The sequence below is a fragment of the Olivibacter sp. EAT-5 genome (assembly GCF_044784325.1).
GTDB classification, from domain to species: domain Bacteria; phylum Bacteroidota; class Bacteroidia; order Sphingobacteriales; family Sphingobacteriaceae; genus Olivibacter; species Olivibacter oleidegradans.
Genome location: NZ_CP173028.1, coordinates 2,133,844 through 2,190,834, shown reverse-complemented (window position 1 = coordinate 2,190,834; position 56,991 = coordinate 2,133,844). Strand labels below are relative to the sequence as shown.

The 56,991-nt window shown below is 41.4% G+C and carries 63 protein-coding genes and 1 tRNA gene (1 of these 64 only partly in view); 13 read left to right on the top strand and 51 right to left on the bottom strand.

The genetic code is table 11. From position 1 onward, the window contains the following. Positions 1-1,098, bottom strand: partial view of an FAD-binding oxidoreductase gene (locus tag ACH11B_RS09040; protein WP_377613276.1) — the 5' portion only. The gene continues 297 nt to the left of window position 1, outside the view; the window shows 1,098 of its 1,395 coding nt (coding positions 1-1,098); the start codon lies at positions 1,096-1,098; the stop codon falls past the left edge of the window. An 80-nt stretch (positions 1,099-1,178) separates the two neighbouring features. Continuing rightward, positions 1,179-1,553 carry a dihydroneopterin aldolase gene (gene folB, locus ACH11B_RS09035; protein ID WP_130854398.1) on the bottom strand — a complete coding sequence of 125 codons (375 nt, stop codon included), beginning with the start codon at positions 1,551-1,553 and terminating at the stop codon, positions 1,179-1,181. A 70-nt stretch (positions 1,554-1,623) separates the two neighbouring features. On the opposite strand from folB, the gene ACH11B_RS09030 reads away from it, so the two are divergent. Beyond that, positions 1,624-1,794 carry a hypothetical protein gene (locus tag ACH11B_RS09030; RefSeq protein WP_013665033.1) on the top strand — a complete coding sequence of 57 codons (171 nt, stop codon included), beginning with the start codon at positions 1,624-1,626 and terminating at the stop codon, positions 1,792-1,794. On the opposite strand, the gene ACH11B_RS09025 is transcribed toward ACH11B_RS09030, so the two are convergent. From ACH11B_RS09025 to ACH11B_RS08855, 35 genes are all read right to left on the bottom strand, one after another. Then, a complete protein-coding gene (locus ACH11B_RS09025; protein WP_377613275.1) occupies positions 1,795-2,400 on the bottom strand; it encodes an HAD family hydrolase in 606 nt (201 codons plus the stop codon). A 169-nt stretch (positions 2,401-2,569) separates the two neighbouring features. Continuing rightward, complete coding sequence (gene dnaK / locus ACH11B_RS09020) at positions 2,570-4,486, bottom strand: molecular chaperone DnaK (protein WP_013665031.1); 1,917 nt, start codon at positions 4,484-4,486, stop codon at positions 2,570-2,572. A gap of 241 nt (positions 4,487-4,727) precedes the next feature. Further along, positions 4,728-5,927 (bottom strand): class I SAM-dependent methyltransferase, encoded by a 1,200-nt coding sequence (locus ACH11B_RS09015; RefSeq protein ID WP_377613274.1) that lies wholly within the window; start codon positions 5,925-5,927, stop codon positions 4,728-4,730. A gap of 101 nt (positions 5,928-6,028) precedes the next feature. Next, positions 6,029-6,628, bottom strand: coding sequence for a 50S ribosomal protein L17 (gene rplQ / locus ACH11B_RS09010; protein ID WP_130854400.1), 600 nt, complete (start codon positions 6,626-6,628; stop codon positions 6,029-6,031). Between the two features lie 187 nt (positions 6,629-6,815). Beyond that, positions 6,816-7,808, bottom strand: coding sequence for a DNA-directed RNA polymerase subunit alpha (locus tag ACH11B_RS09005; RefSeq protein ID WP_013665028.1), 993 nt, complete (start codon positions 7,806-7,808; stop codon positions 6,816-6,818). An 83-nt stretch (positions 7,809-7,891) separates the two neighbouring features. After that, positions 7,892-8,500, bottom strand: coding sequence for a 30S ribosomal protein S4 (gene rpsD, locus ACH11B_RS09000; protein ID WP_130854401.1), 609 nt, complete (start codon positions 8,498-8,500; stop codon positions 7,892-7,894). Between the two features lie 66 nt (positions 8,501-8,566). Then, positions 8,567-8,956 (bottom strand): 30S ribosomal protein S11, encoded by a 390-nt coding sequence (rpsK, locus tag ACH11B_RS08995; RefSeq protein ID WP_013665026.1) that lies wholly within the window; start codon positions 8,954-8,956, stop codon positions 8,567-8,569. 16 nt (positions 8,957-8,972) lie between these two features. Beyond that, entirely contained in the window at positions 8,973-9,350 is a 378-nt protein-coding gene (rpsM, locus tag ACH11B_RS08990) for a 30S ribosomal protein S13 (protein WP_130854402.1), read from the bottom strand. A gap of 93 nt (positions 9,351-9,443) precedes the next feature. Next, complete coding sequence (gene ykgO / locus ACH11B_RS08985; RefSeq protein WP_013665024.1) at positions 9,444-9,560, bottom strand: type B 50S ribosomal protein L36; 117 nt, start codon at positions 9,558-9,560, stop codon at positions 9,444-9,446. A 144-nt stretch (positions 9,561-9,704) separates the two neighbouring features. Then, positions 9,705-9,923, bottom strand: a complete 219-nt coding sequence (gene infA / locus ACH11B_RS08980; protein ID WP_013665023.1) for a translation initiation factor IF-1 — start codon at positions 9,921-9,923, stop codon at positions 9,705-9,707. A gap of 74 nt (positions 9,924-9,997) precedes the next feature. Continuing rightward, positions 9,998-10,783 carry a type I methionyl aminopeptidase gene (map, locus tag ACH11B_RS08975; RefSeq protein WP_013665022.1) on the bottom strand — a complete coding sequence of 262 codons (786 nt, stop codon included), beginning with the start codon at positions 10,781-10,783 and terminating at the stop codon, positions 9,998-10,000. An 8-nt stretch (positions 10,784-10,791) separates the two neighbouring features. Continuing rightward, positions 10,792-12,123 (bottom strand): preprotein translocase subunit SecY, encoded by a 1,332-nt coding sequence (gene secY / locus ACH11B_RS08970; RefSeq protein WP_013665021.1) that lies wholly within the window; start codon positions 12,121-12,123, stop codon positions 10,792-10,794. A gap of 4 nt (positions 12,124-12,127) precedes the next feature. Further along, the gene (gene rplO, locus ACH11B_RS08965) at positions 12,128-12,574 is read right to left on the bottom strand and encodes a 50S ribosomal protein L15 (protein ID WP_013665020.1); all 447 of its coding nucleotides are present in this window, start codon (positions 12,572-12,574) and stop codon (positions 12,128-12,130) included. A gap of 135 nt (positions 12,575-12,709) precedes the next feature. After that, positions 12,710-12,889 carry a 50S ribosomal protein L30 gene (gene rpmD, locus ACH11B_RS08960; RefSeq protein ID WP_041388049.1) on the bottom strand — a complete coding sequence of 60 codons (180 nt, stop codon included), beginning with the start codon at positions 12,887-12,889 and terminating at the stop codon, positions 12,710-12,712. A gap of 4 nt (positions 12,890-12,893) precedes the next feature. Next, positions 12,894-13,412 (bottom strand): 30S ribosomal protein S5, encoded by a 519-nt coding sequence (gene rpsE, locus ACH11B_RS08955; protein WP_013665018.1) that lies wholly within the window; start codon positions 13,410-13,412, stop codon positions 12,894-12,896. A gap of 13 nt (positions 13,413-13,425) precedes the next feature. After that, on the bottom strand, positions 13,426-13,779 hold the full coding sequence (gene rplR, locus ACH11B_RS08950; protein WP_130854403.1) for a 50S ribosomal protein L18: 354 nt from the start codon (positions 13,777-13,779) through the stop codon (positions 13,426-13,428). Between the two features lie 5 nt (positions 13,780-13,784). Then, positions 13,785-14,339 carry a 50S ribosomal protein L6 gene (gene rplF, locus ACH11B_RS08945; protein ID WP_013665016.1) on the bottom strand — a complete coding sequence of 185 codons (555 nt, stop codon included), beginning with the start codon at positions 14,337-14,339 and terminating at the stop codon, positions 13,785-13,787. Positions 14,340-14,357: 18 nt separating this feature from the next. Then, the gene (gene rpsH / locus ACH11B_RS08940) at positions 14,358-14,756 is read right to left on the bottom strand and encodes a 30S ribosomal protein S8 (RefSeq protein WP_013665015.1); all 399 of its coding nucleotides are present in this window, start codon (positions 14,754-14,756) and stop codon (positions 14,358-14,360) included. Between the two features lie 142 nt (positions 14,757-14,898). Continuing rightward, positions 14,899-15,168: a 30S ribosomal protein S14 gene (gene rpsN, locus ACH11B_RS08935; RefSeq protein ID WP_013665014.1), complete on the bottom strand. Its 270-nt coding sequence runs from the start codon at positions 15,166-15,168 to the stop codon at positions 14,899-14,901. Then, entirely contained in the window at positions 15,161-15,727 is a 567-nt protein-coding gene (gene rplE / locus ACH11B_RS08930; RefSeq protein WP_013665013.1) for a 50S ribosomal protein L5, read from the bottom strand. The genes rpsN and rplE overlap by 8 nt, the downstream gene beginning before the upstream one ends. Then, a complete protein-coding gene (gene rplX, locus ACH11B_RS08925) occupies positions 15,727-16,053 on the bottom strand; it encodes a 50S ribosomal protein L24 (RefSeq protein ID WP_377613273.1) in 327 nt (108 codons plus the stop codon). The genes rplE and rplX overlap by 1 nt, the downstream gene beginning before the upstream one ends. 1 nt (position 16,054) lies before the next feature. Beyond that, positions 16,055-16,423 (bottom strand): 50S ribosomal protein L14, encoded by a 369-nt coding sequence (gene rplN / locus ACH11B_RS08920; RefSeq protein ID WP_013665011.1) that lies wholly within the window; start codon positions 16,421-16,423, stop codon positions 16,055-16,057. A 1-nt stretch (position 16,424) separates the two neighbouring features. Beyond that, entirely contained in the window at positions 16,425-16,679 is a 255-nt protein-coding gene (gene rpsQ, locus ACH11B_RS08915; protein WP_013665010.1) for a 30S ribosomal protein S17, read from the bottom strand. A 12-nt stretch (positions 16,680-16,691) separates the two neighbouring features. Further along, positions 16,692-16,922, bottom strand: coding sequence for a 50S ribosomal protein L29 (gene rpmC / locus ACH11B_RS08910; RefSeq protein WP_013665009.1), 231 nt, complete (start codon positions 16,920-16,922; stop codon positions 16,692-16,694). 163 nt (positions 16,923-17,085) lie between these two features. Further along, entirely contained in the window at positions 17,086-17,508 is a 423-nt protein-coding gene (gene rplP, locus ACH11B_RS08905; protein WP_013665007.1) for a 50S ribosomal protein L16, read from the bottom strand. Positions 17,509-17,562: 54 nt separating this feature from the next. Further along, on the bottom strand, positions 17,563-18,366 hold the full coding sequence (gene rpsC / locus ACH11B_RS08900) for a 30S ribosomal protein S3 (protein ID WP_013665006.1): 804 nt from the start codon (positions 18,364-18,366) through the stop codon (positions 17,563-17,565). Between the two features lie 9 nt (positions 18,367-18,375). Further along, positions 18,376-18,810: a 50S ribosomal protein L22 gene (rplV, locus tag ACH11B_RS08895; protein ID WP_013665005.1), complete on the bottom strand. Its 435-nt coding sequence runs from the start codon at positions 18,808-18,810 to the stop codon at positions 18,376-18,378. Between the two features lie 6 nt (positions 18,811-18,816). Further along, positions 18,817-19,083, bottom strand: coding sequence for a 30S ribosomal protein S19 (gene rpsS, locus ACH11B_RS08890; protein ID WP_013665004.1), 267 nt, complete (start codon positions 19,081-19,083; stop codon positions 18,817-18,819). After that, a complete protein-coding gene (gene rplB, locus ACH11B_RS08885) occupies positions 19,083-19,907 on the bottom strand; it encodes a 50S ribosomal protein L2 (RefSeq protein ID WP_013665003.1) in 825 nt (274 codons plus the stop codon). The genes rpsS and rplB overlap by 1 nt, the downstream gene beginning before the upstream one ends. A 6-nt stretch (positions 19,908-19,913) precedes the next feature. Beyond that, positions 19,914-20,204, bottom strand: a complete 291-nt coding sequence (gene rplW / locus ACH11B_RS08880) for a 50S ribosomal protein L23 (protein ID WP_013665002.1) — start codon at positions 20,202-20,204, stop codon at positions 19,914-19,916. Position 20,205: 1 nt separating this feature from the next. Beyond that, a complete protein-coding gene (gene rplD / locus ACH11B_RS08875) occupies positions 20,206-20,835 on the bottom strand; it encodes a 50S ribosomal protein L4 (RefSeq protein WP_013665001.1) in 630 nt (209 codons plus the stop codon). A 4-nt stretch (positions 20,836-20,839) separates the two neighbouring features. Next, on the bottom strand, positions 20,840-21,457 hold the full coding sequence (rplC, locus tag ACH11B_RS08870) for a 50S ribosomal protein L3 (RefSeq protein ID WP_013665000.1): 618 nt from the start codon (positions 21,455-21,457) through the stop codon (positions 20,840-20,842). 194 nt (positions 21,458-21,651) lie between these two features. Next, complete coding sequence (locus ACH11B_RS08865) at positions 21,652-22,314, bottom strand: DedA family protein (protein WP_013664999.1); 663 nt, start codon at positions 22,312-22,314, stop codon at positions 21,652-21,654. Between the two features lie 29 nt (positions 22,315-22,343). After that, positions 22,344-23,468, bottom strand: a complete 1,125-nt coding sequence (gene dnaN, locus ACH11B_RS08860; RefSeq protein ID WP_013664998.1) for a DNA polymerase III subunit beta — start codon at positions 23,466-23,468, stop codon at positions 22,344-22,346. Between the two features lie 55 nt (positions 23,469-23,523). Next, positions 23,524-24,339 (bottom strand): helix-turn-helix domain-containing protein, encoded by an 816-nt coding sequence (locus tag ACH11B_RS08855; protein ID WP_377613272.1) that lies wholly within the window; start codon positions 24,337-24,339, stop codon positions 23,524-23,526. A gap of 170 nt (positions 24,340-24,509) precedes the next feature. On the opposite strand from ACH11B_RS08855, the gene ACH11B_RS08850 reads away from it, so the two are divergent. Next, on the top strand, positions 24,510-26,006 hold the full coding sequence (locus ACH11B_RS08850; RefSeq protein ID WP_377613271.1) for a succinate CoA transferase: 1,497 nt from the start codon (positions 24,510-24,512) through the stop codon (positions 26,004-26,006). Positions 26,007-26,072: 66 nt separating this feature from the next. Here the strand turns inward: ACH11B_RS08850 and gldG are convergent, their stop codons facing one another. The 4 genes from gldG to ACH11B_RS08830 all read right to left on the bottom strand — a co-directional run bounded on the left by gldG (position 26,073) and on the right by ACH11B_RS08830 (position 30,952). Continuing rightward, positions 26,073-28,478: a gliding motility-associated ABC transporter substrate-binding protein GldG gene (gene gldG / locus ACH11B_RS08845; RefSeq protein WP_377613270.1), complete on the bottom strand. Its 2,406-nt coding sequence runs from the start codon at positions 28,476-28,478 to the stop codon at positions 26,073-26,075. Positions 28,479-28,610: 132 nt separating this feature from the next. Further along, complete coding sequence (locus tag ACH11B_RS08840; RefSeq protein WP_289554091.1) at positions 28,611-29,198, bottom strand: hypothetical protein; 588 nt, start codon at positions 29,196-29,198, stop codon at positions 28,611-28,613. Between the two features lie 99 nt (positions 29,199-29,297). Then, positions 29,298-30,005: an ABC transporter ATP-binding protein gene (locus ACH11B_RS08835; RefSeq protein ID WP_013664993.1), complete on the bottom strand. Its 708-nt coding sequence runs from the start codon at positions 30,003-30,005 to the stop codon at positions 29,298-29,300. A 20-nt stretch (positions 30,006-30,025) separates the two neighbouring features. Further along, positions 30,026-30,952 carry a glycerophosphodiester phosphodiesterase family protein gene (locus tag ACH11B_RS08830; protein ID WP_041387212.1) on the bottom strand — a complete coding sequence of 309 codons (927 nt, stop codon included), beginning with the start codon at positions 30,950-30,952 and terminating at the stop codon, positions 30,026-30,028. 338 nt (positions 30,953-31,290) lie between these two features. On the opposite strand from ACH11B_RS08830, the gene ACH11B_RS08825 reads away from it, so the two are divergent. Continuing rightward, positions 31,291-32,757 carry a glycine--tRNA ligase gene (locus ACH11B_RS08825; RefSeq protein WP_130854408.1) on the top strand — a complete coding sequence of 489 codons (1,467 nt, stop codon included), beginning with the start codon at positions 31,291-31,293 and terminating at the stop codon, positions 32,755-32,757. Between the two features lie 71 nt (positions 32,758-32,828). Here ACH11B_RS08825 and ACH11B_RS08820 read toward each other — a convergent pair whose 3' ends face one another. Further along, entirely contained in the window at positions 32,829-34,124 is a 1,296-nt protein-coding gene (locus ACH11B_RS08820) for an NAD(P)/FAD-dependent oxidoreductase (protein WP_013664990.1), read from the bottom strand. 541 nt (positions 34,125-34,665) lie between these two features. Here ACH11B_RS08820 and ACH11B_RS08815 point away from each other — a divergent pair. Both ACH11B_RS08815 and ACH11B_RS08810 read left to right on the top strand, forming a co-directional pair. Then, a tRNA-Asn gene (locus ACH11B_RS08815) sits at positions 34,666-34,739 on the top strand. A gap of 54 nt (positions 34,740-34,793) precedes the next feature. Next, a complete protein-coding gene (locus tag ACH11B_RS08810) occupies positions 34,794-35,708 on the top strand; it encodes a PfkB family carbohydrate kinase (protein ID WP_013664989.1) in 915 nt (304 codons plus the stop codon). Positions 35,709-35,787: 79 nt separating this feature from the next. Here the strand turns inward: ACH11B_RS08810 and ACH11B_RS08805 are convergent, their stop codons facing one another. The 3 genes from ACH11B_RS08805 to murB all read right to left on the bottom strand — a co-directional run bounded on the left by ACH11B_RS08805 (position 35,788) and on the right by murB (position 38,648). Beyond that, on the bottom strand, positions 35,788-36,018 hold the full coding sequence (locus ACH11B_RS08805; protein WP_130854410.1) for a cytochrome b5 domain-containing protein: 231 nt from the start codon (positions 36,016-36,018) through the stop codon (positions 35,788-35,790). An 893-nt stretch (positions 36,019-36,911) separates the two neighbouring features. Next, positions 36,912-37,454: a sigma-70 family RNA polymerase sigma factor gene (locus ACH11B_RS08800; protein WP_335312431.1), complete on the bottom strand. Its 543-nt coding sequence runs from the start codon at positions 37,452-37,454 to the stop codon at positions 36,912-36,914. Between the two features lie 174 nt (positions 37,455-37,628). Then, positions 37,629-38,648, bottom strand: coding sequence for a UDP-N-acetylmuramate dehydrogenase (gene murB, locus ACH11B_RS08795; protein ID WP_377613269.1), 1,020 nt, complete (start codon positions 38,646-38,648; stop codon positions 37,629-37,631). A 215-nt stretch (positions 38,649-38,863) separates the two neighbouring features. On the opposite strand from murB, the gene ACH11B_RS08790 reads away from it, so the two are divergent. The 7 genes from ACH11B_RS08790 to ACH11B_RS08760 all read left to right on the top strand — a co-directional run bounded on the left by ACH11B_RS08790 (position 38,864) and on the right by ACH11B_RS08760 (position 48,452). Further along, positions 38,864-39,481: a TetR/AcrR family transcriptional regulator gene (locus ACH11B_RS08790; RefSeq protein WP_149105178.1), complete on the top strand. Its 618-nt coding sequence runs from the start codon at positions 38,864-38,866 to the stop codon at positions 39,479-39,481. 200 nt (positions 39,482-39,681) lie between these two features. After that, the gene (locus tag ACH11B_RS08785; protein WP_377613268.1) at positions 39,682-40,221 is read left to right on the top strand and encodes a TetR/AcrR family transcriptional regulator; all 540 of its coding nucleotides are present in this window, start codon (positions 39,682-39,684) and stop codon (positions 40,219-40,221) included. A 21-nt stretch (positions 40,222-40,242) separates the two neighbouring features. After that, entirely contained in the window at positions 40,243-41,595 is a 1,353-nt protein-coding gene (locus ACH11B_RS08780) for a TolC family protein (RefSeq protein ID WP_377613267.1), read from the top strand. A 121-nt stretch (positions 41,596-41,716) separates the two neighbouring features. Beyond that, a complete protein-coding gene (locus ACH11B_RS08775) occupies positions 41,717-42,808 on the top strand; it encodes an efflux RND transporter periplasmic adaptor subunit (RefSeq protein WP_049795143.1) in 1,092 nt (363 codons plus the stop codon). Between the two features lie 43 nt (positions 42,809-42,851). Then, on the top strand, positions 42,852-46,022 hold the full coding sequence (locus ACH11B_RS08770) for an efflux RND transporter permease subunit (protein WP_130854413.1): 3,171 nt from the start codon (positions 42,852-42,854) through the stop codon (positions 46,020-46,022). Positions 46,023-46,189: 167 nt separating this feature from the next. Then, on the top strand, positions 46,190-46,501 hold the full coding sequence (locus ACH11B_RS08765) for a DUF3817 domain-containing protein (RefSeq protein WP_013664980.1): 312 nt from the start codon (positions 46,190-46,192) through the stop codon (positions 46,499-46,501). Between the two features lie 16 nt (positions 46,502-46,517). Continuing rightward, complete coding sequence (locus ACH11B_RS08760) at positions 46,518-48,452, top strand: LTA synthase family protein (RefSeq protein ID WP_377613266.1); 1,935 nt, start codon at positions 46,518-46,520, stop codon at positions 48,450-48,452. A 59-nt stretch (positions 48,453-48,511) separates the two neighbouring features. Here ACH11B_RS08760 and ACH11B_RS08755 read toward each other — a convergent pair whose 3' ends face one another. The 5 genes from ACH11B_RS08755 to ACH11B_RS08735 all read right to left on the bottom strand — a co-directional run bounded on the left by ACH11B_RS08755 (position 48,512) and on the right by ACH11B_RS08735 (position 54,586). Next, positions 48,512-50,383 (bottom strand): LTA synthase family protein, encoded by a 1,872-nt coding sequence (locus tag ACH11B_RS08755; protein ID WP_377613265.1) that lies wholly within the window; start codon positions 50,381-50,383, stop codon positions 48,512-48,514. A gap of 18 nt (positions 50,384-50,401) precedes the next feature. Beyond that, a complete protein-coding gene (locus tag ACH11B_RS08750) occupies positions 50,402-50,791 on the bottom strand; it encodes an acyl-CoA thioesterase (protein ID WP_013664977.1) in 390 nt (129 codons plus the stop codon). A 97-nt stretch (positions 50,792-50,888) separates the two neighbouring features. Further along, on the bottom strand, positions 50,889-52,292 hold the full coding sequence (gene lpdA, locus ACH11B_RS08745; protein ID WP_377613264.1) for a dihydrolipoyl dehydrogenase: 1,404 nt from the start codon (positions 52,290-52,292) through the stop codon (positions 50,889-50,891). 367 nt (positions 52,293-52,659) lie between these two features. Further along, positions 52,660-53,205 carry a plastocyanin/azurin family copper-binding protein gene (locus tag ACH11B_RS08740; protein WP_013664975.1) on the bottom strand — a complete coding sequence of 182 codons (546 nt, stop codon included), beginning with the start codon at positions 53,203-53,205 and terminating at the stop codon, positions 52,660-52,662. A gap of 211 nt (positions 53,206-53,416) precedes the next feature. Next, on the bottom strand, positions 53,417-54,586 hold the full coding sequence (locus ACH11B_RS08735; RefSeq protein ID WP_377613263.1) for a hypothetical protein: 1,170 nt from the start codon (positions 54,584-54,586) through the stop codon (positions 53,417-53,419). Between the two features lie 415 nt (positions 54,587-55,001). Between ACH11B_RS08735 and ACH11B_RS08730 the strand changes: the two genes are divergently transcribed. Next, positions 55,002-55,724, top strand: a complete 723-nt coding sequence (locus ACH11B_RS08730; protein ID WP_130854418.1) for a head GIN domain-containing protein — start codon at positions 55,002-55,004, stop codon at positions 55,722-55,724. A 255-nt stretch (positions 55,725-55,979) separates the two neighbouring features. Here ACH11B_RS08730 and ACH11B_RS08725 read toward each other — a convergent pair whose 3' ends face one another. Continuing rightward, on the bottom strand, positions 55,980-56,975 hold the full coding sequence (locus tag ACH11B_RS08725; protein WP_149105176.1) for a hypothetical protein: 996 nt from the start codon (positions 56,973-56,975) through the stop codon (positions 55,980-55,982). Between the last annotated feature and the right edge of the window lie 16 nt (positions 56,976-56,991).

Genomic DNA, 56,991 nt, shown 5'->3' with positions numbered 1-56,991 from the left:
TGTGCCGATTGCTTTGATACCTCTAATCAAGGTGGGCAGCGTTGCACGTGGAACTACCGTATCTTCTTCTTTATAAATGGAATTGGCTTTCACCGATACAGGCATGGTACGACGTAGGCGCCACAAGGTTTCTTTCTGGTTAGCCGTGTCTGCCAACAAAACATCCAAGCAGTTTTTTTCTTCCAGTACTTGGTTCACCTCTTCACATTGCAGCATCAGCTCGTCGAGGTTATTTCCATCCAACTCAATTAATAAGAAAGCTTCCATTTCCGGAAGAAGATTAAATTGAACCTGATCATAAGAGATGACCCATTCAACGCCCTTTCGCTCCATAAACTCTACAGCGGATGGAATAATACCTTTTCTAAAAATGGCACCAACTGCTTCGCAGGCTTCCTCATTGGATGCAAAGGAAGCGAAAAGTAATAAGTCTTGCTTAGGTTTCGGAATTAATTTAAGCACTGCTTTACAAATAATACCCAAGGTGCCTTCTGAACCGATAAATAGTTGAGTAAGGTTATAGCCCGACGCATATTTCAAGGTGTTTGCACCTGTCCAAATCAGTTCTCCCGTAGGGAGGGCCACCTGTAAATTGAGTACATATTCGCGGATTGTTCCGTATTTCACAACACGCGGGCCGCCGCTGCCATGAGAAATGTTCCCGCCGATGAAGCAAGACCCTTTGCTGGCCGGATCAACGGGGTACAGAAGGTCCTTCGTAGCAGCTAAATTAATTAACTCTTCTGTAACAACGCCGGGTTCAACAGTTGCCTGCAAATTTCTTTCATCGATGGCTATAATCTTGTTCATACGTTGCATCGCGATCATCAAGCCTCCATAAATAGCCAGGGAGCCGCCCGATAGCCCGGTACCGGCGCCCCGAGGCGTAACAGGGATGCTGTGCTCATGGCAGATTTTTAGGAGAGCAGCTACCTCTTCCGCCGTTTCCGGTAAGGCAATAAGGTCTGGTGAATAGTGTAAATCTTCTGTCTCGTCATGCGCGTAGTCTGCCAATACAGCGGGATCGCTCACTAAACGATCTTCGTTGATTGCCTGCTTGAATAATTGCAGAATATCCGGTGTAATTTTATTCAACATGTTTTAGCGTTCAGCTTTCGGCTGTCAGAAGTCAGCCCGATTTCGGTTTATATTACGAAGCTATAAGTGGAAACAAGTCTTTAAGTGCCCGATTGCCAGTATAAACTTACTTCAGCAGTTGCAGCATCTCCACCGAAAGGCGGATTACTTTTTCTCAGGGATACCTCTATTTCATTTACCTCATGGAAATTTACCTTAATACTATTGAGTATGTTATCCACAACCGTTTCCAACAGTTTTTTCGGTTGAGCCATCTCCTCTTTAGCAATGCGATAAAGCTCTTCGTAATTGATCGTTTTCACCAAATTATCATCCGTATTCAATGTAGGGTTGCTTACAAAGCAAATGATATCTAAAAAAAACTCGTTTCCAAGCATCTGCTCTTCGTGATAATAGCCATGGTAAGCATAAAAACGAGCATTTGTCAGTGCTATTTTTCTCTTATATTGCTCCATCCAACAAACTTAAGCATTTTCCTACTCAAAACTTTTTTGCCCGTCGGATGGTTGTATAAAAAAAGATTTTATGAGTCGAAGCAATTATATCATTTGGCCGGCAGCAATTATCCTGCTCACAAGCATTAGCAGTTGTGACTTTATTGCCGGAGTATTTAAAGGCGGCGTGTATGTTGGCGTCTTTTTAGTTATCATCGTCATTGCCATTATCGTATGGCTGATCAGTAAAGCAAGGCGTTAGTTATAAAACCTGTAAACGAATCAGTTCTTCTTTCAACTGATCGGGGTTTTCAAAAGTAATACTTTGTATACCGAATTGACGGGCCGCATCTGTGTTTCTTATATTGTCGTCGATAAAAAGGCATTCATTCGCCATTAAATGATATCGATCCAGCAATAATTGATAAAAGGCGGGATGTGGCTTTCTTAAACGTTCGGTACCTGAAACTAGGATGCCGTCAAAAAGGCTAAAGAAGTCAAATCGCCGTAGAGCAATGGGGAATGTTTCTGCCGACCAATTCGTGAGTCCGAACAATTTGTGTTTTTCGGATTTTTTCAACTGTTCCAGGATCGCAACGGTTCCTACTATTGGTCCTGCCAACATCTCTTCCCAACGGCCATAATAGGCTTCAATTAGCTCCTTTTTTTCCGGAAAACATTGAACAAGGGCCTCAGTTCCTTCCTTGAGGGTTCGGCCTTCATCTTGCTGCTCATTCCAGTCGGATGTACAAATATTTCCCAGGAATTCCTCCATCGCTGCCTCCTCAGCAAAAAGTTTTTTATAAAGATACTTGGGGCTCCAGTCGACTAAAACGCCTCCGAAATCGAAGATAATGTTCTTGAACATAGCTAAAGTTTATTGGCTAAACTTAGCTAATTTGTGTGAATATGCAAAAAAGCGCTACACTTGTTTGTTCCCAAAAAGGAACTAACAAAAACATGCGAAACACAATTATCGAATATAAAAGAAGCCGCAATGAATATTGCGGCTTCTTTATTAAGAATTGAAAAAAAACTTATTTTTTATCATCATCTTTTACTTCCTCAAAATCTACATCAGTTACTTCATCTCCGGTATTACCAGGCTGTTGTGCTTCTCCCTGAGGGGCACCTTGAGCACCGGCTTCCTGAGAAGCTTTGTACATTTCTTCAGAAGCTGCATTCCAAGATGCTTGCAATTCTGTTTGTGCAGTTTCCAAGGCCGCGAAATCTTTAGCAGCGTAAGCCTCTTTTAATTTGGCCAAACCGCTTTCGATCGGTGCTTTCTTGTCGGCACTGATTTTATCGCCATACTCTTTCAACTGTTTCTCTGTGGAGAAAATAAGCGCATCTGCTGCATTTAGCTTATCCACTTCTTCTTTGGCTTTTCTATCTGCGTCAGCATTCGCTTCTGCATCGGCCTTCATTTTCTTGATTTCCTCATCACTTAAGCCTGAAGAAGCTTCGATACGGATTTTTTGCTCTTTCCCGGTTGCTTTATCTTTCGCGGATACGTGTAAAATACCGTTTGCATCAATATCAAATGTTACTTCAATTTGTGGCACGCCACGAGGTGCTGCCGGAATTCCATCTAAGTGGAAACGACCAATCGTACGGTTCTGTGCCGCCATAGGACGTTCCCCTTGCAAAATATGAATTTCTACCGAGGGCTGGTTATCCGAAGCCGTGGAGAACACTTCCGATTTTTTAGTTGGGATCGTTGTATTTGCTTCAATCAGCTTAGTCATTACACCTCCCATGGTTTCAATACCCAATGACAAAGGCGTTACGTCTAATAGCAATACATCTTTCACTTCACCGGTTAATACACCGCCTTGAATAGCTGCCCCTAAAGCAACCACCTCATCCGGGTTAACCCCTTTAGAAGGCTCCTTACCGAAGAAGCTCTTCACTGCTTCTTGTATAGCCGGAATACGAGTAGAACCACCTACCAGAATAATTTCATCGATTTCACTGGTTGAAAGACCGGCATTTTTCAAGGCTGATCTACAAGGATCAATGGTACGTTTGATTAAGTCTGAAGCCAAAGACTCGAATTTAGCACGGCTTAAGTTACGCACCAAGTGCTTTGGCCCGGTTGCATCAGCCGTGATATATGGTAAATTGATTTCGGTAGAAGATGTGCTGGAAAGTTCGATCTTTGCTTTCTCTGCAGCTTCTTTCAAGCGTTGCAAAGCCATGGCATCTTTACTTAAATCCAATCCGCCATTATCGCTCTTAAATTCTTCAACTAACCAATCAATAATTACTTGATCGAAGTCGTCCCCCCCTAGATGGGTATCACCGTCTGTAGATTTCACTTCAAATACACCATCACCTAACTCAAGAACGGAAACGTCATGCGTACCACCACCGCAGTCGAACACAACAATCTTCATGTCCTTGTGCGCCTTATCCAAACCATAAGCTAAGGCAGCGGCTGTAGGCTCATTAATGATACGTTTAACATTTAACCCGGCGATTTCGCCTGCTTCTTTAGTAGCCTGGCGTTCGGCATCGTTAAAGTAGGCTGGAACAGTAATAACGGCTTCTGTTACCTCCTGACCCAAAAAATCTTCTGCCGTCTTTTTCATCTTCTGCAAAATCATGGCAGAAAGCTCTTGTGGTGTGTATTTCCGATCACCAATTTCAACGCGAGGTGTATTATTGTCGCCTTTTACTACTTTATAAGGTACTCGGGCGGCTTCTTCGGTCACTTCATCAAAACGTCTACCCATAAAGCGCTTAATGGAGTAAACAGTCTTTTGAGGATTGGTAATGGCCTGACGTTTAGCAGGATCTCCCACCTTACGTTCACCATTATCTACAAAACCTATGATAGAAGGTGTGGTACGTTTACCTTCATTGTTTGCTATAACTACCGGCTCATTACCTTCCATTACAGCGACGCAAGAGTTGGTAGTACCTAAGTCAATTCCAATAATTTTAGACATATCTTATTTGTTTATATTTACAATTTGCTGTTTTCTAATACAAATTATCAATGCCTGTGCCAAGTTCACGTTTACGACATAATGTCAGCCCGCTTGCCTCTCAGGCGAAGGCTCCTTTTTATGATACGAAAAAGTATAGCAGCGTTATGTGAAGCTATTCTTCAACATAGCTACTGAATGATGCAAGCAGGGTCAACTTAGTTTTCGATAATCTAGTAAACAGCATCACAATGCGTATCAATTAGTTCTCCAATTGCAATAAAGACTCCAAATAGTGTTTCTCCAAACCAAAAAAAGCCTTTGTTTGGTTAATCTGCGATAGAATCTGCTTTCGGCGTTCTGCCGGTATGGATGATGTTTTACTGGCCACGATCAGCACATTTTTTGGTGTGTGTGCATCGGATATAAATTCGAGCACTTTGGTTTTATAGCCGTAATACTCCAGGAATAACGTCCTTAAAGCATCTGTCAACATTTCAGCCTGTCGTTCTAAAAAGATGCCAAATCGCGTAATAGGTTGAATTTCGGCATTCATCACAGCCCTTTCCATTTGCCGTCTGACTTGTTTATGACAGCAAGGTGCTACGACTATAAGCTTTGCTCCGGCCTTAATACCTTGATAGATTGCATCATCCGTCGCGGTATCGCAGGCATGTAAAGCCACTAACATATCCATGTTTAGCTCATCATACTCCACAATGGCACCTTGCTGAAACTTTAACAAAGGAAATGCAGCTTGTTGTGCAATGCGGTTACACAAGCTTACTAAATCTTCACGAAATTCAACACCTGTAACTTCCACTTCCTTCAATCCCAACACGTTGTAGAGGTAGTCATAGAGTGCAAAGGTCAAATAGCCTTTTCCCGACCCCATATCCACCACTTTCTTCAGGTTTTCCTTGCCTATATCCTGAATCAAAGGACGCAATAGCTCTATATAGTGATTAATTTGCTTAAATTTATCTTGGGTATTTTTATAGACTTGCCCGGTGGCGTCCGTAATTCTTAGTTCGTGCAAGTAGCTTTTGTTAGCCCCCGGCTTAATCAGTCGATGCTTTTCTTTATCGTGCGCCAAAGATGGCTGCTGTTTAATAGACGCCGTTTTAACCTGTAGCCTCTCCTGCCCACTTTGGTTACGCGTCCAATAAAAGTCATTATTTGTAGTAAATAAGGTAGCAGCATAAAATCCATGCTTCAGGTAGCTCTCAACTTGGGCGACACCTGTTTCAATATTTAAATTTTTAACCAGGTCGCGCCGACGGAAGCGATGGGTAAAGTTTAACTTGGGTTCGCGTTTCACCAGGATAAGCCTTACCTGGATTTGTTTTAACTCATGCTCATCTCCCCGGTAATTTCCGAGCGACAATTTAACAAAGTTATCTTCCTGTAGGCTCGACTTCAACTGAAAAATGAATGTTTCGATCGATGTGGGATTTTCCATACAATTGCCTTTTTATAAAAGCTTCCGGTTGATCTTGCATATGCGATAAACAAAAAATCCCCTAAAAAGGGGATTTTCGATGATTAAATGCTACAAAGCAATTACTCGGCATCCTTTGCTTCTTCAGCGGAAGCTTCCGGTTCAGCTTTTGCCTTTGCTTTTTTCTGTTTAGGAGCCTCTTCAGCAGTTTCCTCTGCGGCAGGAGCTTCCTCAACAGGTGCAGTAGCTTCTTCAGCAGTAGCTACTACTTCTTGCTCATCAGCCTTTGCCGATGCCTTTTTCTTTGCACCACGACGACGAGTCGATTTCTTCTCAACCTTCGCACCACCGGTAGCGTATACTTCGTTGTAGTCGACCAATTCGATCAATGCTACTTCTGCATTGTCGCCGGGACGGTTTGCCAACTTGATAATACGTGTATAACCACCCGGACGATTAGCCACTTTCTCGGAAATCTCGCGGAACAGGATGGTTACTGCTTCTTTGTCTTTTACGTAGCTGAATACAGTACGACGAGAATGTGTAGTATCGCTCTTTGATTTAGTGATCAAAGGCTCTACATATGTACGAAGCGCCTTTGCTTTTGCTAAGGTAGTTACGATGCGCTTATGTTTGATAAGCGATACGGCCATGTTAGACAATAGGGCCTTACGATGGCTAGCTGTGCGGCCTAAGTGATTAATTTTTTTTCCGTGTCTCATTGTTCTTTGTTTTGTGCATACCGTTCTTAATTCAAAAGTCAAAAGCCAAAATTAAAAAACCATTACAGCTCATCTTTCATGCGGCACAAAGCGTACCTTTTTAATTTTTACCGTCCCTACGGGAGGCAAGCTTTTACTTTTTACTTCACAAGAGGAATTATGCAACAGGTCGCTTAATTATTCCTATTTATTCTTCATCCAGTTTGTATTTCGACAAATTCATACCGAAGGACAAACCTTTAGATTTTACAAGTTCTTGAATCTCTGTAAGAGATTTTTTACCGAAGTTTCTAAACTTAAGCATATCCGCTACATCATAAGAAACCAACTCGGCTAAGCTACGGATGTCAGCAGCTTTTAAACAATTTAATGCACGTACAGAAAGATCTAAGTCAACCAATTCAGTTTTCAAGATCTTACGCATATGCAAGATTTCCTCATCCACCTCTTTTGTCTCCTCCTTCGTTTGAGATTCCAATAGAATGTTCTCATCCGAGAATAACATAAAGTGATGAATTAAGATTTTAGCAGCTTCTTTCAATGCATCTTCCGGATGGATTGAACCATCAGTAGAAATATCCAATAAAAGCTTCTCGTAATCTGTTTTCTGCTCTACACGGAAGTTCTCGATCGTATATTTCACATTCTTGATCGGTGTATAGATAGAGTCAATTGCGATAACCCCTACTGCTGCATCGGCAACTTTATTCTCTTCAGCATTGACATAACCACGGCCTTTGTTTACGGTTAACTCTACTTCCAAAGTTACAGAGCTCTCCATATTACAAATAACCAAGTCAGGATTGAGTACAGTAAAGTTGTTAGAATGACTGGTAATATCTCCAGCTTTAAATTGATCTTGACCGTTGATTACAACAAAAATCTTTTCTGAATCTCCTGATTCTCCTGTTTTCTTAAAACGTACCTGTTTAAGATTCAGGATAATCTCAGTCACATCCTCTACTACCCCAGTGATGGTAGAAAATTCATGTGAGACACCGGAGAAACGAACAGAAGTAATTGCATAACCTTCTAATGAAGATAACAAAATACGGCGTAGAGCATTACCTATGGTTACACCGAAACCCGGCTCTAACGGTCGAAATTCAAACGTTCCGTCAAAATCCGTGGATTTTTGCATAATAACTTTATCCGGTTTCTGAAATGCTAAGATTGCCATTTATTTCTAATTAATTGTTTGATTGAAATGATTGCAAGCAAACAAGTACCCGAAATGAACCGGATACTGGTTTGCTGTATAAACTATTTAGAATACAACTCAACGATTAGCTGTTCCTTGATATTTTCAGGAATCTCATCGCGGTTAGGATAATTCAAGAACTTACCTGTAAGTCCGTTAGCATCCCATTCTAACCAGCTATATTTATTTTGTTTTCTACCGGCAACGGAATTCGCAACAGCTTCCAACGTTTTAGAACGCTCTCTAACAGCGATAACATCGCCGGGGCGTACACTGTACGAAGGAATGTTGACTACCTGACCGTTTACGGTGATATGTTTGTGTCCTACTAATTGACGGGCTCCGGCGCGTGTAGGTGCAATACCTAAACGAAAGACCGTATTATCTAAACGAGCCTCTAAGAATTTGAGCAAGTTCTCCCCTGTAATGCCTTCTTTTGAAGCAGCTTTATCGAAAAGGTTAGCGAACTGACGCTCTAATACACCATAGGTATATTTTGCTTTTTGTTTTTCTTGCAGCTGAATAGCGTATTCAGACTGTTTACCACGGCGTTTTGAAACTCCGTGCATACCCGGAGGGTAATTTTTACGCTCTAATGCTTTATCAGGACCAAAAATCGGTTCTCTGAATTTACGGGCTATTTTGGACTTAGGTCCGGTATATCTTGCCATTTTTTTTCTCTTTTAAAGTATCATCTAACCCAAGGCTAGAGAATCTTAGCTTTAAAAATCCGTTAATTAAACTCTTCTCCTTTTTGGTGGACGACAACCATTGTGCGGAAGTGGGGTAATATCTTTTATTGAAGTCACCTCAATACCCTGAGTTTGTAAAGTACGAATGGCAGACTCACGTCCGGCACCTGGTCCTTTTACAAAAACTTCAACTTTACGCAAGCCTAAATCATGCGCAACTTTACCACAATCGCTAGCAGCCTGTGAGGCAGCATAAGGGGTGTTCTTTTTCGAACCTTTGAAGCCCATTTTACCGGCAGACGACCAAGAAATTGTTTGACCTTGGTTGTTGGTAAGTGTTACAATGATATTGTTAAAGGTTGCATTGATATGAGCCTGACCAACAGGTTCAATCACCACAATACGCTTCTTGGTTACTTTTTTACTTTTAGCCATTGTATTGTATCAATTATTATTTAGTAGCTTTTTTCTTGTTAGCAACAGTCTTACGCTTTCCTTTACGGGTACGTGAGTTGTTCTTTGTACGTTGCCCACGAAGTGGTAAACCCTTACGATGACGTAAACCACGGTAACAGCCGATATCCATTAAACGCTTAATGTTTAGCTGTACCTCCGAACGCAAAGCACCTTCTACTTTTACACGATCGTTGATGATTGTACGAATTGCTGTTAACTGATCATCAGTCCATTCCTGTACCTTTGTATCCTCATCAATACCCGCTTCAGCTAAAATGCTCTTTGCGGTTGAAAGACCGATACCATAGATATAAGTAAGTCCGATTACTCCTCTTTTGTTTCTTGGTAAATCTATACCTGCTATCCTTGCCATATTTATTATTACGGTTAAAAGGCTTAAGGTTTAAGGTCTAAGCAATAAAGAAAACCTTTTGCCTTTTTCCTCACACCTATTTACCTCTAAATGTTATCCCTGACGTTGTTTAAACTTAGGATTCTTTTTGTTAATTACAAATACTTTTCCTTTACGGCGGATGATTTTACAATCAGCGCTACGTTTTTTGATAGATGCTCTAACTTTCATCTCTTATAATTATTCGTTATTATTCGTTTTGTTGACGGAATCTTTCTTTCGATGCCGTATTTATTATGTTCACCGAGAACAAGTGTTTAAAACCTATAGATCACAAGCGAACAAATGGCGCATCAATTGCCTGTTCTGTTCTCCTTATTTATACCGATATGTTATTCTACCTTTTGTTAAATCGTAAGGAGACATCTCTAACTTTACCCTATCCCCTGGCAATATCTTAATGTAATGCATCCGCATCTTGCCGGATATATGTGCGATAATCTCGTGTCCATTTTCCAACTCTACACGAAACATAGCATTCGATAATGCTTCTTTAATGACGCCGTCTTGTTCAATAGAGGCTTGTTTAGCCATATGTTATTGATTATTATGTATTTATAAACCCTGCACAAACAGGGATGCAAAGTTAAAAATAAAAATGCTGATTATCAACCTTTTTTGTTTAAAACTTCTTCAATATATGAAAAGGTGGTTAAAACATCAGCTTTGCCTTTACTTACTGCTACGGTATGCTCAAAATGAGCCGATGGTTTTTCATCAATTGTACTGACGGTCCAACCATCCTCCCAAAAACGAACGCCGGCTTTCCCTAAATTGATCATAGGCTCGATCGCGATGACCATTCCCCGCTCCAACTTCGTTCCCTTGCCGCGCTGTCCATAATTTGGCACTTCCGGTTTCTCATGAAGGTGGATCCCCACCCCATGGCCAACCAACTCCTTTACGATTCCATAGCCGTAAGTACGCACATGCTCCTGTACAGCAAAGGAAATATCGCCTACTCGCTTTCCCACAACTGCCTGTTCTACGCCTTTATCCAAACTCTCCTTCGTTACACGCAAGAGTTGCTCTACCTCTGCAGATACGGCTCCCACGGAAAACGTATAAGCTGAATCACTGATGTAACCATTCAAAACCACACCGCCATCGACACTGATGATATCTCCCTCTTTCAATTCATAACTCCCGGGGAAACCATGAACAATCTGGTCGTTTACTGAAATGCAAAGCGAATATGGGAATCCGTTATAGTTGAGAAAAGCGGGAGTTCCGCCATGGTCCTGAATAAATGTAAATGCTAATTTATCCAAGTCAATGGTTTTTACTCCCGGTTCTATTTCTTTTGCTATTTCCGCCAGTGTTCTGGAAAGTACATCGGCACTTTTGCGGATCTGTTCGATATCTTCGTCTGACTTATAAATCAATTTCGACATGCTCGCCTCTATATTGTTGGATCTGCTACACCACTTGCTACAGCAGTACGACCCTTAACGCGACCGGTTTTCATCAAACCGTCATAGTGGCGCATGAGCAAATGACTTTCTATCTGTTGAAGTGTATCAAGCACTACTCCTACTAAAATCAGTAAAGAGGTACCTCCGTAAAAATGTGCAAATTGACTGTTAACGCCTAATAAACTAGCAATCGCGGGCAATATTGCAATGATTGCTAAGAAAATCGATCCCGGCAATGTGATTTTGGATATGACACTATCAATATAACCACTGGTAGCCAAACCGGGTTTTACCCCTGGAATGAAACCTCCATTTTTCTTCATGTCATCCGACATCTGCTGAGGGTTCACCATAATAGCTGTATAGAAAAACGTAAAGGCAATAATTAAAATCGCAAACGTTACATTATACGCTACGGAAGTAAAGTTACTCAACGAAGTCAAAAACGATGATTGAAGATTCGGAAAAAATTGGGCCAACGTAGTGGGTATAAACATAATTGCTTGCGCAAAGATGATGGGCATTACACCGGCTGAGTTCACTTTTAATGGTATGTACTGCCGTACCCCCCCGTATTGCTTGTTACCAACAATTTTCTTGGCGTACTGTACCGGGATCTTACGGACACCTTGTACAATAAGGATCGTAAACACAACCACAAAGAACAAAGCTGCTATCTCAACAATGAAGGGAATTAAGCCACCATGACCATCCATGCGTGAAGCCCATTCACTCAACATACCACTCGGCAATTGTGCAATGATACCCACCATGATAATCAAAGAAATACCGTTCCCGATACCTTTATCAGTAATCTTCTCCCCTAACCACATCACAAACATGGTTCCTGCGGTTAAAATGAAGGTACCAACAAGCGTAAAGAACGGTTCATCCATCGTTTTGGCTTCCGGGCTAATCTGCGACCTTAAATAAGCTACGGCTTGAACAAGGGTAATAGCAAGGGTCAAGTAACGGGTTATCTGTGTCATCTTCTTCCGCCCACTTTCGCCTTCTTTTTGTAGTTTCTGAAAATACGGAACGGCAATACCTAAGAGCTGCACCACGATGGATGCAGAGATGTAAGGCATTACCCCTAACGCAAATATTGCCGAACGGGAGAAAGACCCACCGGCAAACATATTAAGTAAACCCAATATACCATCCTTCGCTTCCTGACTAAGCGACTGCGGATTAACACCGGGTAATACGATATGAGAACCTACACGGTAAATCAAAAGAAATAGAAGCGTATTTAAAATACGCGTTCTTAAGTCTTCGATCTTCCATATATTGGTTAAGGTTGTGATTAGCTTCTTCATTTAATTAAAGTTTTACGATCGAACCGCCTGCAGCTTCAATTTGCTTTTGCGCAGTAGCAGAGAATGCATGTGCTTTAACTTCTAATTTTGCTTTAAGTTCCCCGCGGCCGAGTATTTTAACAAGGTCTTTTTTCGATACCAAGCCGTGTTCTCTCAGCGACTCAAAATCAATACTTGTTAAATTATACTTCTCTGCCAAACCTTGCAATACATCCAGGTTGATACCTATATATTCTACACGGTTAGGATTCTTAAAACCAACTTTAGGAAGCCTACGTTGAAGCGGCATCTGCCCACCTTCAAACCCGATTTTTGTACTGGTTCCGGAACGTGACCCGGCACCTTTATGTCCACGTGTTGATGTTCCACCACGGCCTGAACCCGTACCACGACCAATACGTTTTCTACTCTTAACTGAACCTGCAGCAGGTTTTAAATTTGATAAGTTCATGATTAATACAAACTTCTATGTTTCCCTTCGCTTTCACTAATCAGGGAGAACGGTTAAAACGATAAAATTACCTAAAAATTGTCATCCTTTCCACCAAAAGGGAAAAGGACGACAATCTATAAAAATAATTTTAAATTATAAACTCTCAACGGCAACTAAATGGTTAACTTTTCTAACCATCCCAATAATCGCTGGGGTAGCCTCAACCTCTACAGACTTATTGATCTTGGTTAAACCAAGAGCCTGCATGGTTCTTTTCTGGCGCTCGCTTCTGTCGATTACGCTTTTAATCTGTGTGATTTTTATCTTCGCCATTTGCTTATCCATTAAATACTTTATTTAGATCAACACCGCGGTTTTGAGCTACTGTATAAGCATCACGCATTTTTGTCAACGCATCGATTGTCGCTTTCACCACGTTATGAGGGTTTGAAGAACCGGTTGATTTTGCCAATACGTCGGTGATACCGGCACTTTCCAAAACGGCACGCATCGCACCGCCTGCTAGTACTCCTGTACCGTGAACCGCCGGCTTAATCAAAACGGAACCACCGGAATATTTACCCAATTGCGCATGAGGAACTGTTCCTTTGATTACAGGAACTTTGACCAAGTTCTTTTTAGCGTCATCAACACCTTTGGCGATGGCTTCGGTAACCTCTTTCGCTTTACCTAAACCATAACCTACTACACCGTTCTCATCCCCTACTACCACAATAGCCGAGAAACTAAACGTACGACCACCTTTAGTCACTTTAGCAACACGTTGAATACTAACCAAACGGTCTTTAAGTTCGATTTCGCTTGATTTTACTCGTTTAATATTATTTACTGACATCTCTCTGTTTTAATTAAAAGTCTAAACCGCCTTCACGAGCACCTTCGGCCAACGACTTAACGCGGCCGTGGTATAAATACCCGTTACGGTCAAAAACTACTTGGTTAATTCCTGCTGCTTTAGCTTTCTCGGCAATTAATTTACCGACAGCTTTAGACTGCTCAGATTTCGTGCCACTTGCACTGAAATCTTTTGATGAAGAGGATGCGGAAACTAAGGTTTTACCAGTAACATCATCGATAACCTGTGCATAGATTCCTTTATTGCTTCTATATACAGAAAGACGAGGACGCTCTGCAGAACCGGATAAGTGTTTTCTGATCCCTTTTTTAATTCGCTCTCTGCGAGATGATTTACTTCCTGCCATGATGATTATTTTTTAGCTGATTTACCTGCTTTTCTTCTTAATACTTCACCAGCAAACTTGATACCCTTACCTTTGTATGGCTCAGGTGCACGTAACGAACGGATTTTCGCTGCTACTTGACCAATCAATTGCTTATCGATAGATTCTAACGTGATTGTCGGGTTTTTTCCCTTTTCTGCCGTAGTAGTTACCTTTACTTCTTTAGGTAATACCATAACGATATGGTGAGAATAACCTAAAATTAGGTCTAAGGTACTTCCTTGATGACTTGCGCGGTAACCTACACCCACTAGCTCCTGGGTAGTTTTGTATCCTTCGGTAACACCAATCACCATGTTATTGATCAAGGCTCTGTATAAACCGTGCAATGACTTGTGATTTTTGCTATCTGTAGGACGTTTGATTACAATATTACCGTTCTCTTGTGATACAGTGATCGCTGAATCAACTTGCTGTGTTAATTCACCTTTTGGCCCTTTGACAGTTACCAGGTTCTTTTCAGAAACAGTAACGGTAACACCGGCAGGGATCGCAATAGGTGCTTTTCCAATTCTTGACATCGTGTGTTTTCCTCCTGATTAATAAACGTAACATAAAACTTCACCACCAATGTTTAGGTTCTTTGCTTCCTTATCAGTCATGACTCCTTTTGAAGTCGATAAGATGGCAATCCCTAATCCATTTAATACACGTGGCATAGTTTCCACACCTGCATACTTTCTTAAACCTGGTTTACTCACACGTGTCAAAGTGCGAATAGCAGGAACTTTGGTTATCGGATGATATTTCAAGGCAATCTTAATCGACCCTTGAACGTTTTTCTCCTCAAACTTGTAGTTCGCGATGTAACCTTTGTCAAAAAGAACTTTAGTGATTTCCTTTTTTAGGTTTGATGCAGGAATTTCAACAACCCTGTGGTTGGCCTTAATGGCATTCCTTACTCGTGTAAGGTAATCTGCTATTGAATCTGTATTCATTTGTTAAAAATTTGATAGTGGTTTCCATTGCCCCCATGGCCCCAGACCTGCTATCGGTTAATAGTATTATAAGTAATAAGTTATAAGTTGTACGTAGTAAGTTTTAAGGCCTTGCTAACGTATAACTTATAACTTAAAAAAACTACCAAGAAGCTTTTTTCACTCCCGGGATCTTACCAGCTAGGGCCATTTCACGGAAAGTAACCCGTGAAATACCAAACTGACGCATATACCCCTTAGGACGTCCTGTCAATTTGCAACGGTTGTGCAAGCGGACAGGAGAAGCATTTTTTGGTAATTTATCTAATGCTGCATAATCACCTTCTGCTTTTAAAGCAGCACGCTTCTCAGCGTATTTGGCAACCAATCTGGCACGTTTAACTTCACGTGCTTTAATTCCTTCTTTAGCCATTAGTAGTATTTTGATTTTTGAATGGTAAACCGAACTGTTTAAGTAATTCCAGCGCTTCAACGTCTGTGTTTGCCGTTGTTACAAAAGTAATATCCATACCCATAATTTTATTGATCTTGTCAATATTGATTTCAGGGAAGATAATTTGCTCTGTTACACCCAGGGTATAGTTACCACGGCCGTCAAACCCTTTATCGTTAATACCTTTAAAGTCGCGGATACGTGGTAAAGCGACAGCGATTAGACGATCCAGGAATTCATACATTTTGCTATCGCGTAAAGTTACGTGCACACCAACCGGCATACCCTTACGCAATTTAAAGTTTGAAATATCCTTTTTCGATTTTGCTGCTACAGCCTGTTGTCCTGTGATGGTGGTCATTTCGTTGACAGCCGTTTCAATTAACTTCTTGTCGGTGGTAGCGCCACCTACTCCTTGGTTAACTGAAATCTTCACCAACTTAGGAACCTGCATAACGCTTTTATACTGAAACTTCTCTTTCAGTGCGCTGCGAATCTCTTCTTTATATTTTGCTTTTAATCTTGGTACGTAAGTCATTACTTAATCTCCTCCCCTGATTTTTTAGCCACACGAACTAACTTTCCTTCGCTATTTTTCTGACGGCCTACACGGGTAACTTTACCCGACTTAGGGTCGATCAATGCCAAGTTAGAAATGTGAATTGGTGCTTCCTTTTTAATAATACCACCGTTAGGGTTGGCTGCATTAGGTTTTGTATGTTTAGATACTAAATTAGCACCTTCAACAATTGCACGATTCTTATCGATAATTACTTCCAAAACCTTACCCTGTGTTCCTTTAGAATCACCGGCAATAACCTGTACCAAATCGCCTTTACGGATTTTTAATTTAATCTTTCCCATTTTATAAAACCTCCGGTGCTAATGATACAATTTTCATGAACTGTTTTTCACGAAGTTCTCTGGCAACAGGGCCGAAGATACGTGTACCACGTGGTTCATCCTGATTATTTAACAATACAGCCGCATTGTCATCAAAACGGATGTAGGAACCGTCTTTACGACGAACTTCCTTCTTCGTTCTAACAACCACTGCTTTAGAGACTGTTCCTTTCTTTACGTTTCCGGAAGGGATAGCACTTTTAACGGTTACAACGATCTTGTCGCCTAATGATGCATAACGCTTACCGGTACCGCCCAATACACGGATCACTAAAACTTCTTTAGCTCCGCTGTTGTCGGCCACTGTTAGTCTTGATTCCTGTTGTACCATGTTACTTAGCCCTTTCTAAAATTTCAACTAATCTCCAATTTTTAGTTTTACTCAGCGGACGAGTTTCCATAATCAACACCGTATCGCCGATACCGCAGGTGTTTTGTTCGTCATGAGCCTTGAATTTGGTAGTTTTCTTTACGAACTTACCATAGATAGGGTGTTTTACTTTACGTTCAACAGCCACTACAATGGATTTATCCATTTTGTTGCTTACTACCAAGCCGATCCTTGTTTTTCTTAAATTTCTTTCCATTTTCGACTTAAATTATTGCGCTTCAGCGGCTGTTTCCTGTGCTTGTTTAGCTTCTGCATTTTTAATCGCAGAAAGTGCTGTATTTAAACGAGCAATTAACTTTCTAGCTGTTTTAATCCGAAGCGGATTCTCTATAGCAGAAACAGCATGAGCAAATTTCAACTTATTGAGGGCAGCCTTTTCTTCTGCGATACGGGCTACTAGTTCCTCTTTTGACAATTCTAAAATTTCTGAATTTTTCATTTGAATAATTCGTTTTAAAGTAATGGATCCACCTTTTAACAGGAATTATCCACCTTCTTATTTGTTGTTGTGTCTATTTAACCAATTTGTTTATGGCTTTTTCAAGCCAGTTAGTACGGGCCTGGTAACGGCAGGCCCGCCAACAAACGGCGGGCTAGACGATTTATGCTTCTACGTAATCTCTACGTATAACGAACTTGGTTTGTACCGGAAGCTTCTGAGCAGCTAAGCGCAAAGCTTCTTTCGCCACTTCCAAAGGAACCCCTTCTGCCTCAAATAACATGCGGCCCGGGCGAACAACTGCTACCCAATACTCGGGTGCACCCTTACCCTTACCCATACGAACCTCAGCAGGTTTCTTTGTAACGGGTTTATCGGGGAAGATACGGATCCAAACTTGACCTTCACGTTTCATATAACGGGTTACCGCAATACGAGCCGCTTCAATCTGACGGCTGGTAATCCATGCCGGTTCTAATGATTTTATACCGAAAGATCCGAAAGCCAGCTCAGCACCACGTCCGGCATTACCCTTCATGCGGCCTTTCTGCATCTTTCTGAACTTCGTTCTTTTTGGCTGTAACATTGTCTTTAATATGATTAAACAAGCTGTCTAATGACAGCATTCATGATACCTAAATTAGTTTTTTCCCTTAGGAGCTCCACCACGGTTGCCACCACGTCCGCCACGGCGATCGTTTCTTCCACCACTTCTGCGGTCGTTGCCACCTCTGTTACGATCTCCACCGCTAAAGTTGCTGGCACCTTCACCTCTACCTTTAACATTTCCTTGACCTACATTCGGAGATAAATCACGCTTACCGTATACTTCTCCTTTACAGATCCATACTTTAACACCTATTTTTCCATAAGTAGTATGGGCTTCTGCCAATGCATAATCAATGTCTGCACGGAAGGTGTGCAAAGGAATTCTTCCTTCTTTGTATTGCTCGGTACGAGCCATTTCCGCACCACCTAAACGACCAGAGCACATGATTTTGATACCTTCTGCGCCCATACGCATGGTAGAAGCGATTGTGGTTTTCATGGCGCGACGGAAAGAAATACGAGCCTCTAACTGCTTCGCTACTCCATCAGCTACCAATTGAGCATCTAATTCCGGACGTTTAATCTCAAAGATGTTGATCTGAACATCTTTCTTTGTAAGCTTCTTAAGCTCTTCTTTTATCTTATCAACTTCCTGACCGCCTTTACCGATAACGATGCCCGGACGAGCGGTATGGATAGTCACGGTAAGACGTTTCAATGTACGCTCGATAACAACTTTTGCTACGCCACCTTTAGCGATACGAACAGAAAGATATTTTCTGATCTTCTCATCTTCAACTAATTTATCGGAGTAGTTGTTGCCACCGAACCAGTTAGAATCCCAACCTTTGATGATTCCTAATCTGTTACCTATTGGATGTGCTTTTTGTCCCATTTCTCCTAATTAGTTTTGTGGTTCAGTAGTTTTGCTGTCAACAACAATGGTTACGTGGTTAGAACGCTTGCGGATTCTATAGCCACGACCTTGCGGTGCAGGTCTTAATCTTTTTAATTGACGGCCGCCTCCAACAGATACTTCTTTTACATAAAGTTCACTATCTTCAACGCGCTTATCTTCGTTGTTCGCTTCCCAATTCTTGATCGCTGATAACAACAGCTTCTCAACCCTTAGGGCAGCTTCTTTATTTGTATATTTCAGAATATACAATGCTTTCTCAACTTTTTCACCTCTGATAAGATCCACTACCAAACGCATCTTACGTGGAGACGTGGGGCAGTTTAATAATTTGGCAGTAGAAGCACCACCCTTCTGTGCCTGCTCTTTTCTTTCTCTTATCAGTACAGATTTTTTCTTCTTTACGTTATTTGTTGCTTCCATTGCCTATTATTTTTTCTTTTCAGCGTGACCTCTAAATGTTCTAGTTGGAGCAAACTCCCCCAATTTATGGCCAACCATGTTCTCGGTTACATACACCGGAATAAATTTATTTCCGTTGTGAACTGCGAAGGTATGACCAACAAAATCAGGTGAAATCATAGATCTACGTGACCAAGTTTTAACAACTGATTTTTTATTGGTTTCATTCATAGAAAGAACTTTTCTTTCTAAGTTATGATCGATATAAGGACCTTTTTTAATTGAACGAGCCATTATTTTTTCCTTCTCTCAATGATGTAACGATTCGATGTTTTTTTCTTTGACCGAGTCTTGAAGCCTTTTGCTAACAAGCCCTTACGTGAGCGTGGATGACCTCCGGATGCTCTACCTTCACCACCACCCATAGGGTGATCTACCGGGTTCATAGCTACACCACGAACACGCGGACGGCGGCCCAACCAGCGTTTTCTACCTGCCTTACCTAACACTTGGTTAGCTTTTTCGGCATTCGAAACCGCCCCGATTGTAGCAACACAGGTTGATAAAATCATCCTGGTTTCGCCTGAAGGCAATTTAATGATCGCATATTTACCATCACGAGCAGAAAGCTGAGCATAAGTTCCGGCACTGCGCGCAATAGATCCACCCTGTCCCGGATTCAACTCGATATTGTGGATGATCGAACCTAGCGGAATATTTTTTAATGGTAATGTATTTCCTACTTCAGGGGCAACTTGTTCGCCGGCAACAATTGTCTGACCAACTTGTAAGCCCTCCGGAGCAATAATGTAACGTTTTTCGCCATCTACATAATGCAACAAAGCAATACGTGCTGTACGGTTTGGATCGTATTCTATAGTGGCTACTTTTGCGGGGATATCTTTTTTATCGCGTTTAAAATCTATCAATCGGTATGATTTCTTATGTCCCCCACCGAGATAACGCATAGTCATTTTACCGGTATTATTTCTACCTCCTGACTTTTTGATTTTAACGACTAATGATTTTTCAGGTACATTAGTTGTTACATCGCTATAGTCAGCTCCTACCCGAAAACGAGTACCTGGAGTAACCGGTTTGAATCTTTTAACTGCCATTTCTAATTATATAGTACTGTAAAAGTCAATAGTTTCACCATCTTTCAATGTGATGATGGCTTTCTTATATTTAGGAGCACGGCCCGAGATATTCCCTGCTTTTGTGTAACGGCTCTTGGTCTTTCCGCAAACAACCATGGTGTTTACAGACTCCACATTAACGCCGAACATTTGTTCAACTGCAGCTTTGATCTGTATCTTATTGGCTCTATGGTCCACCTTAAATGTATAGCGATTCAACTTTTCTGTTAAAAGTGCCGCTTTTTCTGTTAATACGGGTTTCTTAATAATCTCCATGTTACTTGGCAAATGCCTCCTCCAATGTTTTAACAGTCTCGGTAGTCAACAAAAGTTTACCTGCATTTAATACGTCGTAGGTATTAATATCGGCTGCAGTAATGACTTTTGTTTTTTTCAAGTTTCTGCTAGATAAATAAACATTCTTGTTCAAAGCCGGTAAAACCAATAGGGTTTTCTCGTTCGCTACGTTTAAGTCGTTCACAAGCTTCACATAGTTTTTAGTTTTGATAGAATCGAAATTCACTTCATCCAAAACTACAATGTTGTTCTCTTGTGCTTTGTAACTTAAAGCAGATTTACGAGCTAAAGCTTTTAACTTTTTGTTCAATTTGAAGCTGTAATCACGGGGTTGAGGACCAAAGATACGGCCACCACCGTTGAACAAGGGTGACTTAATACTACCGGCACGGGCTCCACCAGTACCTTTTTGTTTGTGTAATTTGCGGGTAGAACCGGCAATCTCGTTACGTTGCTTAGATTTGTGTGTACCTTGACGTTGGTTAGCCAAGTACTGCTTAACATCTAAATAGATAGCGTGATCGTTGGGGGTTACACCGAATACCGCTTCAGGAAGTTGCACCTTGGCACCTGTTTCTTTACCTGAAATGTTTAAAACTTGTACTTCCATCTTCTTATTTATCTACGATTACGTAAGAACCCTTTGCACCCGGAACCGAACCGCTAACAACTAGCAAGTTTTTCTCTGGGTACACTTTCAACACTTGTAAGTTTTGAACCTTAACGCGGTCGCCACCTGTGCGGCCGGCCATACGCATACCCTTGAATACGCGAGAAGGCCAAGATGAAGCACCTAATGAACCCGGTGCACGCATACGGTTGTGCTGACCATGGGTTTGGCCACCTACACCACCGAAGCCGTGACGTTTCACAACGCCCTGGAAACCTTTACCTTTAGAAGTACCTACTACATCGATATAATCGCCTTCAGCGAATATATCAACTGTAACAACATCTCCAAGATTTTTCTCCTCAGGGAAAACCTCAAATTCTACCAACTTACGCTTAGGCGTTGTATTTGCTTTCGCAAAGTGCCCTTTCAATGATGCGGTCGTGTTCTTCTCTTTCTTTTCGTCGAAAGCCAGCTGGATTGCTGTATAACCGTCATTTTCTACCGTGCGTATCTGCGTTACCACGCACGGGCCAGCTTCGATTACCGTACAAGGAATATTTTTTCCTTCGGCATCGAAAATGCTGGTCATTCCTACTTTTTTACCAATGATTCCTGACATTTTATTTAATTTCTATTTTTGTCCATCGAAGCAGTAGGGCTTCGTTCAAGACATACTAATCCCACAAAGGGACGGCAAAGATAGAAAACTTCCTTTAACTATCAAATACTTAGCGAATTATTTTTTTAATTTTCTTGATGCGGGGAGCACCTTATTCGCTCTAGAAATTTTTTTTATTGAAATGATCTTAGCCATCAAAGGCCTTCACTTGCCTCTTTTTGCTTGCTTTTACCCCTTAACATCTCAATGAGAGGCGGTAATAGCGACAGCAGAATAATCGCAAATATCACATAGGTGAAGTTATTCTTTATAACGGGCAATCCACCAAAATAGTATCCTAAAAACAGAAAAGACGCTACCCAAAGGCAACCGCCCACTACGTTGTACGAAGCAAACTTGCCATAACTCATCGTGCCGATGCCTGCAACAAAGGGTGCAAAGGTTCTTACAATAGGAATAAAACGAGCATAAATAATGGTTTTACCGCCATGCTTAATATAGAAGCGTTGCGTTTTCTCCAAATACTCCTTTTTTAAAAGTTTATACTTTCCACTGAAGGCAACCGGACCTACATATTTACCTATATGGTAATTAACCAAGTCGCCCAATACAGCGGCAATGATCAGCAGTACGCACATTAGGAAAATATTCAAGTCCGTATCCGGCTTAGCAACAATCGCCCCCGCTGCAAAAAGCAAGGAATCACCGGGCAGAAAGGGTGTTACCACCAAACCGGTTTCTGCAAAAATAATTAAGAAGAGTATTAGGTACGTCCACGTCTGGTACTCATTGACAATCTCTACGAGGTGCTTGTCGATATGCAGGATGAAATCAATGATTGAGCTAATTACTTCCACGTATTCTTCTTTTTTCCGAAATGACTAAATTATCCTTGACTGTTCAGCATAACCGGCATCACCAGCATGAGTATGTTTTCATTTTCTTCCTCTACCGCAGGCAATAACAGACCGGCACGGTTTGGTGTACTCATCTCAAGGACAACTTCTTCACACTCCAGATTGCTAAGCATTTCGATTAAAAACTTGGCGTTGAAGCCGATCTCCGTATCCTCTCCCTCATATTGACAGCTTAAGCGTTCATGTGCTTCGTTGGCAAAATCCAGGTCCTCTGAAGAAATATTGAGCTCGCTACCGGTTATTCTTAAACGTACCTGATGCGTCGTTTTATTAGCAAAAATGACAACCCGTCGAAGTGAGTTCAGCAACAACAAGCGATCAATCGTTAATTTATTGGGGTTTACCTGCGGAATGACTGCTTCGTAATCCGGATAACGTTCATCGATCAGGCGACAAATTAAATGGATATTACCGAATTTAAAGAAAGCACTGGTATTGTTATATTCAACAGCAACATCAACATCTTCTGAAGGTAAAGAGCTTTTTAGTAAAGTCAGCGCTTTCTTTGGAAGAATCATGGATGTTACCTGCTCTGATTTAACGTCTGCCCGACGGTAACGTACGAGCTTGTGGGCGTCAGTAGAAACAAAGGTTGTATTTTGGGGTGTTAGCTGGCAAAGCACACCGGTCATCGCCGGCCGCAGCTCATCGTTGCTTACAGCAAAAATCGTTTTACTGATTGCCTCCGATAAAACAGACGCCGGAATACGGACGGTAGACGGGTTTTCGACAACGGGGATTTTCGGAAAATCATCGGCATTTTCGCCACTCAATTTATACTTTCCATCACCGGCGCTGATTTCTATCGCAAAAGTCTGTGTATCGACTGAAAATGCAATCGGTTGGTCCGGCAGTGTTTTCAAGGTTTCGATTAAGATCTTAGCGGGAACGGCAACCTTACCTTCTTCTTTCGACTCTACCTGTAAAGAGGTTATCATGCTTGTTTGCAGGTCGGTAGCCGAAATTGTAAGTGAATTATCTTTTATCTCAAACAGAAAATTCTCTAATATTGGCAACACGGTGCTGCTGCTTGATGCACCATTTACGGCTTGTAATTGTTTAAGTAAAGTTGAAGTTGAAACGATGAATCTCATATCTGTCAAATATAACGGCAATGATAATAAAAAGAATGGAGAAAGTTAAAAAAAGTTATGAGTTGTCCCGTCCGCTCATCATATTCATCTTGATGTACTCACTTGGGCGAACACCAATTATTTTTTGAAATGTATTGCTGAAGGTGGGTAAGCTACTATAGCCTACTTTAGATGCAACCTCATTAATGGATAAAGACTTTTCCAACAGGAGTTGGAGGGCTTTCAACATGCGTAAAGCGGTTAAATACTGAATAAAGGACATACCTAAGTCCTTTTGAAAGAGCCGCGAGAGCGAACGCGGGCTGAAACCAAACCCGGTGGCCAGATCGTTGAATAAAAAATCCTTACCCAAGTTCTCCTCTAAATACATCGTAACTTCTTTCAGGCGCTTATTTTTGGCTAAAGGCAACGATAAGGGCAGCGAAAAGTTACTGATCTGTGGCAGTAGTACCTTAAAAGCATCCACAATTGTATAGGCTGTTCTATCTTGCGGGTCGATATGTCCCGTCCATCGATGCGTGAACAGCATAAGTTCCAATAGCAAATCGTTTACCGGATGGATACTGGTATTAAAATAGAAAGCATCGTCAGTGGCGTAAATCGGAAAATAGAGATTTCGCATAATCACTTCAGGCGAGCTTGGATGAATGCTGTGTTCCACGCCGGGGGCAATCCACATATAGTGTCTGGCAGGAAGGAAATACGATTTTTCTTGGGTTTTCACAAACACAACGCCTCCTTCGGTATACAAAAATTGTCCCTTTTTGTGATGATGGCTGGGTATAAATTTCTCACCCATCTGGTTATGATAACAATATATACTGTCTTCTTTTTTATCTACGTCTGTGATGTAATATTTTTCGCCTGTCATACTGATTGATCACGAAGGTACAGAACAAATATAACAAACACATCTTTTTTGGCTACCCTCGATAAATCTATGTCTACCAAAAATAAACAGGACGATCGTAAAAATGGTATAATTGTAATATTTTAAAACGCTTGGGGCTAAATTATTATTTCCTAAATAAACAAATAACTATGCATACCGATAGAATAAGAAACACCTCTTTGTTGGATCGGGTAAAAGAGGTAAGCGAAGTATTGGATTTATTTCAAGATGGGATGGTGATAGCCTCCAGCGGCTTCACCAAAGCAGGCGACAGTAAGGTTATTCTTCCCGCTTTGGCAGCGAACAACACCTCACGTCCTATAAAAATCACACTGATTACCGGTGCATCTTTGGGTCACGAAACAGATGCTAAACTCACAGAAGCGGGTGTCTTGGCTCGGCGCATGCCTTTTCAGGTAGATAAGGTATTACGGAAAGCCATCAACCGGGGCGACGTATTATTTGTGGATCAAAACTTAAGTGAAACCAGCGAAATGCTGTTAGATCATCATCTCCCGGAGATTGACATCGCAATTATTGAAGCAGCCTATATTACCGCTGAAGGCGGAATTGTGCCCACCACTTCTGTTGGTAACTCGCCCATTTTTGCCAATAAAGCAAAAAAGGTGATCATTGAGATTAATACGGCCGTACAGACAAATGTACATGGCTTACATGATATTTACCTTCCTGAGGCCTATCCCAATCGTAAAGCCATTGAGATTTTTCGACCGAACGATCGCATTGGATCCGCTGTTATCAACGTCGAGCCCGAGAAAATTGCAGCCATTGTATTGAGTCATCAACAAGATAGCCCTGCCGATATTGCAGTAATTGATGATAAAACTGCTGCTATTGCTCATCATTTAATCGACTTCTTTACCGAGGAAGTAAAAAACGGTCGTTTGTCAAAATCGCTGCGTCCTTTACAGGCAGGCATTGGTAAGGTAGCTAATGCCGTGCTTACAGGACTCGCGGAAAGCGACTTTGAAGGGCTCACCATGTTCTCGGAAGTACTGCAAGACAGTGCTTTTGATTTAATTGATGCAGGCAAACTTACCTTTGCTTCCGCAGCTTCCATTACCGTATCCGCAGCGTGCTACCAACGGGTTTTTGACAATCTTGAAAAATACAAAGACAAGGTGGTATTGCGCCCACAGAGCATTAGCAATGCCCCGGAAGTTATCCGACGCTTGGGCATCATCGGCATCAATACGGCTATTGAATTCGACATCTATGGCAATGTAAATTCTTCGCATATTGCGGGAACACAGATGATGAATGGCATCGGAGGTTCGGGCGATTTTGCCCGCAATGCGCATATTAGCATATTTGTCACGCAAGCGGCCTCTAAAGAAAATAAAATCTCCCATGTGTTGCCGATGGTAACGCATGTCGACCATAATGAACATAATGTAGATGTTGTGGTAACCGATGTAGGTTATGCCGACCTACGAGGCTTAGCGCCACGAGAGCGAGCACTTAAGATTATTGGAAACTGCGTGCACCCGGATTATAAAGAAGAGTTGCAATCTTACTTTGATCGCGCCGTCGCCGAAATTGGTGGTCAAACACCCCATCTCTTGGATGAAGCTTTCTTATGGCATAAACGATTCAGGGAAAACGGCTCCATGAAAGCTCGTTAATTACAGAACTGTCTTCCCGACACACGGAAGCAGCTCTGATTTAGGAAAGCGGAAACACCGCTCCATTTAATGGGCGTATTTCCGCTTCCGTATCCAGTGCTGTAATAGGCCAAAAAGAAATAGCAGCAATAGCGGTCCTCCTACATTGAGTATTTGCCAAAAAAGTTTATCATTCTTGATGAGCAACTTATCCAACAAACGAAGTTTCACTTCTTTTTCACGTAAGGCAATAATTCCGCTTTCATCATTTAAATAATCAACCATATTCAGCAGCAAGGTCTTATTGCCATACTGCTGTTGTGTAGCGCGGTCCCAACCTAAGCTATAGGGCATACGTTCTTGTTGATTGATCTCATTTTTAAGTATGTTACCGTCAGACAACACAATCATCTTACCGGACAATTGCGGGCTTTGCTGCCGATAGCTGAATGTATCAACAAGCGGTTCGGGAACGGGTCTGTTTTTAAACACTGAAGGAAACGCTCCTTCCAGTACCACGCCCACAGGATAGCCGGTACTCCTAAAATCTTCCGGCTTCGGATTTTGTGAAACCATATCGAGCGAAATTAGCGTCGGTACATTAAGCGCCTTACTAAAGGGAGACGAACGCAGGATAATCTCTTTCTTGATATTGGCGGCCGGCAATGTGTCAACCGTTCCCGAAAATTCACTACGTATGCCATCAATATTCTTTATAATCGGATGGGTAGCCTTCGGCACCAAAATAGGATAAAACAACCAGGGAACAAGCTGAAATTGATCGGCCCCTCCTACTTCACCAACCCGAAGCGGAATCTGTGCGCAATTGAGATCAGCTATCAAATTATAGTTCAGCCGCACACCGTATTTGAAGAGCATGTCATCTAAATTGAGCGACCGGGCTACTGCCACTTGATTGCCTGAGTTCCGCATACTGTCCAATTCGACCTGCGTCTGATTAACGGCCCACAAGACCTTGCCACCATGTTGCACAAAATAGTCGATTTTAAATTTATGAAGCTCGGAAAAAGCCTTTTGTGGCTTGGCTACCACCATCACCTTGATCTGTTTTAACGTTTCGAAAGAAATCGAATCTAAATTTAACCGGCCCACCTGATAGGTGATTCCCAAACTATGCATTGCATCATAAACCTGTAGATCGTTCAGCTCACCATGCCCTTCAGTGAAAGCGACTATCGGCTTTCCACCGGAAGTTATTTTCTTAATACCATTGATGAACGTGTACTCCAGATTCTGAACAGAATTATTCAATACATCTTCGGGATTAATAAATCGATTATTCTGCAAAAGCTGCACCGGTAGTTCCTCATCACCATACATCAATACCGCTACGGGGAAAATCGTTTTCTGCGACAACCCCTCGCTTGTTTTGACACTGAGATTGGTAGGCTCTATACCACGTGCAGCCAAAGCCTCTACATACGATTGTTCTTGTCCGCCGCTTTCGCTCAACGGGTTGATAAAAGTATATTTGATTTGCCCTCCTGCATAGGCTTTTAGATCGGCCAACATGTCTTTAGTAGCTCCTTTTAGCCGTTGGAATCCGGCAGGTAATTCGCCCTCTAAAAAGACAACTACGCGAAGGTCGTCCGTTAATGACCGCAACACATCTTTGGAAACCTCTGATAGCGTATACCTTTTTTCGCTGGTAAAATCTAGCCTGAAAAAATTATAATTGGCAAGAAAATTGACACCCAACAAGACAACAAGTAGTAAAATGATTCCCTTCAGCTGCCCCCAAACTGTTTTTCTGCCTCTTTCGATAAAGAGATAGGTCAGTAAGAGAAATAGGGCGCTGAAACTTATAAAAAAGCAAAAATCGCGCAGATCGAGTACCCCACGACTAACCGAATCGTAATGAGTGAGTATGCCTAAATAGGTAAAGGCTTCCGAGAGGGCGCTATCGACAAACAAAGTGGATAAATAATCAAACCCGATAAAGAGGGTGAAACACAAAAAGGCGCTTAGCAAAAAGGCGACTACCGCGTTGGTGCAAACGGCTGAGATAAAGATTCCAATCGCGCAAAATGCAGCTCCCAGCAAGAAGAGTCCGATATAGGAACCAATAACGGCCCCGGTATCGATATTGCCAACCGGAGCACCTAAATAATAAATGCTTATATAATAAACACCGGTTGGTAAAATGGCCATAGTGACAATAAGTAAACAGCTTGCATATTTAGCGAGGATGAGCTGCCAATAACTTATGGGCTTTGTCATCAACCATTCGTAGGTACCCTCTTCCCGCTCTCCTGCAATAGCCCGCATGGTAATGGCGGGGATCAGAAACATAAAGATATAGGGAGCTATAGAAAAAAAACCGGTTAGGGTGGCATATCCATATTCCGGAACGCTCGTTTCGGGAAAGACCCAAAGAAAGAGACCTGATACCACTAAAAAAAGTGCAATGGTTAAATAGCCAACGAGTGAATGAAAAAAAGTAGAAACGTCTTTTATCAGAATGCTGAACACGGATTCACGATTTATTTGTAGGTCTCGAAGTTACAAAAAAGCGCTAAAAATGGGAATGTGGTCGAAATTAAAAACAAAAAAGAGGAAGCCCGTGGTTTGGAGCCTCCTCTTCTTGTTCATGTTAAGTGCTTTTTATCGGTTACCTTGTCCGGGAAGATAAATTTGGAAACCCAAATTAAACCCTAAACCATTTTGTGCCTGAGCACTCGCATTGTTGGCCTTTGAATAATTATACCCTACAACTGCTTCCAATGCAACACTTCTCGTAATAAAGTGCGCATAGCCCAAACCAACTCCGGCAGCAAAGGTTACATCACTTCCTTTATTAGCCCCTGCAATACCTACTTCTCCCTGACCAAAGAAACGCCCGGTTGCAGATGATCCCTCTGGAAAGAAATAGCGGACAAAAGGAGCTATACCGTAAGTCCAATTATCCTCGTCGTCTTTAACAGATCCATAACCGCCGTTTAAAGCCAAGCCGATAGCAATACCGTCAGAAACAAAATAACCGGCTCGTGGGTTAATATTGACATTGAAAGATTCGCCTTCAAAACTATAGCCCATGGATCCTAAGCTTCCGCCAACCATCCAGTTACCTTTCTGTATAGGAACCATACCTACACTTTCAGACATCTGTGGCTTGTTTACGTCCACGTTTTGGGCTTTTAACCCTAGGAAACTTCCTAATACTAATGCAGAGAATAAAAATACACGCTTCATAGTTTTCAATTGTTAATTATCTAATTTGTTAATTGTTACTAGGTAATTAACATAAAACATGCCATAATGTTTTTTTGAAAACTGTTCGCTTTAAAAATATTATTTGGTCAAATCGTAAAACACTTGCTCTAAGTTCTTGTTTTCGAACATCTCAGGCCTTTTTTCAATTGAAAAGTTTCCTACTAGCTTTCCTTTATTAATAAAAATTACCTCTTGGCAAATGGCCTCTACTTCCTGCATTATGTGTGTGGATAAGACTACAACCTTTTCCTGCCCCAATAAACGGATCAAATTTCTGATTTCATGCAATTGGTTTGGATCCAACCCCGCCGTCGGCTCATCCAAAATTAACACGGGTGGATTATGCAATAAGGTTTGCGCAATCCCCAAACGCTGCTTATATCCCTTCGACAACTGTTTGATTTTTTTCTGCTGCTCGTCTCCTAAACCTACCATATCAATAACTTCTTCTATACGTTTAGATAAGTTAGGTAAGCGATATAGCTTCCCGGTATATTGCAAGCTCTCGCGAACATACATACTTCCATATAAAGGGTTATTTTCCGGCAGATAGCCTAGTAAACGTTTTGCTTCATATTCTTTTTCCTGCACATCGATCCCGTGAATGCTTACACTTCCTGTAGAAGGCCTGATAAATCCGGTAATCATTTTCATTGTAGTCGATTTCCCGGCCCCATTGGGACCTAAAAATCCAACGACCTTTGCTTCCTCGATACCGAAGGAGATATCATTGACGGCTACTTGATTTCCAAATGTTTTGGTGAGGTTCTTGACCGCTAGCAACATAGCAACTAAATTTTCAGTTATCAATAAGCCCGAATCTGATGATCTTTACGGTATTTTGCCAGTTGCACGCCTGCTTCATTATGCCGATCGGTGGATAAAATATCGGCACCTCGTTCTATAAGTTGATAGTAAAGGCCATCACCCCGACTTTCTGCCCGTTTATCCAAGTTGCCCATAGTTCCTAATATACACATAATCCCGTGCTCATGCAACCGCTTATATAAGGATGGCTCGGGCTCACTGACGCCTACAAAGGCGAGCAATCTGTTATCGGGAATACCGTAATCGTTCAATCGCAACAAATCATCCATCTTTCGGATACTGGCCGATATCATCAAATCAGGAGCCAGTTGATGTACCTGAGCCGCTTGGGTGGCATTGTAGGTGATGATAACGGAGTAAGAGGCCGCCTGATGACGCTTGACAGCGTCCACTACCAAATCCATCGGCACGCCTCTTTTTATATCCAACGTAAAGATTACTTTTCCCTTTCCCCACTTCAACACATCATCCAGTGTAGGAATTTTAAAGGATGTAACCTTACCTTCATTGTCTTTTAATTTTAGTGCCTTAAGTTCGGCCAAGGTATGATTGCTAAGCAACCCCTTGCCCGTCGTTGTACGATCTAGTTTATCATCGTGCATCATCACCAAAACGGAGTCTTTCGTTAACGCAATATCACATTCGATGATTAGCGGTTGTTTATTAGCACTATGTTGAAATGTTTCAATGGCATTTTCAGGATATCCCGGCTCGGGCCCACCGCGGTGTGCACTAACAAGGGGTACACGTCGATCACTATAGGTCATAAACCTATACAAGTCCTCAACTGAAGAAAGTGCTATTTTAGAAGCTTCACTGTAACCGTTGCCTGTCGCCTCCGTTAATGAGCAAGCGCTTATACCGATGCTCAGTAACCATAATAAACTTAAATATAACCGCTTCATGAAATTTTGTGATGCTGCTCGATTTGATCCTACAAAGCTATTGACAAACACCTTGTAAAACAACACTTCGCTTTCTTTTCTTATAATATGAACGCCATATTCTTATAAAACAAAAAAGTGTTTCCTATCTGAAGGGCTTAAAGGAATTAAAGCGATTTCCCGGATAGGAATTTAATTTATAGCGAAAAATAAAAGAATTTTGTATAGGTTTGTCTCTGCTATGGAAAACGACAAGAGAACGATAGCTCAACCTGTTAAAATCCGTTTAAATTTATTTCAAAAGAAATAAGAGCTGTCGCTTTAACAGCTCGTTTCGACGCTTATATAAAAAGGTAAGAATGAAGACTAACGACGAACTTTTTAAAAATGTTATATCACATGCAAAGGAATATGGTTTTGTATTCCCTTCCAGTGAAATCTACGATGGTTTAAGTGCCGTGTACGATTACGGCCAATTAGGGGCTGAGTTGAAAAACAATATTAAAACCTATTGGTGGAAGGCTATGGTGCAGTTAAATGAGAATATTGTAGGGATAGATTCGGCTATTTTTATGCATCCTAAAATATGGAAAGCTTCCGGCCATGTTGATGGTTTTAACGATCCGATGATTGATAACAAAGATTCAAAAAAACGTTACCGGGCAGATCAGCTAATTGAAGATAAAATAGCACGGTATGAAAAGGATGGTAAAACCGATAAAGCGGCGAAACTCCAAGCCGATCTAGATGCTGCCTTAAACAGCGATGATTTAGGCCGACTAAAATCCATCATTGAAGAACATGAGATTGCCTGCCCCGTTTCGGGAACGAAAAATTGGACCGAGGTCCGTCAGTTTAATTTAATGTTCAGTACGCAAATGGGTGCTATGGCCGATGGGTCTGAGGAGGTGTATCTTCGCCCGGAAACCGCGCAAGGTATTTTCGTCAATTTTCTGAATGTACAGAAAACCGGTAGGATGAAGATTCCTTTTGGTATCGCTCAAATCGGAAAAGCCTTCCGAAATGAAGTAATTGCCCGCCAGTTTATCATGCGTATGCGTGAATTTGAGCAAATGGAAATGCAATTTTTCGTTCGCCCGGGCACCGAACTTGAGTGGTATAACCAATGGAAGGAAACACGTTTAAAGTGGCATTTAGCTTTAAAGCCGAATCCTTCGAAATACCGTTATCATGACCATGTAAAATTAGCACATTATGCCAATGCCGCAGTTGATATTGAATATGAATTCCCGTTCGGTTTCAAAGAAGTGGAAGGCATTCATTCCCGGACCGACTTTGATTTAAGTCAACATCAAACTTTTTCGGGAAAGAAACTGCAATATTTTGATCCGGAGATTAACCAGAATTACGTTCCTTATGTTATTGAAACTTCCATTGGTTTGGATCGTATGTTCTTAACCATCCTTTGTAACGCTTATGAAGAGGAAGATTTGAGCACAGATGAAAAGCAGGATTCCCGCTCTGTATTACATCTTCATCCCGCGCTTGCCCCTATTAAAGCGGCGGTATTTCCTTTGACAAAAAAAGATGGCTTGCCTGAAAAAGCGAGGGAGGTAATGGATTTACTCAAAATCGACTATAATATTATTTACGAGGAGAAAGATGCGATCGGCAAACGCTATCGTCGGCAAGATGCGATTGGTACACCAATCTGTATTACGGTAGATCATCAAAGTCTGCAAGATGATACTGTTACTATTCGGCATCGCGACAGCATGGAACAAGAGCGTGTAGCCATCAAAGACCTTGAAAAGTTATTGGACGGTATTGTTGGATGGAAACCTTTGCTACAAAGTTTGCTATAATATAATAGGCGTTCATAAAAAAAGCGTCCGTTTCAGTGCTGAAACGGACGCTTTTTTTATAAGAAGAAAATTTATTTTTTAACTTCTTCTACCATGGCTTCTTCGGTACTTTTGTGCTGATCAATAGGCCGAATAATTAGACGTAAACTTGGATTATTTGTTAAGAACGACCAGAACCAGCCGGTTACCAGCTTTATTTTATTGCGGAATCCGGCAATCGGTATAATGTGAATAAACAACCAAGTTAACCAGGCAAACCAACCGGTGAATGTAAATTTAGGCAAATCTACTACTGCTTTATTCTTGGTGATAATCGCCATGCTGCCTTTATCATTGTATTTAAATGCCTTCAAGGGCCGCTTTTCAACCATATTAACAAGGTTTTCTGCGAGCAGTTTTCCCTGTTGAATAGCAACTTGCGCCAATTGCGGGTGCCCATTAGGGAACGCACTATCCGTTGTTTGCAAACAGATATCTCCGATAGCGAACACGTTATCCAAGCCTTTTACCCGGTTATATTCGTCCACCAAAATTCTTCTACCACGGCCAATCGCCTCTTTCGGTAAACCAGGTGCTTCTTTTGCAATGACACCTGATGACCAGATCAATGTATCGGTAGCGATACTTGTTCCGTCAGCGAACAACACCTTTCCGTCTACGTAGTCTTTTACACCGGTGTTCAACTTTACTTCCACACCCATATCGCGCAGCACATCTAAAGCTTCTTGTTGTGACTTCTTACTCATCGGTCCTAATAACGTTGGCGCCATATCAACTAATACAATCCGCATTTTGCCATTCGGAGAAAATTCAGGGTACTCTTTCGCCAAAATTTTCTTATTCATATAAGCTAACATACCCGCCAATTCAACCCCGGTTGGACCGCCTCCTGAAATAACGATTGTTGAAAACTTCTCACGTTCTTCATCATCATGTTCTTGGGCAGCACGCTCGCCATTGCGCAAAATGTGATTACGAAGATTGATCGCGTCGTCAATTGTTTTCATCGGTACGGCATGCTTCTCTACGTTGGCCATACCGAAATAGTTAGTTTCGGTTCCCATCGCCAACACCAAGTAGTCATAAGACACTTTGCCTGACGTAGTGGTCACCACCTGGTTTTGGGTGTCAATATATTCCAATCCTCCATAATGAAATCGAAAGTTGCGCGCACTACTGAACATTTTTCGAAACGGATAAGTAATAATCGATGTTTCAATAAAAGCAGTCGCTACCTGATAAATTAGGGGAGGAAAGAAATGATAGTTATTTTTATCTATCAATGTAATGTTCAGGCTGCCGTCCTTTGACAATTGCTTGGCCAAATTCATCCCAGCAAAACCACCGCCAACGATTACAATATTCATAATATTAATTTTAAATGCCGATTCTTAAACGATGCGCAAAAGTGACAATTTTTAAGATGCTACGCAAAATTATCTACCTTTTTTATCGTCAAAAATACACGGACAAATATAGCATTAAATTTCAACAATAGTGTACAACAAACACTAAGAAAATAAAACGATATTCCGCGCAAATACTTGATGGACAAAATCCATTGTTTTAAGCTAACAATTGGCCTTTTGTATTGTTTCGAGTGACACATATTCCACTATCGTGGCAGTCCGTGATCTCGACCGCAACGAAGTGTAATGGAAGGATCGGTACGGATTGGCCACATATCGATGTCTTGGCCCCTGCCCTTCATCCAGTGCACTCTTCTCGACATAATGATTTGGAAAAGTGCTATTTTTTTCCTTCTGAAAATGAGCCTTCTAATTGATCAATTCGCTATAAGAAGCACAAAAAACAAAAAAATCGTTTGACAATTTAAAACATTACCCTATATTTGCATCGCAGTTCACAAAAGGACAATATTTGTGGGCCGCAATAGCCAGAAAGCACTCCTGAATAGCTCAGCTGGTTAGAGCATCTGACTGTTAATCAGAGGGTCGCTGGTTCGAGCCCAGCTTCAGGAGCAAACCCCGTAAGTTTACGGGGTTTTTTTGTTTACATAGGTTACAAACAATAGTATGAGCTTGATCATCCTCGGGTCCGTGGCTTTCGATGCCCTGGAAACTCCTTTTGGTAAAACTGATAAAATTGTCGGCGGTGCTGCCAGTTATGCAGCGCTGGCAGCTTCCTATCTTTACGATGATGTTAAGATAATCAGTGTAGTTGGTGAAGATTTTGGCCAGGGCAACCTTGAAAAATTCACTGATAAACATATTGATATTTCAGGGATCCAGATCAAAGCGGGAGAAAAGTCATTCTTCTGGTCGGGAAAGTACCATAACGACATGAATACACGTGATACCCTTGTTACGGAGCTGAATGTTTTAGGCGACTTTGACCCCATCATACCGAGCAGTTACCAAATGGCCGAATACATCCTATTAGGCAATTTAAGTCCACAGGTTCAACTCACCGCGCTTGAACGGTTGACAAGGCGGCCCAAGCTCGTGGTTATGGACACCATGAACTTCTGGATGAACATTGCGCTTGACGACCTGAAAAAAGTACTTCGTCAAGTGGATGTGTTAACGATAAACGACGAAGAGGCCCGTCAGCTATCCGGTCAATATTCATTAGTCAAAGCTGCTGAACTCATTTTGAATATGGGACCAAAATATTTGATTATTAAAAAAGGTGAACATGGCGCTCTTTTATTTGGCGAAAACAGCATATTCGCTGCTCCGGCCCTCCCGTTAGCAGAAGTTTTTGATCCAACCGGTGCCGGCGACACCTTCGCAGGTGGATTTATTGGTTATTTAGCCAATAAGGGTTTTATTAATTTTGAAAGCATGAAAGCTGCCGTGATTTACGGTTCTGCATTAGCTTCCTTTTGCGTAGAAAAGTTCGGGACCGAACGGATCGAATCGCTCAGTGCACAGGAGATTCACGAACGGGTTCAAACATTCAGCACCCTTACTTCTTTTATTATTTAATATAAGGATAGAAACTACCTACTGAGTAGCTAGCTCAAGGTTTCAGTATAGGCGATAATTTTCGGATTCTCAACGGTTATCAATCCTCGAGCATTCCAACTACCTCAAAACGCTCAAAGACCAGGGCCGTGTGTGGGGCAGCTGTCAACTCTTCCGTCAAATCCTGACCCGCCCAATGTTCATAATGGGTTCCGTTTCGCCACAAACGACTGTCTGTCACATCGTAAATCTTGCCTTTGAAAGCTATCCAAATTTCATCCCTATCCTGTCCATTTCGTTTGGCAAGCTGCGCTTTGCTATATGTTTGCATAAAGGTATTTTCGAATTCAAAAATACGCATAATATTACTTTGGTATCATCCCGTGATATTTTATTATGTTCTTTATGCTTGACCATAAAGAACCAAACAGTCAAGGCTGCATGTACTTTCGCTAAAGATTTAGGCCCAAAGCTCAATCCTGCGGAGCCGCTCCCGCACGCTAGGCCACCCTTCGCTTCTTCACATGATTTTTTACCCGCGGCTATCCTAAATCTTTTTGATGCTCAATTTCATGAGGCCACAGTTTCTCCGCTCGAAAGCCCCGTGTAAGCACGGCCGTTCCGAAGTGCGTCTGTGGCCTAGTCTGTGAAGGCAGCAACCGGCAGCTCCGGATGCCCCTTCACTGGATATCGAGCGAAGCTTATCGGATTAAGTGAATCGACGAACGAAGGGTGGGATCTTTGTGCGAAAGGGTGGCTCCGATTCACGGATGGGCATCGGACAACGGGTTGCAACGGAATAGACAAGCCGAGCAGTTATAAAGGGGTGTTTGATTTAAGATGCCTTTATGAGCTCGTCGTAAACTCCTCGGTTTGGCTACTTTGGTGCCTCAAAGTAGCTAAAAATAATCCTAAATCTTTTTGACGCTCAGTTTCATGAGGTCGTTGTTCCCTGCGCGCTAGAGCCCCGTGTGATTTCATTACGCACATCCGGTAACCGGACAACCCCTGCCTACCAGCAGGCACAACCAATAACAAATAACGAGTAACCAATAACTAAACGGGCAACTAATAACCAACCACGCCGCAAAAGCTAAAACAATTAAGCGGTAGCATAAAGGGGGAAATTTTAACTAGAAAGAAACACGCTTCCAAAAACAAAGGGGAAACCACATTAAAAAGAACTCGGCTTCCCCTTTACACATGTGGCTAAAAAATGTTTTTCTAAATAATCGCAGCAGCGTAGGCGTGCGACTTATCTCTTGATTGATAAGGCTTTAACGACTTTTTCAATGTTTTACGAGCTACGTGTATCCGGGTTTTCACCGTACCGATAGGTATATCTAGGTGGTCTGCAATCTCATGATATTTATACCCTTCAAAATACATCGTAAAGGGGACATAATAATCATCGGAAAGATTGGTCATGGCATGTTTGATGTCATCCATTACGAACTTATTTTCTCCATTATTACCAGTCGCACTATAGGCTAAATTGGCTGAAGAAATTTCGTCAGACTTCGTAACAAAGGTGCTGATTTTTACAAATCGGCGGTAATTATTAATGAAGGTATTCTTCATAATAGTGTACAGCCAACCTTTCAAATTAGTGCCTTCTTTGAACTTCTCATAATAAGTAATTGCCTTGAGCACAGTATCCTGAACTAAATCATTTGCGTCCTCGTCATCATGGGTAAAGTGTAATGCATACATTTTCAACGAGTCCGACTGCTGGGTTACCATGGTGTTAAATTCTAGCTTTGTCATACTGTTTAGGGTTTGTGGAAACAAGGCTTTCCTTGTTACCGAGTTTAATACAATCGCATTTTAAATAGCTTAATTATTTATAATACCTTAACGACTATATCAATACAACTATCTCGCCAAAACAATGACAAAGTTTCAAAAGAAAATAATTTTTAATGAATAGTTAATTTTTACTTAAACCCCAATGACGTTTACTTCTCGCTCTAGGCAAACACCGAAACGCTTTTTCACACTTTCAATAATGGTTTCGGACAGCTTATAAATCTCTAAACCTGTGGCGTTTCCGTGGTTAACAAGCACTAAAGCTTGATTTTTCCAAGTACCAACATTTCCCACTACCTTTCCTTTCCATCCACATTGTTCAATAAGCCAACCCGCGGCAAGCTTATATTGATTCAATCCAAAAGGATAGTAAACAATGTCTACAAAATCAGACACTAAGGTCCTAAAAGTGTCCTCAGATACAACAGGATTCTTAAAAAAGGATCCTGCATTTCCGATTGTACTTGGATCCGGTAACTTGCTCTGCCTAATGGAAGATACTACCTCCGAAATCTCTTTGATAGTCGGTTGCGCAATCCCCCGTCTATTTAGTTCTTCATTAATTGCCCCATATGTTGTATTGAGTTTAGACTGCTTCGACAATAAAAGGTTTACTTCTGTAATAATATATTTTCCTTTCAACGCACCTTTAAATATACTTTCTCGATAACCGAATTGGCAATCTTCCTTATAAAAGGTTTTAAAAGTACCGGTGGCCAATTCAAAAGCACGACAACTTAGAAACACATCTTGCAGCTCGACACCGTAGGCTCCTATATTTTGAACAGGTGCGGCCCCAACCGTTCCCGGAATAAGACTGAGATTTTCAATTCCTCCAAAACCTCTGTCGACACAATAGCGCACCAAATGATGCCAAACCTCGCCGCCTGCGGCCTGAACCTCGACAGCCCCGGCCCGTTCGCGATGCTTAATGCCTTTTATCGCCATATGGACTATCAATCCATCGTAATCCCGGACGAACAACATATTGCTGCCTCCGCCGATGAATAAGAGCTTATCGCGATGCAGCGCGCCTGTATCATACAATTGCGTTAGATCCTTTTCGTGCTCAATATGTACCAATTGCTCGGCTTTTACGTCCACACCGAAGGTATTATACGTCTTTAATGAGACTTGTTTTACTATATTCATTCTTAAATCTTGTCACTAAATGATGCTTAACTGTTTTTAGAACCAAAGGAGAATTTTAGTTTATTGACTTTTTCTTTCAATTTTTCAATTTTTGCGTATATTTATATGATACTTGTTGAATACAATTAATAGCTTAGCCCCCGGTAGGCGCTATTATTTGCATCGTTCAAATATAAGCTAATTAATTCATCAGTATTCCAGAACACAAGACACGAATGGATAACCACGATAAAAAGCGGACGCTTATTATAGAAGCAGCTACCAAACGTTTTGCACATTTCGGCATTGCCAAAACCACCATGACCGAAATCGCTAAAGACCTATCCCTCTCCAAAGCGCTCCTCTACTATTACTTTCCCGATAAAATAAGTTTATATGCCGCTGTATTAGAAAACATTGCAAAAAAAATGTTCTCTAAAATCCAACAGGGTTTAAAAGACATCGATGAAAGTGAGGATGCGGTATTGCACCTGATCGACATGCGGCTGGCCTTCACAATGAAGTATTATAATTTATTTGACCAGGGTCTTAATTCACTCATGGAAATGCCCGATGAGCTAGCGCGAGTTATGCAACTTGTAAGCAATTTAGAGATCAAGATTTTGGCAGAAATTTTTAAAAAAGCCAATCAGCGAGACGAAATCCGTGTTGATGATCCGGTACAAACTGCAGAAATATTTTTGAATGCCATGATCGGCATGCGATTCTGTGTACTGAAAGACAAAAAAGTCATGTTTATTCCGACCAAAGAGGAATTTGATGAAATATCAAAAATGCAAAAAAAGTTAGCCGTTATTTTTCTGAACGGCTTGCGATTTCAAAAAACGTCATAGAAAAGTCATATTGCATTATTTAATCTGTTTTTTTTGATGCGTAACTTTTTGCGCTTTATTTTTGACCAATACAGATAAAAAGTCAAAAAGTAAAATAGTTAAAAAGTAAGTAAGTCAACGTGGACATAGAAGTAAAAAGGCAACACATCATTGAGGCGGCTTTAAGAAGATTTTCTCATTTCGGTATTAACAAAACTACCATGAACGAAATTGCTGAGGACATCTCCGTATCAAAAGCTAACCTCTATTATTATTTTCCGGACAAATCCGCATTGGTAGTAGATGTTATTAAACATCTAATTGAAGAAGGGATGGAAGCCTACCACCGTATTATTCAAGAGTCGAATCAAATCCTGGATACCTTGACCGGCTTTTTAAGGATCAAGAAGAACTTTTTTGAAAAGCATTACTTACTCCATGTTACCATGGGCTATGCCGACAGTAACTTAAATATCGATGAGTTAAACGCATTAGGCCGTTATGCTGAAACCAAAGAATTAACGGCGATCAGTCTGGCATTTACGAAAGCGATCGGAACGGGCGAGCTTGTAACATTTGATATTGAAAAAACGTCTCAAATATATTTCACCGTCTTAAAAGGTATCTCGATGGTTTCCATAGCAAAAGTTACGAACAAGGACATTCCCGAAATTTCGATCTTCAGCGAAATCTTTGAAAAACAGAAAATTGCCTCTGCGATATTTGTAAATGGACTAAGGCACAAAATGATAACAAATTGACATTATAACACAACATCTCATATGAAATCTATAAAACCCTTATTGGTTTTCGCATTTATATTGATTTCCTCTTTAGGTTTAAAGGCGCAAGACTCCTTAACGCTCAGGCAGGCGCTCAACTATGCTATAAAAAACAGTGAGGTCCTTGAAAAAGCCAGATTGGATATCCTGAACGGTCGGCATAAAGTAGCTGAAGTAAGGGCCGGCGCGCTTCCGCAAGTTGATCTCACCAGTAGCCTTACACGAAATTTGATTTTGCCACAATTTGTAGTTCCGGCTGAATTCATGGGCGGCCAGCCCGGTGAATTCGTCGCCATTGCGGGGGGGCAATATTGGACGGGCCTTACACAAGTCCAATTGAACCAGGAACTCTTCAACCAATCCGTTTTTACGGGATTAAAAGCGGCTAAAAGTTCAGAAGAGTATTACAAATTGGCCGCAGAGGTAAGTGAAGAGAATGTGATACAACAAGTTGCTTCCGCCTACTATCAGGTAATCATCAATCAAGAAAAGATGAAGGTGATTGACGCCAATATAGATCGTACGCAGAAATTGCTCACGATGACCTCCAGTCAATATGATCTCGGCCTGGCAAAGAAAATCGATCTGGATCGAGTGAAAGTGAACTTAAGCAATCTCGAATCTCAAAAACAGGATTTGTCAACGGCTATCACCCAACAGAATAACTTGCTTAAATACTATATGGGTATGCCCATTAGCGAAAACATTCAGATTCCACAAAGTGAATTACAGACCTTAAAACAGGAAGCCTTTGCCTTGGATGGCAATGGTTTCAATTTGGATCGAATGGCACAATACAAAGTACTAAAAAGCCAAGAGTCCTTATTAAGTTACCAAAAAAAGGCGAGAATTGCGGAATATTACCCTAGCTTATCACTTGGCGCCAACTATATTTATAATACACAGAGTAATAGATTTAATCCCTATTCGTCCAAAGCGCTGAATTTTGATATGTCTGCCATCACGCTGACCTTGAAGGTGCCGCTATTTGACGGTTTTGCCAGACGCTCCAGAGTTAGGCAAGCGGATGTTGAGATACAAAAAAATTATCAAGACATAAAAAACACTTCTAACTCTTTAAAAATGGCTTATGAAAATGCAAACAATCAACTTAAGAACAGCTTGACAACGATCCGAACACAAGAAGAAAATAAGAAACTGGCCGAAGAAGTATTCTATAGCACGCAAAACAATTATCGCAATGGCTTAGCAAGCTTAACCGATCTATTAACGGCAGAAACGGATCTCGTATCGGCGCAGAACAGTTATAACGAGGCACTACTCAATTATAAAGTAGCACAAATCGAACTGATTAAGTCAAACGGCAATATCAAATCACTCTTAACAGAATAAAATACAAACCGATCATTCTCATTCCATAGATAGATTCAAATGAAGCACCCGTACCTTAACATGCAAGTTTTAAACAGATATGGTACACTTCATTTGGCAAGTAAAACATAAATATATACAGATGAAAAGAATCATTTTTACTCTACTTATTGTCCTCGGTGCCCTGGCGATAATCGCGTGGGTATTGAATAACAACAAAAAAGAGAACCAAGCCAAAACGGATATCGTAGCAAAGGGTACAGGTGCTGTTGTGGTGCGTACAACCACTGCTAGCAAATCGGCTATCAATCTCGATTTTTCTTCCAATGGCAACTTCGCTGCTTGGCAAGATTTGAGCCTGTTAGCAGAAAATAGCGGACGAGTTACACAAATCCTGGTAGATGAAGGATCTCATGTTAGCCGTGGGCAACTATTAACGCGAATAGATGATGAATATCTTAATTTGGATCTGGAAGCGGCAGAAGACGCATTGAGTAAATTAAAGACTGATCAGCAACGATACGAAAGCTCCTTTAAAACCGGTGGTGTTACCAAGGCGCAACTTGACGAAATCAATCTCAACGTACGCAATGCCGAAAATAAAGTACAACAAGCTAAACGCCGATTAGCTGATGCTTATATCAAAGCGCCCATATCGGGTATTGTTAACAAGCGGAATATCGAAGTAGGCACGTATGTTTCGCCCGGCACAGCTTTATTTGATATAGTAGATGTTTCGAGGCTCAAATTACTTGTTAATGCCAATGAATCACAGGTAGTGAACTTAAAAGTTGGCGATCCGGTAAGCATCACAACTACCGTATTTCCGGACAAAAAATTCAGTGGTAAAATTTCCTTTATTGCTGCAAAAGCTGACAATACCCTGAACTATCCGGTAGAAATTCAAGTGGAAAATTCCAGCACTCAACAATTAAAAGCGGGTATGTATGCAACGGCTACGTTCGACTTACCTGAACAGCAACCCACAATTGTTATACCACGAAGTGCTTTTGTGGGAAGTGTAAGTAGTAATGAAATATTTGTTTTGCAAAATGGCAATACTGCTCGACTCCGGAAAGTAACTGCAGGACGCATTTTAGGTGAACAGGTAGAGATCATAGACGGCCTGAAAGAAGGCGAAACCGTAATAACCAGCGGCCAGATCAATCTTGTTGATGGCACGGAAGTGAAACCACAGGCAAATGAAAACGCACGTAATAACACGACTAAATAGGGCATAAAACCCTTGTCACTTAAATGAATAAACAATTATTCGAATGAAAATTGCTGAAATATCTATAAAGCGCCCCTCTATTGTTATCGTGGTCTTTACCGCCTTAACCTTACTGGGAATCATTAGTTATTTGTCATTGAATTATGAGATGCTTCCTAAGTTTAATCCGGGAGTCGTATCGATTTCAACGATTTATCCGGGCGCCTCACCGAATGAAGTAGAAAACACCGTTACTAAGAAGTTGGAGGACGCAGTGTCTTCCATGGAGAATATTAAAAAACTGGAAGCGACTTCTTTTGAAGGGCTTTCTGTTATTACTATTACGCTTACCAGTGAAGCGGATGTCGATTATGCGATCAATGATGCGCAACGTAAAGTCAACGCAGTATTGTCAGACCTGCCCGATGACGCGGAAACGCCCTCATTGGCCAAGTTCTCGCTTGATGATCTCCCCATCATTACGCTGTCTGCTACAGCCAATATGGATGATGCGCAATTTTTTGATTTAATTGATAAACGCATCCAGCCCATTGTTTCTCGTGTAAATGGTGTAGCGCAGGTGAATTTAATCGGCGGTCAGGAACGTGAGATACAAGTAAACCTAAACGCGGCGAAATTGGAAGCCTATGGTTTGTCTGCACTGGACGTACAACAGGTAATTCTCAACTCGAACCTGGATTTTCCAACAGGAAGTGTAAAAACCAAGAATCAAGATATCTTAATCCGCTTGGCCGGTAAATACAAATCGGTTAATGAATTACGAAATTTAGTCATAAGTACGGCAGACGACGGTGCACAAATACGACTAATGGACGTTGCTGACGTACAGGATGCACAGGAGGATGCTGAAAAAATAGCGCGACTAAATAGAAGTGGCTCCATTATATTGCAGATCCTTAAAACCTCGGACGCAAATGCGGTAAAAGTAAGTGAAGGAGTACGGGCAATTGTTGAACGTTTGACCACTGATTACCAAAAAGAAAATCTTCAGATTGTTATCGCCAATGATACGTCCGACTATACGCTTGAATCAGCCGATGCGGTGGTACATGACTTATTCCTCGCCGTTATCTTAGTTGCGGTGGTGATGCTATTCTTTTTACATAGTTTACGAAATGCCGTCATCGTTATGGTGGCTATACCCGCCTCACTTGTCGCAACCTTTATTGGAATCTACCTTTTTGGTTTCACATTAAACCTCATGTCTTTACTCGGTTTATCGCTTGTGGTAGGTATTTTGGTAGATGACGCGATTGTTGTTATTGAAAACATCTATCGGCATATGGAGATGGGAAAGAATAAAGTGAGGGCTTCTTATGACGCAACCAAGGAAATTGGTTTTACCGTTGTGTCTATCACCATGGTTATCGTGGTCGTGTTCCTTCCGATTTCAGTGAGTACCGGTTTAGTATCTGATATTCTTCGGGAGTTTTGTGTGGTAGTGATGATCTCTACACTTTTGAGTTTATTGGCCTCTTTCTCCATCGTACCACTACTCACCTCTCGATTTGGAAAACTTGAACGCATATCAAACCGTAATTTTATCGGAAGGTTTATTCTTTGGTTTGAAAAGCAGTTGCATCGTTTCACCAATTGGGTAACGGGTATATTAAACTGGGCTTTGGATCATAAAGCAATCACGCTCGTTACGGTTTCACTTTTACTGGTTTCGTCTTGCGGATTAACTTTTGGTGGTTTTATTGGAGCAGAATTCTTCGCACAGAGTGATCGTGGGGAGTTTTTGGTCCAAATCGAATTGCCAAAAGATGCTTCTCTTGAATTAACGAACCAAGTTACTAGAAAGGCGGAGGACTTCTTAAGCAAGAAGAAAGAAATTGTTTCTTTAATCACGACCGTCGGTCAGTCGAGCGACAACCTTGGTGCTGATCAATCGACTGCGTATAAAGCAGAAATTACCGTAAAACTCACTCCCAAAGAAGAACGGGATGAATCATCTGATATTTACGCTGCCAAGCTAAAAGGAGAAATTCAAAAGTTATTGGTAGGAGCCAAGGTGAAAACCGTACCGATTGATATTTTAGGAGCCGCGCAGCAAGCACCAATTGAAATGGTCGTTACCGGTTCGGATCTGGATAGCGTATTGGCTTATGCCGAAAAGGCAAGAGCGCTTTTAGCGAAAGTTCCCGGTGCTGCCGAAACAAAACTTTCAGTGGAAAGTGGAAATCCCGAAATCACGGTAGAAGTAGACCGCGATAAAATGACCGCGCTTGGTTTATCGCTGCAAACTGTTGGAGGTACCATGCAAACCGCTTTTAATGGTAATACGGATGGCAAATATCGCCAGGGTGAGTATGAGTATGATATCAATATTCGCTTTGAAGATTATGACCGGAAGAATATTGACGATGTACGGAATCTTTATTTCACAAACAAGGACGGTAAGCTCATTAAGCTTTCTCAATTTGCTGTAGTAAAAGAAGGTTCGGGACCTAGCCAACTGGAGCGTAGGGACAAAAGTACTTCGGTTAAAGTGCAATCGCAAGCCGTGGGGCGTCCATCGGGTACCGTTATTCAGGAATTTGAAGGAAAGTTAGGGTCAATTCCGAAGCCGACGGGTGTCAGCTATGTTTGGGGTGGTGATATGGAAAATCAATCGGAGGGCTTCGGAACCTTAGGCGTTGCCTTGATGGTTTCCATCGTCTTGGTATATTTGATTATGGTAGCATTGTATGATAGCTTTGTGTACCCATTTGTGGTGATGTTCTCCATTCCATTATCCGTTATCGGTGCATTGCTTGCCCTGGCATTGACGAATAATTCATTGAATATCTTTACTATTCTGGGCTTGATCATGCTTATCGGACTCGTTGCCAAAAATGCGATCATTTTGGTGGATTTTACCAACCAAATGAAAGCGGAAGGGAATAGCACACGGCAGGCCCTTATCCATGCAAACCATGCCCGTTTGCGTCCCATCTTGATGACAACTATTGCAATGGTAATAGGGATGCTGCCCATCGCATTGGCTTCAAGTGCCGGCTCTGAATGGAAAAATGGCCTTGCTTGGGTTATTATAGGTGGTTTGATCAGCTCGCTTTTCTTAACTTTGATTATTGTGCCTGTAGTATATCAAGTGGTAGATAACATTTTACACCGCTTGGGATGGGATAAAAAGGGTAGGCCAATCGAAGAGTTAATGGTTGAGGAATACGATCATAAAGAAGTAAAAGAGTATGAAAGCCACCACGGCTAATTAGCTTATTAGTCAATTGGCTAATCAGCCAATTGACTAATAAATTGACTCGTCCAACTCACAGTCACCGCTGCCGTCATAAATAAGTCAAACCTTCTAAAGAATTAAGAATCAATAGATAGATCCCCTACCTTTGCTGCATTTAACAAAATATTAACATATTTATAATGTCAGCAAATACTGCAGCCAACAAAAGTACAGTCCGTAGATTTCGAAAAATAGCCTTACTGGAAGGGATTTCCTTTATCTTGTTGGTATTTATTGCTATGCCGCTTAAGTACTGGGCAGATTTTCCACTCGCAGTTAAATATGTAGGCTGGGCACACGGTGTTCTCTTTATTGCTTATGTATTTTCGCTAATTCAATGCTGGACAGAATATAGTTGGAAATTTGGAAGAGTCCTTTTATTTTTCTTTGCCTCGCTCTTGCCATTTGCACCATTTGTTGTAGAAAAAAGATTAAAGGCCGAAGCTAACTAAACCTATACCAATAAATATGAGGGTCGGATCGGTTAAAATGCCCATATATGGAGCATTGATAGCTAGGTTTATATTTTTACTGGTGCTTTACAGTTTACTGAGGCTTGGATTTTATTTAGGCAATCAGTCGTTATTTCCAAACATTAGCACCTCGCAATTCAGTAGTATTTTTCTGGGTGGTATCAAATTCGACCTATCGGCTTTACTTTACATCAATATTCTTTACATTTTACTCCAGATTCTACCTTTTCCATTTCGATATCATGTACCTTATCAAAAGGTAGCCAAATGGTTGTTTATCATTACGAACAGCGTCGGTATTGCTGCTAACCTAATCGATATTGCTTATTATAAGTTCACGCTCAAGCGTACTACCGGTACTGTGTTCAGTCAATTTATCAATGAACAGAATAAATGGAAGTTAACGGTTGATTTTTTACTCGGCTATTGGTACCTCCTTATTCTATTTATTTTTTTGATTTATTTGTTTATTCGCCTTTACGATTGCATTCGTTTGAAGAATCCAATGAAACGAAATGCTCGGTATTATCTCAGTCATACGATTTTGTTTTTTGCTTTCGCTTATTTAACGGTTGTGGGCATGCGCGGAGGATGGCGCCACAGCACACGTCCTATCACATTAAGCAATGCCGGTGAATTCGTCCAGTCGCCCAATCAAATGAGCATCGTACTGAATACACCCTTCGCAATTATACGAACCTTAAAAGCAGTCAGTTTAAAACCGGTTCATTATTACGATGAGGCGACGCTTCAAGGGATATATAATCCGATTCACCTACCACACGATACAGCTGCCTTTAAACCGCTTAATGTGGTTTTTTTGATTATTGAAAGTTTAGGAAAGGAACATGTAGGAGCGTTAAATCGAGATTTAGCCAACGGAACCTATAAAGGTTATACTCCCTTTATTGATTCGCTGGTTGAAAACAGTTACACTTTTACACATACATATGCTAATGGGCGAAAGTCCATTGATGCACTGCCATCGATTATTTCCGGTATCCCCTCCATTCGGGAACCCTTTGTTCTTTCCACTTATTCCGGTAACAAGACAACGAGCATTGCGAAATTACTGGCCGATAAAGGTTACGAAACGGCCTTTTTTCACGGAGCACCCAACGGCTCCATGGGCTTTTCCTCGTATACAAAACTTGCAGGTATCGAGCACTATTACGGCAAAACCGAATATAACAACGATGCCGATTTCGATGGCATTTGGGGCATTTGGGACGAACCTTTTATGCAATTTATGGCTAAAACCATCAATACGTTCCATCAACCCTTTTTTACGGCTTTTTTTTCCTTGTCTTCTCACCATCCTTTTAAAGTACCGGCCAAGTATGCCGGCAAATTTCCGAGAGGCCCGTTGGAAGTGCAGGAACCGATGGGTTATACGGACATGGCATTGAGGAAATTCTTCGAAACCGCCTCGAGGATGCCTTGGTTTAAACAAACGCTTTTTGTACTTTGCGCTGATCATGCAACCGTTTCATACTTCCCCGAGTATCAAACCATCCCCGGTGCGTTTTCTATTCCGATACTATTTTATTATCCCGGAGGAACCCTAAAAGGAAAAGCCGACAAGCTTGTACAACAGATTGACATTATGCCCAGCGTATTAAGTTATCTACACTATGATAAACCTTATTTTGCGTTTGGATTCAATGCTTTCTCACCGCAAACAGACAATTTTGTCATAAATAATAATGACGGCACCTTTAGTCTTTATCATGGTGATTACCTTTTGCTAAACGATGGACAGGTTAGTACCGCTTTGTATAACCTAAAGGAGGACCGACTCACTAAGCATAACCTAATTAAGGACGAACCGATCGTATTGGCAAAAATGGAAACTTATCTAAACGCTTTTATTCAACAATACAATAACCGGATGATTCAGGATGAATTAACCGATCATCCGATCAAGTAAACTGCGTCTCACTTAGAGTCTGCCGGCACTTAAAGCTCATTGCCGAAAGCGCCTCTCAATTAATAAGTTAAGTATTGATTATACACCTCCTGCATATACGCTTTTCCTTGATGAAGCAAATCTTCTTTACTGTGTTGGCACGAATCCAAACTCTTCTGATAACTCATTACTTTTCCGACATTATCAAAAGCCACCTGGCAATGTCCATTCACCGCTCCCCAGCCGTCAGACCAACTGAAAAAAGCAAAGGGAACGGTACTGTCATTCAGCAAATCTCTGCTCCATGTATACGGTTTAGCGTCGTAGCCTAATTGGTTTAATAAAGTTGCCGCTAGATCAACCTGACTTCCTATCTTATTGATTCGCTTTCCGCGATAGGCAGGTTGCAACACATCTCCATACAATAACAAAGGTATACGATAACGCTTGGGGCAATTACTTTCCCATTGTTCCAATGGCAAACGATGGCCATGATCGGCCACAATAATAAAGAGCGTGTTTTTATACCAAGGTTTCGTTTTGGCTTGTTTTAAATAACTACATAAAACCGAGTCGGTATAAAAAGCCGTACTCCTAAAAAGATTGGGCAGATTATCTGTTCCAAAACGATGCACACCAGGTAGATCAAAAGGTTCATGATTATTCAGCGTCAGTAAAGTAGAGAAAAAAGGTTGTTTTTCTTTATCGAGGCCGCGCAGCTGTTTACCGAACGTCGCATGGTCGAATACTCCCCATTTCGATCGGGCTTCACGATGTGGAAAACAGAGCTGGTCGACGACCTTCCTACATCCATGACTTAACATATAGCCTTTGAAGTTATAAAATTCACTTTCTCCCCCATAATAAAAAGAAGTATGGTATCCCTTTTCTTTAAAATCGCTCATTAATGAAGGAAGCTCAGCCTGCTTTTGGATATTCTTTATAATACTTTTGGATGATTGGGTCGGAAAAGCACTCAAGATGGCAATCATTCCCTTATCCGTCCGATCTCCTGATGCATATATGTGATCAAACAATAAACCGTCCGCAATGAGCTTTTCCAAACCTGGTGCCACTCCCCTCTCACCTCCCAGTGATTGCACCAGATCGGCTGTAAAACTTTCCAGGATAATTAAAACCACATTGGGTTTTGATCGACTTAGAATTCGTGTAGTGTGCCCAGCTGTAGTTTTAAGCAACGGAGCGACCGCTTGCTTGGCCTCCGTATTTTTCATGCTGATATAAGGGTTACGATGTAATCCGCCGGCATGTAAGATATCATTAATAAAATACCAAGATACATTGGTAGCTGCATGGTTGGGGAAGGCATTGGTAGCGAAATAGACCATAGACGGGTTTAGCGGTGTCAGCCCCCATCCTCCACGTATTAATAGAAAAACCACGGATAGAAGCCCCAGTGATGTGAAAGTTTTTTTATACCATTTGTTTATGCCGACAAAAGTGCATTGGTAAATCTTCATCCATCTAGCCAGGTAAATGCCAAGACAACTTAAACTCAGCAACAAGAGCGAGGATAAAAAAATAGGAGACGAGGCGGCGGAAGCAATGGCTAAATGAGGTGAATCTAAAAATAAATCGACCGCCTTGTATGATATTAATGTATCCCATTCCCGGTAAATATTAAAATTAATAATATTGATCAGGGAGCAAGCGATTACTACGCTCCATACATACAGGCGAGATAGACGTTGAGAAATATGCAAGCGATCAACCCAGACCCTCAAAATCAGCACTAAAGTGGGGATGGCACAAATATAAGCAGCCATGGAAGCGTCCATACGCATTCCATATGCAAATATTTTCAGGACTTCCATCCAAGGTAACAGGTGGAGTTGTTCGTGAAAATAAGCCAGAAAAAAGGCTCTACAAAGGATAGCAAAAAGCATCCAAAAGGCGAAGTATCGCCATAGGATGCCGAATAATTTATTCATGAAAATATTAAAATCTTCTTAAGGTCTATCGCCGGCAAAAGCGTAAGTAATTTCGGTCTTTCCGTGAGGAACCGGATTCCCGTTATCATCAAGATTTACAAACACCAATTTATCAATGGTCAGGATACTCTTTCTTGTAATTTTGTTCCGTACTTCACAGGTCAGCGTAATTGAAGTAGTTCCAAAATGTGTAGCTTGAATACCTAATTCAATGATATCCCCAGCCTTTGCAGAACTCACAAAATTAATCTCCGAAATAAATTTCGTCACAACTTTGGAGTTCCCTAACTGCACAATGGCATAAATCACAGCCTCCTCGTCGATCCAGCGTAACAAGGTCCCGCCGAACAGGGTGCCGTTTGGGTTTAAATCTTCGGGTTTTACCCATTTTCTTGTATGAAAATTCATGTGTTAAAGGAGTAAGTTAAGGTGTAAGAGATAAGGTGTAAGGTATAAAGCGATGGTAGCCTTACCGTAAACCTTACACCCTACGCCTTTTACCCTACTAAATATGAATTGCTCTATTTCCCGTCGCTGCTAGAGCTGCTTCTTTAAATGATTCAGTAAATGTTGGGTGTGCATGGCAAATACGTGCAATATCTTCCGCTGACGCACGATATTCCATACCAACAACTGCTTCTGCAATCATGTCGGCCACACGTGGTCCGATCATATGAACGCCTAAAATTTCATCGGTACCGGCATCGGCTAGCACTTTAACGAAACCTTCGGTATCCATGCTTGCGCGTGCTCTCCCACTTGCTTTGAAAGGGAAAGACCCGGCTTTATACTTTATACCGTCGTTTTTTAACTGTTCTTCGGTTGCACCTACGCTGGCAACTTCCGGCCATGTATATACGACACCGGGAATAAGATTGTAATTGATATGTGGCTTTTGCCCGGCAATGAGTTCAGCAACATAAACACCTTCCTCCTCCGCTTTATGCGCAAGCATTGCCCCTCGAATCACATCACCAATTGCATATATACCGGCAACAGGCGTTTCCAAGTGCTCATTAACCGGCACTTTTTTACCTCGTTCTTCTAATTTAATACCAATGGCATCCAAATTCAAGCCTTCTGTATAGGCTGTACGTCCTACGGCTACTAAGCAGTAATCGCCCTCTACTTTTACCGGATTTCCTTTTGCATCTTCAGCAGTTACGGTGACTGTTTTTCCCTTTACACTTGCTCCGGTTACTTTATGACTTAACAAGAATTCAAAACCTAGATTTTTTAGCGATTTCTGCAATTCCTTTCCTAAGCCTTTATCCATTGTAGGAATAATGGAATCGAGGTACTCGATCACCGTCACTTTTGCACCCAAACGTGCATATACCGATCCCAGTTCCAAGCCAATAACCCCTCCACCGATCAAGACCAAATGTTTTGGCACTTCAGTTAGATTAAGTGCTTCTGTTGAGGTAATGATTCTTTTTTTGTCAATGGTAATAAAGGGTAATGATGCCGGTTTTGACCCCGTTGCAATAATGACGTTCTTCGTGGTAATTTCTTCCGTTGTTTTATCATCCTTCGTAATTTTGATGGTATTCTTGTCAACAAAAGAACCAACTCCTTGATAGGTCGTCACTTTATTCTTCTTCATCAGGAAGGTGATTCCTCCGGTTGTTTGCTCCACTACACCGTTCTTCCTTTTGATCATTTGCTTTAGGTCGACCTTCAAGTTACTCAGATTGATACCATGTTCTGCAAAATGTTTATTCGCGTTGTGGTAGTGTTCACTCGAATCGAGCAAGGCTTTGGATGGTATACATCCGACATTCAAGCAGGTACCTCCCAAGGTACTATATTTCTCAATAATGGCTGTTTTTAACCCTAGTTGACCGCAACGGATAGCGGCTACATAGCCTCCGGGTCCGCTGCCTATTACTACGACGTCGTATTGCATGGATATAATTTATTTTCTTATCAATTTACAGATATTTTGCCAATTTCTGTTCACGAGCAAACAAAGTGAAATTGACAGTCAAAGGTATGAATTCTTACCGCTAATTCCTTATAAAAGCGTGAATTGAATGATAAAACTTGGATAATTTGACTTTTTTATTGACTATCGGATTGTTCATTCAAGACCATGCGCTTTTAGAATCAACATATACCTTTTCTCATAATTTGCATAGTAACTTTGGTGCAGGCCAAGGTAGCTAAAAAACCGGTCTTAAATCATCCATTCTTATCTGTATGAATAGCTTAGCTTCATAGAAAAAGCCCTGTAAGTATGACACTTACAGGGCCTTTAAACTGTATATTAAGTTCTATTCAGCTACGATTTTACCTTGCATCGTTCCCCAGTGTCCGGGGAAACTACATATAAATTCGTATACACCTGCTTTTGGTAAGGTAAATTCGATTTCATCTGACTGACCTGGACCTAAAAGCTTCGTATGGGCAATAATCGAGGAAGCAAAAGTAGAAGGGATATATTCATCATCCTTCGCTTTGAAAGCTTCTCCTCCAAAGGCCGCGATGTCAGTACCTTGATCTAAGACAACGGCGTTATGTCCCATTGACTCGATCGGTTGTTGTCCAACATTCTTCAACGTAAGTTTTACCTTTTCTCCGGCCTTTACTTTGAACAAATCCTTATCGAAACGCATGTCATCAGAAGCCTGAAGCTCGATATGGCTTGTTACCTGCACATTTTCTATACCGGGAACAGTGGCAGCAGCCGGAGTCTCTGCCGGGGTACTTGAAGCAGCCGTCTCTTCATGTTCGTGGGTAGCATTTTTATTCTCACCTCCACCACAAGCTGCTAAAAACAATGCCGCCGCTAAAGCCGGCACGATAAATACTTTCTTCATTTCTTTTCTTTTTTGTTTTTCTTATTAGCTAATTACAAACTTATTAATAATTTATCAAAATCCTTTTGCTTCTCTTGAAATTGTACCACATTAAGCTTTTAGGTGTTAGCAATTAGGTATTAGCTTTCGGATGTCAGCTATCGGCTCTAGGGTATAAGGTTTGAGCACGTCACCAACTATTTTCCTACTTAACCACTTAACGATTCAACTATTAAAGAATAGGGTGTCGCTCAAAGGGCTTCGTCCGATCAAATAAATAACGATAAGTGTGATGCGTCTTATAAATGTGGGCGCCGATTTGCTGCGCCAAATTCATCATCTTGGGATTAAAATCGCCTATCCAATTCATTTGTAACTCTGCGTAACCGGTTTTCGCTTTTTTGTTAATAAATACACGGGCCGACTCCATTACCAAACCCACCTCTACCCCTTTACGCTGATGTTCGGGCACAATACCGAAAACTATACCGAAGAGCGTTTTGCAACGCTTAAACCATTTATTCCAAAGCAAAACAAACAGGCCTCGCAGCCCAATTTTCCCCTTTACATATTTCACTAATAGCTGGTTTACATCGGGTATGCTAATAAAGAAGCCTACAGGTTCTCCTTCGTAATAAGCAAACCATAGTCCGATCGGATCAACGATCGGTTTCAAATTCTTCATTAATTTGTTAGCCTGCTCTTCTGTCATCTTTCCTACCCCATCATGGTTCACCCAGGCCTTATTATAAATCATTCGAAACTGTCGCGCTGCACGATCCAACTCGTGTCGCTTTACATGATCAAAATGGTAACCCTTCATTCCCAGGACACGTTTAGCCTTGGCCGCGTATCGATCATCTATGTTACCGTCTGTTAACCGTCTATAGGTATATTGTTTGAAATAGGTCTGAAAACCATAAGCTTCAAAAAGTGTTTGGTAAAAGGGCGGATTATAATTACTGCAATAGCAGGGTTCAACAAAACCGTCAACGAGCAGTCCCCACCAACGCTCCCTACTCCCAAAATTGATCGGACCGTCCATCGCTTCCATCCCTTGCTGTTTCAACCATTCCTTTGCGACGTCAAACAAGGCGAAGGCAGCCTCTTGATCATTAATGCATTCAAAAAATCCACAACCTCCCGTGGGTTGCGCATAGCTTTTGGCACTTATGGTATCAAAAAAGGCCGCTATTCGTCCGATTGCCTTTCCATGAGAATCAAACAAGACCCATCTGCAGCAATCGCCGATGGCAAAGAGGCCATTTTTTTGTCGGTCAAACACACTTTCTACATCTTCATTTAGCGGTTGTATATAGTTTTTATCAGAAGCATATAAAGACAAAGGTATTTCTAGAAAAATTTTAGCGAGTGCGGGAGTATCTACCTTTTTAATTTTCATTGGAATAAATTTGCTTTTAATGGCAATGAAGCTTGCATAAATTATTCACTGTCTTCTGTTTATAACAATTTATGCAGGTTTCATTCCTTTTTTATACGTCTACAAAACCATGGAAGATATATAATTTTGGCCCATGCTTGCAACTCTTACTTTATAGTCAGCTCACGAAAACCAGTCTGTTTTAAAACATAAGCGGTTAAGGCACTTTATCTTGTATAAATAAAAAGATTTGAAATTTGTTTTTAAACGAATAAAGATAAAAAAAATGCAACGTTTTCCGACTTTATGCGTCTTATATAAAAATCACGCTACATTAGACGCGATAAAAACAAACCAATAGATACATGAAGGATACCGCTTTGCACTTATCAAAACACAGTTGGTAAACCTCATGACCACTTAAAACAGTATTTAAATGAAAAGGTTATTCGGATCACTCGGATGGTTAGCAGTATTACTGCCTTTTATGTGCATGGGTATAGCACATGCAACCTTATTAAACAAGCTCGATGAAGAGCGCCGGGATGTTAGCGGTTTTAACAGCATACAGAACAGCGGGAGCTTCCACGTGTACATTAAAATGGGAAATACCGAATCGCTCAAATTAGAAGGCGATCCGGAAACCTTACAAAATGTAGAAACCGTAGTAGAACAGGGAGCACTTAAAATCCGCATGAAAAAAAACCTGAATTGGTTTTCGATCAATAAAGGACATGTATCGGTGTATATCACCGCTAAGCAGTTAACCGGCTTATCTCAGAGTGGATCAGGAAAAATCGAAGTGTCCGGTACAATTACTTCGCCGGCACTTGACGTGAAAGTAAGTGGATCCGGCAATATATCCTGTACGGCCAAGGTAGATAATTTTGTTGCTGCTATCAGTGGTTCGGGACAACTTGATATTCAGGGGTCGACTGAAAGTAACGACATCCGGATTAGTGGTTCGGGCAAATTTAACGGGGCAAAATTAACGGCTAATAGCACGAATGTTAACATTAGTGGATCAGGTGATGCCTATGTGTTTACCAATCAGGAATTAAACGCCAAAATCAGTGGCTCCGGTTCTGTCCATTATGCAGGAAATGTAAAAAGTGTGAATGCTTCCACCTCCGGATCAGGCAAAGTTAGAAGGCTATAAGGGATGAGGGGTAAGGTATAAGGGGTAAGGTATTGGGGGGTAAGGTAAATCCCCCCTGCTCATTGCTCTATTAAGTTATTTGGCAACTCAAGCCTGACTAGTTATAAGTTCTACGTTATAGGTTTTAAGTAAGGGCCCCTTCAACCGCCAGCGCTACTAGTAACCATCATTGGCACATCTCACATTGGCTGATCCTATATCTTACGTCTACGATCAACCATTTCCCTACTCAACTATTTCCCTACAACTACTTCACTAATTAAACTTCAACGCTTTTCCGAAATTATACCGAAGCTGGATCATTTGTTGGTTGCTGATCTCGCCTGGTGTAAAGTGCAAACTGAACATAAAGAAACCTTCCACATTTCCTTTTCTAAACGGTCGCCAGCCAAGATCCAATCGATCGTAGCTATCTTTCGTGTAAAACCGGTCTCCGAATAGGATATCGTGTGCCTGCCCTTTATAAAAGGTATTATGTATAAACCAGGATCGGTAGGCGGCATGCAGGTCAGCAATGAATCCTTTTGGCGTACGGGTGTCATACTCTCCCCTTATACGATCCAATGATCCTAAACCACCGGCCGCAATCGTCAGTGAATCCAGCACCCATTGATCGCTCAAGTCGGCCCCGATCTGCAAAAGAGCAACCATATTATCCCGCACGGGGAACTCGCCATTAGACGTATTGGCCGTATGCAGCATGCTTAAATAATGTGAAAAGAAAAACAGGCCAGTTTGCGCTCTTCCGGACAAGCCAACCATAAACTGTTCCCTTTTTTCAGCTGTTTGCCTACTGGTCCAATCAACCCATATCTGCTGATGGAAACTTCCCTTTCGATAACGGAAAAAGAGCCCTTCTATATTAGGCCGGTAATACATTAAGGTATCGTTCAATACGGCACGAGGATAGTCGCCCAATAGTTCGAAGCGCGGAAATGCACCAATATAAAAGGACAAGCCCCTGTTTTCGTAGTTATAGTAAAGGATTGGATTTACTTTTTCGCCAAAAGGTTCCGCACCAAACTCCTGTAAAAAGTTGACCCCAAAGCGGATACGATGCGTACTATCAAGCCGAAGCCCCACTTCGGGAGCAAAACGCATGCCCAATATCGACTGTGAATGGAGCTTCGCATTTAAATACTCTCGGTTATCAGCAAAGCCGAAAGCCTTCACCTGCCATTCAAACTCCTGTTGTCCTCTCGAAACAAAAAATGAAAGGCAATATAAAGTAACCAGTACTAATTTTTTCATATTCTATAATGACACC

Bases quoted from the DNA above. Each gene is read 5' to 3' on its own strand.
- folB (WP_130854398.1), bottom strand. From the start codon at position 1,553: ATGGAGCAATATAAGAGAAAAATAGCACTGACAAATGCTCGTTTTTAT.
- ACH11B_RS09030 (WP_013665033.1), top strand. From the start codon at position 1,624: ATGAGTCGAAGCAATTATATCATTTGGCCGGCAGCAATTATCCTGCTC.
- ACH11B_RS09025 (WP_377613275.1), bottom strand. From the start codon at position 2,400: ATGTTCAAGAACATTATCTTCGATTTCGGAGGCGTTTTAGTCGACTGG.
- dnaK (WP_013665031.1), bottom strand. From the start codon at position 4,486: ATGTCTAAAATTATTGGAATTGACTTAGGTACTACCAACTCTTGCGTC.
- ACH11B_RS09015 (WP_377613274.1), bottom strand. From the start codon at position 5,927: ATGGAAAATCCCACATCGATCGAAACATTCATTTTTCAGTTGAAGTCG.
- rplQ (WP_130854400.1), bottom strand. From the start codon at position 6,628: ATGAGACACGGAAAAAAAATTAATCACTTAGGCCGCACAGCTAGCCAT.
- ACH11B_RS09005 (WP_013665028.1), bottom strand. From the start codon at position 7,808: ATGGCAATCTTAGCATTTCAGAAACCGGATAAAGTTATTATGCAAAAA.
- rpsD (WP_130854401.1), bottom strand. From the start codon at position 8,500: ATGGCAAGATATACCGGACCTAAGTCCAAAATAGCCCGTAAATTCAGA.
- rpsK (WP_013665026.1), bottom strand. From the start codon at position 8,956: ATGGCTAAAAGTAAAAAAGTAACCAAGAAGCGTATTGTGGTGATTGAA.
- rpsM (WP_130854402.1), bottom strand. From the start codon at position 9,350: ATGGCAAGGATAGCAGGTATAGATTTACCAAGAAACAAAAGAGGAGTA.
- ykgO (WP_013665024.1), bottom strand. From the start codon at position 9,560: ATGAAAGTTAGAGCATCTATCAAAAAACGTAGCGCTGATTGTAAAATC.
- infA (WP_013665023.1), bottom strand. From the start codon at position 9,923: ATGGCTAAACAAGCCTCTATTGAACAAGACGGCGTCATTAAAGAAGCA.
- map (WP_013665022.1), bottom strand. From the start codon at position 10,783: ATGTCGAAATTGATTTATAAGTCAGACGAAGATATCGAACAGATCCGC.
- secY (WP_013665021.1), bottom strand. From the start codon at position 12,123: ATGAAGAAGCTAATCACAACCTTAACCAATATATGGAAGATCGAAGAC.
- rplO (WP_013665020.1), bottom strand. From the start codon at position 12,574: ATGAACTTATCAAATTTAAAACCTGCTGCAGGTTCAGTTAAGAGTAGA.
- rpmD (WP_041388049.1), bottom strand. From the start codon at position 12,889: ATGGCGAAGATAAAAATCACACAGATTAAAAGCGTAATCGACAGAAGC.
- rpsE (WP_013665018.1), bottom strand. From the start codon at position 13,412: ATGTCAGTAAATAATATTAAACGAGTAAAATCAAGCGAAATCGAACTT.
- rplR (WP_130854403.1), bottom strand. From the start codon at position 13,779: ATGGCAGGAAGTAAATCATCTCGCAGAGAGCGAATTAAAAAAGGGATC.
- rplF (WP_013665016.1), bottom strand. From the start codon at position 14,339: ATGTCAAGAATTGGAAAAGCACCTATTGCGATCCCTGCCGGTGTTACC.
- rpsH (WP_013665015.1), bottom strand. From the start codon at position 14,756: ATGAATACAGATTCAATAGCAGATTACCTTACACGAGTAAGGAATGCC.
- rpsN (WP_013665014.1), bottom strand. From the start codon at position 15,168: ATGGCTAAAGAAGGAATTAAAGCACGTGAAGTTAAACGTGCCAGATTG.
- rplE (WP_013665013.1), bottom strand. From the start codon at position 15,727: ATGACTTACGTACCAAGATTAAAAGCAAAATATAAAGAAGAGATTCGC.
- rplX (WP_377613273.1), bottom strand. From the start codon at position 16,053: ATGGGAAAGATTAAATTAAAAATCCGTAAAGGCGATTTGGTACAGGTT.
- rplN (WP_013665011.1), bottom strand. From the start codon at position 16,423: ATGGTACAACAGGAATCAAGACTAACAGTGGCCGACAACAGCGGAGCT.
- rpsQ (WP_013665010.1), bottom strand. From the start codon at position 16,679: ATGGAAAGAAATTTAAGAAAAACAAGGATCGGCTTGGTAGTAAGCAAC.
- rpmC (WP_013665009.1), bottom strand. From the start codon at position 16,922: ATGAAAAATTCAGAAATTTTAGAATTGTCAAAAGAGGAACTAGTAGCC.
- rplP (WP_013665007.1), bottom strand. From the start codon at position 17,508: ATGTTACAGCCAAAAAGAACGAAGTTCAGAAAGATGCAGAAAGGCCGC.
- rpsC (WP_013665006.1), bottom strand. From the start codon at position 18,366: ATGGGACAAAAAGCACATCCAATAGGTAACAGATTAGGAATCATCAAA.
- rplV (WP_013665005.1), bottom strand. From the start codon at position 18,810: ATGGAAGCAACAAATAACGTAAAGAAGAAAAAATCTGTACTGATAAGA.
- rpsS (WP_013665004.1), bottom strand. From the start codon at position 19,083: ATGGCTCGTTCAATTAAAAAAGGTCCTTATATCGATCATAACTTAGAA.
- rplB (WP_013665003.1), bottom strand. From the start codon at position 19,907: ATGGCAGTTAAAAGATTCAAACCGGTTACTCCAGGTACTCGTTTTCGG.
- rplW (WP_013665002.1), bottom strand. From the start codon at position 20,204: ATGGAGATTATTAAGAAACCCGTATTAACAGAAAAAGCGGCACTTTTA.
- rplD (WP_013665001.1), bottom strand. From the start codon at position 20,835: ATGGAAGTACAAGTTTTAAACATTTCAGGTAAAGAAACAGGTGCCAAG.
- rplC (WP_013665000.1), bottom strand. From the start codon at position 21,457: ATGTCAGGAATCATTGGTAAAAAAGTAGGAATGACCAGCATTTTCGAT.
- dnaN (WP_013664998.1), bottom strand. From the start codon at position 23,468: ATGAGATTCATCGTTTCAACTTCAACTTTACTTAAACAATTACAAGCC.
- ACH11B_RS08855 (WP_377613272.1), bottom strand. From the start codon at position 24,339: ATGACAGGCGAAAAATATTACATCACAGACGTAGATAAAAAAGAAGAC.
- ACH11B_RS08850 (WP_377613271.1), top strand. From the start codon at position 24,510: ATGCATACCGATAGAATAAGAAACACCTCTTTGTTGGATCGGGTAAAA.
- ACH11B_RS08840 (WP_289554091.1), bottom strand. From the start codon at position 29,198: ATGAAGCGTGTATTTTTATTCTCTGCATTAGTATTAGGAAGTTTCCTA.
- ACH11B_RS08835 (WP_013664993.1), bottom strand. From the start codon at position 30,005: ATGTTGCTAGCGGTCAAGAACCTCACCAAAACATTTGGAAATCAAGTA.
- ACH11B_RS08830 (WP_041387212.1), bottom strand. From the start codon at position 30,952: ATGAAGCGGTTATATTTAAGTTTATTATGGTTACTGAGCATCGGTATA.
- ACH11B_RS08825 (WP_130854408.1), top strand. From the start codon at position 31,291: ATGAAGACTAACGACGAACTTTTTAAAAATGTTATATCACATGCAAAG.
- ACH11B_RS08820 (WP_013664990.1), bottom strand. From the start codon at position 34,124: ATGAATATTGTAATCGTTGGCGGTGGTTTTGCTGGGATGAATTTGGCC.
- ACH11B_RS08810 (WP_013664989.1), top strand. From the start codon at position 34,794: ATGAGCTTGATCATCCTCGGGTCCGTGGCTTTCGATGCCCTGGAAACT.
- ACH11B_RS08805 (WP_130854410.1), bottom strand. From the start codon at position 36,018: ATGCAAACATATAGCAAAGCGCAGCTTGCCAAACGAAATGGACAGGAT.
- ACH11B_RS08800 (WP_335312431.1), bottom strand. From the start codon at position 37,454: ATGACAAAGCTAGAATTTAACACCATGGTAACCCAGCAGTCGGACTCG.
- murB (WP_377613269.1), bottom strand. From the start codon at position 38,648: ATGAATATAGTAAAACAAGTCTCATTAAAGACGTATAATACCTTCGGT.
- ACH11B_RS08790 (WP_149105178.1), top strand. From the start codon at position 38,864: ATGGATAACCACGATAAAAAGCGGACGCTTATTATAGAAGCAGCTACC.
- ACH11B_RS08785 (WP_377613268.1), top strand. From the start codon at position 39,682: ATGAACGAAATTGCTGAGGACATCTCCGTATCAAAAGCTAACCTCTAT.
- ACH11B_RS08780 (WP_377613267.1), top strand. From the start codon at position 40,243: ATGAAATCTATAAAACCCTTATTGGTTTTCGCATTTATATTGATTTCC.
- ACH11B_RS08775 (WP_049795143.1), top strand. From the start codon at position 41,717: ATGAAAAGAATCATTTTTACTCTACTTATTGTCCTCGGTGCCCTGGCG.
- ACH11B_RS08770 (WP_130854413.1), top strand. From the start codon at position 42,852: ATGAAAATTGCTGAAATATCTATAAAGCGCCCCTCTATTGTTATCGTG.
- ACH11B_RS08765 (WP_013664980.1), top strand. From the start codon at position 46,190: ATGTCAGCAAATACTGCAGCCAACAAAAGTACAGTCCGTAGATTTCGA.
- ACH11B_RS08760 (WP_377613266.1), top strand. From the start codon at position 46,518: ATGAGGGTCGGATCGGTTAAAATGCCCATATATGGAGCATTGATAGCT.
- ACH11B_RS08755 (WP_377613265.1), bottom strand. From the start codon at position 50,383: ATGAATAAATTATTCGGCATCCTATGGCGATACTTCGCCTTTTGGATG.
- ACH11B_RS08750 (WP_013664977.1), bottom strand. From the start codon at position 50,791: ATGAATTTTCATACAAGAAAATGGGTAAAACCCGAAGATTTAAACCCA.
- lpdA (WP_377613264.1), bottom strand. From the start codon at position 52,292: ATGCAATACGACGTCGTAGTAATAGGCAGCGGACCCGGAGGCTATGTA.
- ACH11B_RS08740 (WP_013664975.1), bottom strand. From the start codon at position 53,205: ATGAAGAAAGTATTTATCGTGCCGGCTTTAGCGGCGGCATTGTTTTTA.
- ACH11B_RS08735 (WP_377613263.1), bottom strand. From the start codon at position 54,586: ATGAAAATTAAAAAGGTAGATACTCCCGCACTCGCTAAAATTTTTCTA.
- ACH11B_RS08730 (WP_130854418.1), top strand. From the start codon at position 55,002: ATGAAAAGGTTATTCGGATCACTCGGATGGTTAGCAGTATTACTGCCT.
- ACH11B_RS08725 (WP_149105176.1), bottom strand. From the start codon at position 56,975: ATGAAAAAATTAGTACTGGTTACTTTATATTGCCTTTCATTTTTTGTT.